This window comes from Patescibacteria group bacterium (assembly GCA_016784145.1).
In the GTDB taxonomy this organism is placed as follows: domain Bacteria; phylum Patescibacteriota; class Patescibacteriia; order UBA2591; family UBA6264; genus BS150m-G65.
In genome coordinates this window covers 1-57,466 of sequence record JADHVF010000003.1, presented here as the reverse complement: position 1 = coordinate 57,466, position 57,466 = coordinate 1, and the positions used below count along the sequence as shown (strand labels likewise).

61 protein-coding genes and 8 tRNA genes (1 of these 69 cut by a window edge) are annotated in these 57,466 nt (G+C 30.2%); 41 read left to right on the top strand and 28 right to left on the bottom strand.

Annotation, left to right across the window (positions count from 1 at the left end; translation table 11 throughout):
• The 9 genes in view from rny to rplU are tightly spaced (at most 47 nt apart) and all read left to right on the top strand, a layout consistent with a single transcriptional unit that may run on beyond the window.
• A protein-coding gene (gene rny, locus ISS06_02600) for a ribonuclease Y (protein MBL7054061.1) crosses the window boundary here: on the top strand, positions 1-258 show its 3' portion. It extends 1,260 nt beyond the left edge of the window; only the last 258 of its 1,518 coding nucleotides appear in the window; its start codon lies off the left edge, out of view; its stop codon occupies positions 256-258.
• 47 nt (positions 259-305) lie between these two features.
• On the top strand, positions 306-443 hold the full coding sequence (gene rpmH / locus ISS06_02595; protein MBL7054060.1) for a 50S ribosomal protein L34: 138 nt from the start codon (positions 306-308) through the stop codon (positions 441-443).
• A gap of 9 nt (positions 444-452) precedes the next feature.
• Positions 453-797: a ribonuclease P protein component gene (gene rnpA / locus ISS06_02590; protein MBL7054059.1), complete on the top strand. Its 345-nt coding sequence runs from the start codon at positions 453-455 to the stop codon at positions 795-797.
• Positions 790-1,026, top strand: a complete 237-nt coding sequence (gene yidD, locus ISS06_02585; GenBank protein ID MBL7054058.1) for a membrane protein insertion efficiency factor YidD — start codon at positions 790-792, stop codon at positions 1,024-1,026. The genes rnpA and yidD overlap by 8 nt, the downstream gene beginning before the upstream one ends.
• Before the next feature lie 27 nt (positions 1,027-1,053).
• Positions 1,054-1,731 (top strand): membrane protein insertase YidC, encoded by a 678-nt coding sequence (locus ISS06_02580; protein MBL7054057.1) that lies wholly within the window; start codon positions 1,054-1,056, stop codon positions 1,729-1,731.
• Positions 1,728-1,988 carry a PRC-barrel domain-containing protein gene (locus tag ISS06_02575; protein MBL7054056.1) on the top strand — a complete coding sequence of 87 codons (261 nt, stop codon included), beginning with the start codon at positions 1,728-1,730 and terminating at the stop codon, positions 1,986-1,988. The genes ISS06_02580 and ISS06_02575 overlap by 4 nt, the downstream gene beginning before the upstream one ends.
• An 11-nt stretch (positions 1,989-1,999) precedes the next feature.
• A complete protein-coding gene (locus ISS06_02570; GenBank protein MBL7054055.1) occupies positions 2,000-2,356 on the top strand; it encodes a hypothetical protein in 357 nt (118 codons plus the stop codon).
• Between the two features lie 3 nt (positions 2,357-2,359).
• On the top strand, positions 2,360-5,065 hold the full coding sequence (locus tag ISS06_02565; protein MBL7054054.1) for an AAA family ATPase: 2,706 nt from the start codon (positions 2,360-2,362) through the stop codon (positions 5,063-5,065).
• A gap of 29 nt (positions 5,066-5,094) precedes the next feature.
• Positions 5,095-5,484 carry a 50S ribosomal protein L21 gene (rplU, locus tag ISS06_02560; GenBank protein MBL7054053.1) on the top strand — a complete coding sequence of 130 codons (390 nt, stop codon included), beginning with the start codon at positions 5,095-5,097 and terminating at the stop codon, positions 5,482-5,484.
• Between the two features lie 81 nt (positions 5,485-5,565).
• Here the strand turns inward: rplU and ruvA are convergent, their stop codons facing one another.
• Entirely contained in the window at positions 5,566-6,132 is a 567-nt protein-coding gene (ruvA, locus tag ISS06_02555) for a Holliday junction branch migration protein RuvA (GenBank protein ID MBL7054052.1), read from the bottom strand.
• A gap of 115 nt (positions 6,133-6,247) precedes the next feature.
• On the opposite strand from ruvA, the gene ISS06_02550 reads away from it, so the two are divergent.
• The 3 genes from ISS06_02550 to rpsT are packed head-to-tail and all read left to right on the top strand — an operon-like array spanning position 6,248 to position 7,088.
• Positions 6,248-6,514: a hypothetical protein gene (locus ISS06_02550; GenBank protein ID MBL7054051.1), complete on the top strand. Its 267-nt coding sequence runs from the start codon at positions 6,248-6,250 to the stop codon at positions 6,512-6,514.
• A gap of 19 nt (positions 6,515-6,533) precedes the next feature.
• Positions 6,534-6,803, top strand: a complete 270-nt coding sequence (locus ISS06_02545; protein MBL7054050.1) for a hypothetical protein — start codon at positions 6,534-6,536, stop codon at positions 6,801-6,803.
• Between the two features lie 12 nt (positions 6,804-6,815).
• On the top strand, positions 6,816-7,088 hold the full coding sequence (gene rpsT / locus ISS06_02540; protein ID MBL7054049.1) for a 30S ribosomal protein S20: 273 nt from the start codon (positions 6,816-6,818) through the stop codon (positions 7,086-7,088).
• Between the two features lie 2 nt (positions 7,089-7,090).
• On the opposite strand, the gene ISS06_02535 is transcribed toward rpsT, so the two are convergent.
• From ISS06_02535 to ISS06_02480, 12 genes are all read right to left on the bottom strand, one after another.
• Complete coding sequence (locus tag ISS06_02535) at positions 7,091-7,858, bottom strand: hypothetical protein (GenBank protein MBL7054048.1); 768 nt, start codon at positions 7,856-7,858, stop codon at positions 7,091-7,093.
• Positions 7,859-7,863: 5 nt separating this feature from the next.
• A complete protein-coding gene (locus ISS06_02530) occupies positions 7,864-8,787 on the bottom strand; it encodes a hypothetical protein (GenBank protein MBL7054047.1) in 924 nt (307 codons plus the stop codon).
• A gap of 35 nt (positions 8,788-8,822) precedes the next feature.
• Positions 8,823-8,897: transfer RNA gene (locus ISS06_02525), tRNA-Cys, on the bottom strand.
• Between the two features lie 41 nt (positions 8,898-8,938).
• The gene (queA, locus tag ISS06_02520) at positions 8,939-9,994 is read right to left on the bottom strand and encodes a tRNA preQ1(34) S-adenosylmethionine ribosyltransferase-isomerase QueA (protein ID MBL7054046.1); all 1,056 of its coding nucleotides are present in this window, start codon (positions 9,992-9,994) and stop codon (positions 8,939-8,941) included.
• Complete coding sequence (locus ISS06_02515) at positions 9,994-10,890, bottom strand: FtsX-like permease family protein (protein MBL7054045.1); 897 nt, start codon at positions 10,888-10,890, stop codon at positions 9,994-9,996. Before ISS06_02515 ends, queA begins: the two co-directional genes overlap by 1 nt.
• On the bottom strand, positions 10,887-12,290 hold the full coding sequence (gene aspS, locus ISS06_02510) for an aspartate--tRNA ligase (protein MBL7054044.1): 1,404 nt from the start codon (positions 12,288-12,290) through the stop codon (positions 10,887-10,889). The genes ISS06_02515 and aspS overlap by 4 nt, the downstream gene beginning before the upstream one ends.
• A gap of 109 nt (positions 12,291-12,399) precedes the next feature.
• Positions 12,400-12,472 (bottom strand) — tRNA-Asn (locus ISS06_02505).
• A 172-nt stretch (positions 12,473-12,644) separates the two neighbouring features.
• Positions 12,645-13,934, bottom strand: a complete 1,290-nt coding sequence (gene asnS / locus ISS06_02500; GenBank protein MBL7054043.1) for an asparagine--tRNA ligase — start codon at positions 13,932-13,934, stop codon at positions 12,645-12,647.
• 4 nt (positions 13,935-13,938) lie between these two features.
• Positions 13,939-14,877, bottom strand: coding sequence for a sodium:calcium antiporter (locus ISS06_02495; GenBank protein ID MBL7054042.1), 939 nt, complete (start codon positions 14,875-14,877; stop codon positions 13,939-13,941).
• Positions 14,874-17,489, bottom strand: a complete 2,616-nt coding sequence (locus tag ISS06_02490; protein MBL7054041.1) for an HAD-IC family P-type ATPase — start codon at positions 17,487-17,489, stop codon at positions 14,874-14,876. The genes ISS06_02495 and ISS06_02490 overlap by 4 nt, the downstream gene beginning before the upstream one ends.
• 61 nt (positions 17,490-17,550) lie before the next feature.
• Positions 17,551-17,621 (bottom strand) — tRNA-Lys (locus tag ISS06_02485).
• Positions 17,622-17,634: 13 nt separating this feature from the next.
• Positions 17,635-17,862, bottom strand: a complete 228-nt coding sequence (locus tag ISS06_02480; GenBank protein MBL7054040.1) for a hypothetical protein — start codon at positions 17,860-17,862, stop codon at positions 17,635-17,637.
• 92 nt (positions 17,863-17,954) lie between these two features.
• Here ISS06_02480 and dnaB point away from each other — a divergent pair, with 92 nt between their 5' ends.
• From dnaB to ISS06_02430, 10 genes are all read left to right on the top strand, one after another.
• A complete protein-coding gene (gene dnaB / locus ISS06_02475; protein MBL7054039.1) occupies positions 17,955-19,376 on the top strand; it encodes a replicative DNA helicase in 1,422 nt (473 codons plus the stop codon).
• A gap of 11 nt (positions 19,377-19,387) precedes the next feature.
• Positions 19,388-20,443 (top strand): mechanosensitive ion channel family protein, encoded by a 1,056-nt coding sequence (locus ISS06_02470; GenBank protein ID MBL7054038.1) that lies wholly within the window; start codon positions 19,388-19,390, stop codon positions 20,441-20,443.
• A 189-nt stretch (positions 20,444-20,632) separates the two neighbouring features.
• Positions 20,633-21,604: a peptidoglycan bridge formation glycyltransferase FemA/FemB family protein gene (locus tag ISS06_02465; GenBank protein ID MBL7054037.1), complete on the top strand. Its 972-nt coding sequence runs from the start codon at positions 20,633-20,635 to the stop codon at positions 21,602-21,604.
• Positions 21,601-22,560: a D-alanyl-D-alanine carboxypeptidase gene (locus tag ISS06_02460; protein MBL7054036.1), complete on the top strand. Its 960-nt coding sequence runs from the start codon at positions 21,601-21,603 to the stop codon at positions 22,558-22,560. Before ISS06_02465 ends, ISS06_02460 begins: the two co-directional genes overlap by 4 nt.
• A gap of 29 nt (positions 22,561-22,589) precedes the next feature.
• Entirely contained in the window at positions 22,590-23,051 is a 462-nt protein-coding gene (locus ISS06_02455; GenBank protein MBL7054035.1) for a small multi-drug export protein, read from the top strand.
• A gap of 9 nt (positions 23,052-23,060) precedes the next feature.
• Positions 23,061-23,837, top strand: coding sequence for a triose-phosphate isomerase (locus ISS06_02450; protein MBL7054034.1), 777 nt, complete (start codon positions 23,061-23,063; stop codon positions 23,835-23,837).
• A gap of 5 nt (positions 23,838-23,842) precedes the next feature.
• The gene (locus tag ISS06_02445) at positions 23,843-24,712 is read left to right on the top strand and encodes a class II fructose-bisphosphate aldolase (GenBank protein MBL7054033.1); all 870 of its coding nucleotides are present in this window, start codon (positions 23,843-23,845) and stop codon (positions 24,710-24,712) included.
• A 2-nt stretch (positions 24,713-24,714) separates the two neighbouring features.
• Positions 24,715-25,077, top strand: coding sequence for a hypothetical protein (locus tag ISS06_02440; GenBank protein MBL7054032.1), 363 nt, complete (start codon positions 24,715-24,717; stop codon positions 25,075-25,077).
• A gap of 54 nt (positions 25,078-25,131) precedes the next feature.
• Positions 25,132-25,203 (top strand) — tRNA-Thr (locus ISS06_02435).
• A gap of 7 nt (positions 25,204-25,210) precedes the next feature.
• Positions 25,211-25,293, top strand: a tRNA-Tyr gene (locus tag ISS06_02430).
• A gap of 376 nt (positions 25,294-25,669) precedes the next feature.
• Here the strand turns inward: ISS06_02430 and ISS06_02425 are convergent.
• From ISS06_02425 to ISS06_02400, 6 genes are all read right to left on the bottom strand, one after another.
• Positions 25,670-25,741: transfer RNA gene (locus ISS06_02425), tRNA-Gly, on the bottom strand.
• Positions 25,742-25,746: 5 nt separating this feature from the next.
• Positions 25,747-27,054, bottom strand: a complete 1,308-nt coding sequence (tig, locus tag ISS06_02420) for a trigger factor (protein MBL7054031.1) — start codon at positions 27,052-27,054, stop codon at positions 25,747-25,749.
• Positions 27,055-27,076: 22 nt separating this feature from the next.
• Positions 27,077-29,032, bottom strand: a complete 1,956-nt coding sequence (locus ISS06_02415) for a sodium-translocating pyrophosphatase (GenBank protein ID MBL7054030.1) — start codon at positions 29,030-29,032, stop codon at positions 27,077-27,079.
• An 88-nt stretch (positions 29,033-29,120) separates the two neighbouring features.
• Positions 29,121-30,431, bottom strand: coding sequence for a transcription termination/antitermination protein NusA (nusA, locus tag ISS06_02410; GenBank protein MBL7054029.1), 1,311 nt, complete (start codon positions 30,429-30,431; stop codon positions 29,121-29,123).
• A 108-nt stretch (positions 30,432-30,539) separates the two neighbouring features.
• Entirely contained in the window at positions 30,540-30,800 is a 261-nt protein-coding gene (locus ISS06_02405) for a hypothetical protein (GenBank protein MBL7054028.1), read from the bottom strand.
• An 845-nt stretch (positions 30,801-31,645) separates the two neighbouring features.
• Positions 31,646-32,203, bottom strand: coding sequence for a class I SAM-dependent methyltransferase (locus ISS06_02400; GenBank protein ID MBL7054027.1), 558 nt, complete (start codon positions 32,201-32,203; stop codon positions 31,646-31,648).
• Between the two features lie 64 nt (positions 32,204-32,267).
• On the opposite strand from ISS06_02400, the gene ISS06_02395 reads away from it, so the two are divergent.
• A complete protein-coding gene (locus ISS06_02395) occupies positions 32,268-33,854 on the top strand; it encodes a hypothetical protein (protein MBL7054026.1) in 1,587 nt (528 codons plus the stop codon).
• 4 nt (positions 33,855-33,858) lie between these two features.
• On the opposite strand, the gene ISS06_02390 is transcribed toward ISS06_02395, so the two are convergent.
• The 3 genes from ISS06_02390 to ISS06_02380 form a co-directional block, all read right to left on the bottom strand.
• Positions 33,859-34,455, bottom strand: a complete 597-nt coding sequence (locus tag ISS06_02390) for a class I SAM-dependent methyltransferase (protein ID MBL7054025.1) — start codon at positions 34,453-34,455, stop codon at positions 33,859-33,861.
• On the bottom strand, positions 34,448-35,755 hold the full coding sequence (locus tag ISS06_02385; protein ID MBL7054024.1) for a UDP-N-acetylglucosamine 1-carboxyvinyltransferase: 1,308 nt from the start codon (positions 35,753-35,755) through the stop codon (positions 34,448-34,450). Before ISS06_02385 ends, ISS06_02390 begins: the two co-directional genes overlap by 8 nt.
• 48 nt (positions 35,756-35,803) lie before the next feature.
• Positions 35,804-35,876 (bottom strand) — tRNA-Ala (locus ISS06_02380).
• Between the two features lie 68 nt (positions 35,877-35,944).
• Between ISS06_02380 and guaB the strand changes: the two genes are divergently transcribed.
• The gene (guaB, locus tag ISS06_02375; protein ID MBL7054023.1) at positions 35,945-37,390 is read left to right on the top strand and encodes an IMP dehydrogenase; all 1,446 of its coding nucleotides are present in this window, start codon (positions 35,945-35,947) and stop codon (positions 37,388-37,390) included.
• 173 nt (positions 37,391-37,563) lie between these two features.
• On the opposite strand, the gene ISS06_02370 is transcribed toward guaB, so the two are convergent.
• The gene (locus ISS06_02370) at positions 37,564-37,800 is read right to left on the bottom strand and encodes a hypothetical protein (protein ID MBL7054022.1); all 237 of its coding nucleotides are present in this window, start codon (positions 37,798-37,800) and stop codon (positions 37,564-37,566) included.
• A gap of 27 nt (positions 37,801-37,827) precedes the next feature.
• Positions 37,828-37,902 (bottom strand) — tRNA-Ile (locus tag ISS06_02365).
• Positions 37,903-37,957: 55 nt separating this feature from the next.
• On the opposite strand from ISS06_02365, the gene ruvB reads away from it, so the two are divergent.
• Entirely contained in the window at positions 37,958-38,974 is a 1,017-nt protein-coding gene (gene ruvB / locus ISS06_02360) for a Holliday junction branch migration DNA helicase RuvB (protein MBL7054021.1), read from the top strand.
• On the top strand, positions 38,971-40,188 hold the full coding sequence (locus ISS06_02355; protein MBL7054020.1) for a S41 family peptidase: 1,218 nt from the start codon (positions 38,971-38,973) through the stop codon (positions 40,186-40,188). Before ruvB ends, ISS06_02355 begins: the two co-directional genes overlap by 4 nt.
• 54 nt (positions 40,189-40,242) lie before the next feature.
• On the opposite strand, the gene rpmA is transcribed toward ISS06_02355, so the two are convergent.
• Positions 40,243-40,527: a 50S ribosomal protein L27 gene (gene rpmA, locus ISS06_02350; protein MBL7054019.1), complete on the bottom strand. Its 285-nt coding sequence runs from the start codon at positions 40,525-40,527 to the stop codon at positions 40,243-40,245.
• An 82-nt stretch (positions 40,528-40,609) separates the two neighbouring features.
• On the opposite strand from rpmA, the gene ISS06_02345 reads away from it, so the two are divergent.
• The 4 genes from ISS06_02345 (at position 40,610) to ISS06_02330 (ending at position 44,180) form a co-directional block, all read left to right on the top strand.
• Positions 40,610-40,987 carry a hypothetical protein gene (locus ISS06_02345; GenBank protein MBL7054018.1) on the top strand — a complete coding sequence of 126 codons (378 nt, stop codon included), beginning with the start codon at positions 40,610-40,612 and terminating at the stop codon, positions 40,985-40,987.
• Between the two features lie 4 nt (positions 40,988-40,991).
• Complete coding sequence (gene mraY / locus ISS06_02340; GenBank protein ID MBL7054017.1) at positions 40,992-42,035, top strand: phospho-N-acetylmuramoyl-pentapeptide-transferase; 1,044 nt, start codon at positions 40,992-40,994, stop codon at positions 42,033-42,035.
• 1 nt (position 42,036) lies between these two features.
• Positions 42,037-43,128, top strand: a complete 1,092-nt coding sequence (locus tag ISS06_02335) for an FtsW/RodA/SpoVE family cell cycle protein (GenBank protein ID MBL7054016.1) — start codon at positions 42,037-42,039, stop codon at positions 43,126-43,128.
• A 605-nt stretch (positions 43,129-43,733) separates the two neighbouring features.
• A complete protein-coding gene (locus ISS06_02330) occupies positions 43,734-44,180 on the top strand; it encodes a hypothetical protein (GenBank protein ID MBL7054015.1) in 447 nt (148 codons plus the stop codon).
• Positions 44,181-44,425: 245 nt separating this feature from the next.
• Here the strand turns inward: ISS06_02330 and ISS06_02325 are convergent, their stop codons facing one another.
• Genes ISS06_02325 through ISS06_02315 form a run of 3 tightly spaced genes read right to left on the bottom strand, consistent with a single transcriptional unit; the run spans position 44,426 to position 47,823 of the window.
• Positions 44,426-44,977 carry an aminoacyl-tRNA hydrolase gene (locus tag ISS06_02325; GenBank protein ID MBL7054014.1) on the bottom strand — a complete coding sequence of 184 codons (552 nt, stop codon included), beginning with the start codon at positions 44,975-44,977 and terminating at the stop codon, positions 44,426-44,428.
• A 4-nt stretch (positions 44,978-44,981) separates the two neighbouring features.
• The gene (gene der / locus ISS06_02320) at positions 44,982-46,349 is read right to left on the bottom strand and encodes a ribosome biogenesis GTPase Der (protein MBL7054013.1); all 1,368 of its coding nucleotides are present in this window, start codon (positions 46,347-46,349) and stop codon (positions 44,982-44,984) included.
• Positions 46,342-47,823, bottom strand: a complete 1,482-nt coding sequence (locus tag ISS06_02315; GenBank protein MBL7054012.1) for an LCP family protein — start codon at positions 47,821-47,823, stop codon at positions 46,342-46,344. Before ISS06_02315 ends, der begins: the two co-directional genes overlap by 8 nt.
• Before the next feature lie 182 nt (positions 47,824-48,005).
• Between ISS06_02315 and ISS06_02310 the strand changes: the two genes are divergently transcribed.
• The 11 genes from ISS06_02310 to ISS06_02260 all read left to right on the top strand — a co-directional run bounded on the left by ISS06_02310 (position 48,006) and on the right by ISS06_02260 (position 57,280).
• On the top strand, positions 48,006-48,488 hold the full coding sequence (locus ISS06_02310) for a prepilin-type N-terminal cleavage/methylation domain-containing protein (GenBank protein MBL7054011.1): 483 nt from the start codon (positions 48,006-48,008) through the stop codon (positions 48,486-48,488).
• 78 nt (positions 48,489-48,566) lie between these two features.
• On the top strand, positions 48,567-49,928 hold the full coding sequence (locus ISS06_02305) for an O-antigen ligase family protein (protein ID MBL7054010.1): 1,362 nt from the start codon (positions 48,567-48,569) through the stop codon (positions 49,926-49,928).
• A complete protein-coding gene (locus ISS06_02300) occupies positions 49,915-50,823 on the top strand; it encodes a hypothetical protein (GenBank protein ID MBL7054009.1) in 909 nt (302 codons plus the stop codon). Before ISS06_02305 ends, ISS06_02300 begins: the two co-directional genes overlap by 14 nt.
• A gap of 20 nt (positions 50,824-50,843) precedes the next feature.
• The gene (locus ISS06_02295; GenBank protein MBL7054008.1) at positions 50,844-51,530 is read left to right on the top strand and encodes a glycosyltransferase family 2 protein; all 687 of its coding nucleotides are present in this window, start codon (positions 50,844-50,846) and stop codon (positions 51,528-51,530) included.
• A complete protein-coding gene (locus ISS06_02290; protein ID MBL7054007.1) occupies positions 51,523-52,143 on the top strand; it encodes a hypothetical protein in 621 nt (206 codons plus the stop codon). Before ISS06_02295 ends, ISS06_02290 begins: the two co-directional genes overlap by 8 nt.
• Before the next feature lie 155 nt (positions 52,144-52,298).
• A complete protein-coding gene (locus ISS06_02285; protein ID MBL7054006.1) occupies positions 52,299-53,555 on the top strand; it encodes a glycosyltransferase family 39 protein in 1,257 nt (418 codons plus the stop codon).
• A gap of 212 nt (positions 53,556-53,767) precedes the next feature.
• Positions 53,768-54,613, top strand: a complete 846-nt coding sequence (locus ISS06_02280; protein MBL7054005.1) for a prepilin peptidase — start codon at positions 53,768-53,770, stop codon at positions 54,611-54,613.
• An 8-nt stretch (positions 54,614-54,621) separates the two neighbouring features.
• Positions 54,622-55,161 (top strand): prepilin-type N-terminal cleavage/methylation domain-containing protein, encoded by a 540-nt coding sequence (locus tag ISS06_02275; protein ID MBL7054004.1) that lies wholly within the window; start codon positions 54,622-54,624, stop codon positions 55,159-55,161.
• Positions 55,112-55,678 (top strand): hypothetical protein, encoded by a 567-nt coding sequence (locus tag ISS06_02270; protein ID MBL7054003.1) that lies wholly within the window; start codon positions 55,112-55,114, stop codon positions 55,676-55,678. Before ISS06_02275 ends, ISS06_02270 begins: the two co-directional genes overlap by 50 nt.
• A gap of 189 nt (positions 55,679-55,867) precedes the next feature.
• A complete protein-coding gene (locus ISS06_02265) occupies positions 55,868-56,479 on the top strand; it encodes a prepilin-type N-terminal cleavage/methylation domain-containing protein (protein MBL7054002.1) in 612 nt (203 codons plus the stop codon).
• Between the two features lie 45 nt (positions 56,480-56,524).
• On the top strand, positions 56,525-57,280 hold the full coding sequence (locus ISS06_02260; protein ID MBL7054001.1) for a hypothetical protein: 756 nt from the start codon (positions 56,525-56,527) through the stop codon (positions 57,278-57,280).
• Positions 57,281-57,466: the final 186 nt, after the last annotated feature.

The following is a 57,466-nucleotide window of genomic DNA, read 5'->3' as shown; positions in this document are numbered from 1 at the left end:
GATAGCTATGAAAAGTATGTTAAAAGATTAAAAGAATTAGAAGAAATAGCCAAAGTTTTTCCAGGAGTTGAAAAAAGTTATGCAATTCAAGCAGGTAGAGAGTTAAGGGTTTTTGTAAAGTCAGGAGAAATTGATGATTTAATAGCTGGTAAAATGGCTCAAAAAATTAGTAAAAGAATAGAAGAGGAGTTAAAATATCCAGGAGAAATAAAAGTAACAGTAATTAGAGAAAACAGAATCACAGAATATGCAAGATAATTAATTTGATTATTGTTATAAATATTAATTTATTATATACTAAGAATATGCCAAAAAGAACATATCAACCTAACCAAAGAAAAAGAAACAAAAAACATGGATTCAAAAAAAGAATGCAAACAAAAGCAGGTAAGAAGATTCTAAAAAATAGAAGACTTAAACAAAGAGCAAAATTAACTGTCTAAGGCCTTATTATGTTGCCCAAAGTTTATCGTTTAAGGAAAAATAAAGATTTTACAAAGGTTTCAAAAGAAGGTGATAAATTTTTTCTTAAAAGTTTTGGAATTAAATGGATAAAAAACGAATTAGAGCATTCTCGTTTTGGAGTTGTTGTTTCTTTAAAAGTGGATAAAAAGGCTGTAATTAGAAACAAAATAAAAAGAATGTTTCGATCGATTATAAGAGAAGATTTAAGTAAGATAAAATCAGGTTTTGATTTTTTAATTTTAACTAGGCAAGGAATAAAGGATTTAACTTATGCAGAAGTTAAAAATAATTTTTTAAATATTTTAAAAAAGAAAAAATTAATTAATGATTAAATTCATTGTTTTAAAAATAATTCGTTTTTATCAAAAAATATTTTCTATTGATCAAGGATTGTTATCTTTTTTTTATCATGGTCCGGGAATATGTAAGTTCCAACCTACCTGCTCAGAGTATGCTTATTTAGCAGTAAAAAAATATGGGGTTATAAGAGGAGGACTAAAAGCAGCTGGTAGAATCTTTAGATGTCATCCTTGGTCTGACGGAGGAAACGATAAACCATAATAATTTTTTATTAAAAAATATTAGTTTATGTCTGATCTATTCAATATTCTTCTCTATGAACCATTGCTTAAGTTGTTGGTGTTTCTATATAATTTTTCTCCATGGAATGATCTCGGAATAGCAATTATTGTTTTGACATTAATAATTAAGGCATTTCTTTTGCCTCTTTCTATAAAATCAGTTAAAGCACAAAAATCTTTAAAAGAAATACAACCGAAATTAGAAGAAATCAAGCAAAAGCATTCAAAAGACAAGCAAAAGCAGTCTCAGGCAATTATGAATTTTTATAAGGAAAACAAAGTTAATCCTTTTGCTTCTTGTTTACCAATTCTAATTCAACTACCTGTTTTGATTGCTGTTTTTAAGGTTTTTAGAACTATTCCAGATACATTAAATCCAGTTAGTTTCGGTATTTTAAACCTAGCAGAGCCAAATATTTATATTGCTGTAATTACAGCAATATTTCAATATTGGCAAACTAAGATGATATCAAACAAGCAACCTCCTACGAATATAGCTAATAAAAAAGGAGCTAAAGACGAATCAATGATGGCCAGCATGAATAAGCAAATGAAATTTATGATGCCAATGATAACTCTTTTTATCGGTGTTAGCATGCCAAGTGCCTTGTTGTTATATTGGTTAATAGGAATTTTTGTAAGTATTTTAGAGCAAAAAATTATTTTTTCACATTCTAATGTATGAAATTAGAAAAAATTATAAATTTACCAGTTTACACAGAATCAGCCAATTATTTAGGAAAAATTATTGATGTCGAGTTTGACAAAGACGGCGATTTGTTGAATTATATAGTGAAGAGTAGTAATTTTATTAAAAATTTATTTAAAGGTAGTTTAATAATTAATAAAATTCAAGTTTTGTCTATTACTGACAAAAAAATGATTGTCCAAGATAATTCATTAAAAGAAAAGCAAATAGTCTCTGCTCCTGTAGCAAGATAAATATTTTTTATATGCTTTTAATGACATCTATTATTAAATCTATATTTTTAGACAGCATTCAGAGTGTTTTGTATTTTCCTTTTTGGTGGTATACAAGTGGATTAAAAAGAAGATTTTTATGGTTTATTCGTAGTACAAAAGGCCTTGCACATAATCTTGCGCTAGGGATTATGTTTAAATATCTTTTCAAGCCAATGTTTGGGCAAAGCACAAAGTCAGGCAGAATAATCAGTTTTTTCATGCGTTTAATTCTTTTATGTTGGCGCATTTTTTTATTTTTATTAGGAACATTTTTTAAGTTATTTTTGCTGATTGGCTGGATAATTTTGCCAATAATAGTTGTTATTCAAATTATTATTTTATTTTAATCTATGAATTATATTATTTGTCCTAAATGTAGCGGGACTGGATTTAAGCAGTCAAATAAGTGCAAGCAATGTCTTGGTATCGGCGCCTATGTTTGGTTTGGTGGCTATGTGTTATTTTTTAAAAAAAGTTTTAAACAAGGAGATATATTTTATTTCTGGATCAAGAAAATATCAAGAATAATAGTTGTTTTTTTATTATTTGTTTTTGGAATAATAGGAATACTTGCTTTTTTAAAGGAAAAGGGACTAATTTCTTATTCTTGCGGATTGATTGGGTTTAATCAAAATTTATCATTAATTTTTTGGTATTCAGTTTTGTCAGACATGTATTTATTTTATATTTATGAACATTTAAAAGAAAATAGGCAAAAATCTTGGCCAAAATCTTCTAGAAAACATTTTAATGCTCCAGATAATTGGGATGAAACACACAAGGTGCATAAAAAATTTAAAATAGAAATAGCTGATGCTTTTTCTTCTAATACTACTTTATTTATCCAAAAGGCATATTCTTTGGCAAAGAAATTAAAGCATGAGAAAATAATGCCAATCCATCTTTTAGCCGTTTACTTGGATTCCAAGGATGTGATAGCACTTATTAATCGACTTGGTATAGGTTCTAATGTTTTGAAGAAAAAAATTGATAGGTTTTTAAAGAAAATGCCAAAGAAAAAAGGACAAGCCCCAAGCTATTCTTTAAAATTAAAAAAAGTTATTTTAAAGGCCTATATATTAGCTGGTAGCAAGCAAAGGATTTCATTGACGTCAGTGGATATATTAGAATCAATGATTAGTTTTGATGGACTTGTTAAGGATATTTTTTATGATATAGAAATAGAGCCGATTCATATTAAGAACGCTTGTTTATGGATTGATGTTTATAATCAAATTAGAGAGGAACAGAGTAAGTTTGCTAGCAAGGCGCGATTCAAGCCAAAAGGCCCTATAAATCGTTCTTATACCGCAATTGCTACTCCTAACCTTGATGCATATAGTTATGATTTGACTCAGCAAGCCAGAAATAGAAGTATTGGCATGTGCATTGATAGGCAAGCAGAAACAAAAGAAGTTTTAAGAGTTCTTCAAACAGGCAAAAATGGTGGAATTTTAGTCGGAGAACCAGGCGTAGGCAAAACAACTATTATTAACGGGATTGCCAGAAAAATGGTTTCTGAAGAAATGCCAAAAAATTTACAAGACAAACGGTTAGTAAACTTAAGTATTTCTGCTTTAATATCTGGTGCATCTAATCAAGGAGAAGCAGAGCAAAGATTACAATTTGTTATTAGCGAGGTTGCTAGGTCTGGCAATATAATTCTTTTTATAAAAGACATTCATAATATGGTGGGAATTAAAACAACTCAAGGAGAGCTTGATCTTTCAGAGATTTTAGCAGAAGCAGTTAAATCAGGTTTAGTTTTTGTTTTAGCAACATCAACCCCTTCAGAATATAAGCGACTAATTGAAGGAAAGGAGCTTGGAAATGCTTTTCAAAAAATTAATATAAAAGAGCCAGATGAAAATACTACCATTCAAATTTTAGAATATCATTCAGCTTACATAGAATCAAAACAAGGGGTATATTTTTCATACAAGGCAATTGATGGAGCAGTTAGATTTTCAAGTCAATATTTATATGAAAAGTTTTTACCAGACAAGGCAATTAATTTATTAAAAGAAACAGCCATAGTTGTTAAAAATAAAAATGGACAGAATGCGGTAGTAAAAATTGAAGATGTTGCTGAGTTAATTTCAGCTAGAACAGGAATCTCTGTTACAAAACTTACGGCCAAAGAATCAGCCAAATTACTTAATTTAGAAGAACAAATACATGAACACTTAATAAATCAAAACGAAGCAGTCAATATGGTTTCTTCTGCATTGAGGAGGGCAAGGACAGAATTACGTAGTGCTAATCGGCCGATTGTTAATTTATTATTTTTAGGACCAACCGGAGTTGGTAAAACAGAGCTTGCTAAAACAGTGGCCCATGTTTATTTTGGTGACAGGAAAAAGATGATTAGATTAGATATGAGCGAATATCAAACCAAGTCAAGCATAGAACGTTTAACAGGGAGTTTACAACAAGACAGGCAAGGGCAATTAACAGAAGCAGTCAGACAAAATCCATCTTCTCTTCTTTTACTTGATGAAATAGAAAAAGCCCACCCAGATATTTTAAATGTATTTTTACAGGTCATGGATGATGGACGCCTAACAGATGCTTTTGGTAGAACAATTAAATTTAATAATATTATTTTAATTAGCACTTCTAATGCTGGCACAGAGTTTATTCAAAACGAAATAAGTAAGGGAACGCCAGTTTTAGATATTCAAGAGACATTAATTCGAGAAAAATTAAGTCCATATTTTCGTCCAGAGTTTTTGAATAGGTATGACGGTGTGGTTGTTTTTAAGCCACTAGGAATAAAAGAAGTCGAGCAAATTGCTCAATTAATGTTAAATAAATTAACAAAACAGCTAGAAGAAAAAGGAATTATTTTCAAAACAACAGAACAAGGGCTTGTGGATATTGCTAAACAAGGATTTGATCCTCTTTTTGGAGCACGCCCATTACGTAGAGTTATTCAAAATAAAATAAATAATGTGCTGGCAAAATATTTACTTGAAGGCAAAATATCTCGTAGAGATATTGTCATTTTAGAAAAAAAGTGTAAACTAAGAATAGAAAAAGCAGATGTTTTATAAGTTTGTTTTTTTATTAAAATAAATTAAATATGGAAAAATTTGTAGTATTAAAAACAGGAGGAAAACAATATCTTGTAAAAAAGGGAGATTTATTAAATATAGAGAAAATTGATGGCCAACCAGGTGACAAAATAATGCTAGATAATGTTTTGTTGTTTTTTGATTTGTCTAAAAAAATTGAAATAGGCAAACCATTACTTAAAATGGTTGTTAAGGCTGAAATTTTAGAGCAACAAAAAGCTCCAAAGATTGTTGTCATTAAATACAAAAGTAAAAATCGTTATAAAAGAAAACAAGGGCATAGACAATTACAGACAAAAATCAAGATTTTGTCATTTACTTCTGCCCAAGTAAAAAAACCGGCTAAAAGCACGGTTAAGAAAAAACCGGCTAAAAGCACGGTTAAGAAAACGAAATAATCATTAATCACTAATCATTAATTATTAATCATTAATCATTAATCACTAATCACTAATCACTAATCATTAATCATTAATTATTTATTTTCCAGATAAAATTTTTAATGCTTGTTTAACTCTATCTTCAGCATTTATCATATTATCTGGAATTTTTTTTATTACTTGCCTAGATTCTTGCATGGAATATCCTAGACTTGTTAGTGCATCGATTGTTGTTTCATCATCAATAGATGTATAAGTTTTAATTGTTGCTTTGATTTTTCCTTTTAGTTCTAAAATAATTTTTTCAGCAATTTTAGATCCAATTCCAGATACTTTTGTTAGTACGTTAGAATCTTTTTCTAAAATTGCTTTTTCCAAATTATTTATACCAACTAAAGATAAAATATTTATGGCTGACTTGGGTCCGATGCCAGAGATTTTTTTTAATAATTTAAAATAATTCAACTCTTCTTCGCTTTCAAATCCATATAATTGAAATGCTTCTTCTTTTACGGCTAAATAAGTAAACAATTTAATATCTTGGTCTATTTTTGTTTTGTTTATAAAAGAATTTGTAACAAAAATTTCAAAAAATAAATTATTTACTTCAAGTATTATTGTCTTGGTTTGCTTGGCTAAAATTTTTCCAAAAATAGCATATATCATGATAATAATTATAGGTTTTTATATTAATATTGACAAGTTAATTTAAATGTTATATACTCTTATTAAGTTAAAGATAATTAATTAGAGGAGAGGGGGATTATATTTTAGAAATTATATGAAATTTTCCTTCAATCAACCAGAGCAAATGCCAGAAGCTCCCAGTCAAGAAAAAGAAAGCACTGGCAAAATAATTGAACAAATTATTGAAAGATGGGAAGACCCTAGTCAGGAAGTTTTAAATTTGTTTACTGAAAATGATTCTCGCAACATGGATGAAATCAAGAAATATCCAGAATCCAATTTAAAGAAAGTATTTTTATACAGTAGAGATATGGCTGATTTAATTAGAAAAAATCCATCTTTTCTTAAAGATTCAAATTAAGCTTTGAATGCAAAAATAAATGTCTAAGATTTTAGATAAAATAAAAAATATTATTGTTTCTTCAAATATTTCAGCTGAAGATCAAAATGATTTATTGATTTTTTTACCTATCTTGCCAGAACCAGCTATGGAAGATTTGTGTGAAATTTTTATTAAAGACCCGAAAATGATAAAAGAGTTTAATGAAGATTTTAAGTCAAGATTAAAGATATTGATTGATGGTAGAGATCAATGGGACAAGTTAATAGAAAAAGAATCAAGCATGCTTGAAGAAGAGGAGCAATTTTAAACCATATATTATATGCCAATTAAAAAATCTGCCATCAAAGCCTTGAGGCAGTCAAATAAAAGACAAATTAGAAACAAAAAAAGAAAAGCCACCATAAAGTGGACACAAAAGAAATTTTTGAAATTAGTTTTAGCTAAAAACACAAAGAAAGCTTCAGAATTGTATTTAAAATTACAAAAAGAAATTGATAAAGCAATTCAGAAAGGAACGCTAAAAAAGAATACTGGTGCAAGAAAAAAATCTAGATTATATAAAAAGTTAAAAGAACTTACAATTAAAAAATAAAATTAATTTTTTAATACAAATAACTCTAAAAGAATTTTTGGGTTAATTGATTTGGTTTTACTCCAGAGATCTATCATTAAAAGTTTATGATGGATTTTTTTTAATTCATTTGCTTTGTAATTATTTGCTCTTGTTAATGATTTTTTACAAACAAATGGATGCAATGATAATTCTTTGGCCATTGTTTCTATGGAGTAGTTTTGTTTGGCACTAATATATTCTTTTATTTTTATGATTGATATATATTGAGAAGACAAAATAGATAGAAATTGATTAAAATTTTTTTTATTTATTTCTTGAGACAGAAGTTTGATTGCTGTAATTTTATTTTTATCTATTATGGCATCAACTAGGCTCCATGTTTTTTCTGGTATTTCAAATTTAGTTATTTTATCAGCTTGTTTCAATATTTTTAATATTTTTGTTTGATTTATATTTAGTTTTCTTTCTTCGATTTTTTCATCCCAAACAATAATGGTCTTGTCGATATTTTGTTTGCCTTTAAATTGCTTCAAGATATTTATTATTTCTTCTGTTGCTTGCTTGTCTTTTAGTAGTTCATTTTCTGTGATTATCCGTTCAATAATAATTATTTTTTTTCTTGAGAACATTCTATTTGTCAAAGTTTTTTTTCGTAAGTTGTCAATTGTTACTTTTTCTCCAGAAATATTTAATACATCCAAATTTGATATTTGTTTTTCATCATTTATTTTTTTATTCAAGGCTTGCCTTGAATTTATTACATCATTTCCGTAAAAAAAAGTAAGCATAATAATTAAAATAATTTATTTTTTTGTCCAAGTCCTTGCTTGGCAATTTTTTTTAAAAGATTATTAAATCCTAATTTTTCAAAAATTTTTTTAATTTCATTTAAATTTGTTTCATTAAATGGTTTTATTTTATCAAGAGATAATTTTTTGATATTTTTTTCAATAGTTACAAGCTCTTTTGACAAGTAAGCATTTTTTTTATTTTTTATAAGTAATTCTACTAAAGGCTTTGGCAGGCAGGGTTTTTTAGAAGACATTGTTTCTTGTTTTTTTAAATATTTATAAAGATTTTCAATATTTTTAAATTCTTTTATTAAATTAGTAGCTGTTTTCAGCCCAATGCCTTTTATTCCCTTAATATTATCACTTGGGTCGCCTGTTAATGCCTTCATTTCTACTAACTGTTCTGGTAGTATGCCAAATTTTTTAATAATATCCTTTTGTTTATAAATTTTTGCCTTGGAAATTCCATGTCCTAAATAATAGACAAATGAATTTTTGTTGATTAATTGAAATAAATCAGCATCGCTACTTATAATAATAAAGTCGGTATTTTTTTTATTTATTTTATTTGTAATAGTCCCTATTATGTCGTCTGCCTCTAGTCCTTTTTTTTCAAAATAAGGAATTGAAAAACAATCTAACACTTTTTTCATGATTGGAAATTGGTCATAAAATTCTTGTGGTTGTTTTGTCCTGCCGGCTTTGTATTCTTTGTATTTTTTGTGTCTAAAAGTTGGCCCTTTTGTATCAAGAGCAACTACAATGTACTCGGGGTTTTGTTCTCTTATTAGTTTTAGTAATAATACAGTAAATCCATAAACAGCATTAATTATCCGACCTTTTGGGTCGGTTAATTTTGGAATAGCATGCCATGATCGATGTAATGTGGCAGAAGCATCAATAATTATAAATTTTTTTCTCTCCATACATTATTAATAATTATTAATTAATTATCGCTTTATGGAGGCCAGGACGGGAATCGAACCCGCGTATAAGTGTTTTGCAGACACATGCCTTACCACTTGGCTACCTGGCCAATATATTTTTATTTTACTTTTTTTTTAAAAAAAATCAAGCTTAATCAATATTATTAAAGTTTTTTATAAACATTGCATCACCAAATGAATAAAATCTATAATTTTTGACAATTGCCTGCTTATATGCTTTTAGTATGAATTTTTGGCCAGCCAAAGCAGACACCATCATTAACAAGCTTGATTTTGGTAGATGAAAGTTAGTGATTAAGCCGTCAATAAATTTAAATTTATATCCAGGCACAATAAAAAGATCTACCCATTTTTTACTTGAACGCAATAATTTGTCTGGACTGGCAAAAGATTCTATTGCCCTGGTTGTGGTGGTGCCGACTGCTATTATTCTTTGGTTATTTTGTTTAGCTTTATTTAGTTTTGTTTTGGTCTGTATATTTATTGATGCCCATTCAGGATGAATTTTATGTTCTTTAATATTATTAGTTCTTATTGGCTGGAATGTTCCTAAGCCAACGTGAAGAGTGATAAATTCAAATGAGATTTTTTTATTTTTTATTTTGGTTATTAATTTTTTTGTAAAATGGAATCCTGCTGTTGGGGCAGCAGCTGACCCAGGATGAACCGCATATATTGTTTGGTATTCTTTTAAATTAGACAGCTGTTTTATGTATGGAGGGGTTGGGGTTTGGCCTATTTTATTTATTTTTTTAATAAAATTATCATTGCTTAAGTTAAAGTTAATCTGCCAGGTTTGTTTTGTTATTTTTTTATTGAAAATACCAATTAATTCTTTGTCAAATTCAACTTGCTTGCCTGCCTTGATTCGTCCCTTTGCCATTGCTTCCCAAGAGCACGTTCTAGCAGGTAGTTTTATTTGTTTTAATAATAAAATTTCTATTTTTCCTTCCAAGGAATTTTTATTTATTTTTTTGCCATAAATACGAGCTGGAATAACTTTTGTGTTGTTAGCCACCAATACATCTGTGGCTTTTAAATATTTATGAATGTTATAAAAATAGTCATGTTTAATGGATTTATTCTTTACATCTAAAATCATAAGCCTCGCATTATCTCGAGGCTTACATGGTGATTGAGCAATATTTTTTTTAGGAAGAAAATAATCAAATTCTTTTATTTTCATTAAAATTTTAGATATTTCTTTATAGCTAAACTACTGCCAGTTATTGAAATTATAACAGCATATATTAACAGAATAAATAGAAAACTAATTCCATTTGTTTCTAATTGTTCATAAATATTAAAATCTATTTCTAAAAATTTTTGAATACGAGATTCTATTGACCATGATATTCCAGCCAAAATTAGAACATTCAGTATCCATGCTGATGTGGCATAAATAATGCCTTCTATTAAGAACGGAGCCTTAATAAGCCACGAAGTGGCTCCCATTAATCTCATTATTTGTATTTCTTCTTGTTTGTGAATAGCTCCTAATTTAATAGAATTAAAAATAACTAGCAAAGATATTAACAAAAATAATATGCTAATAAATGACCCAATAAAATATATTTTTCTATTAAAATTATTAAAAGTATCTATTAATTTTTGATAATCATGAAAATCTTGGTCTTGAATTATTTTTTCATAATTTGGGTTGCTAATTATTGATAAAACTGATTGATAGGCAGTTGGGTCTTGAAATTTTAGAGTAATTGTTGCTCCTAGTGGATTTTCTCCTAGTTCTTCAAGCGAATTTAAGATATCCTGGTTGGCCTTGTGCCTTTCTTTAAATTTTTCAAGCGATTCAGCTGGGTTTAAGTATTTAATTTCTTTCACTTGTTCAAGTTTTTTTAATTCTGCTTTAAGTGATTCAATTGTATCTTGATTGATATTTTGCTTGAGGTAAATGCTTAAATCCATTTTTTGTTCAAAGGACTCAAGCATTGTTTGGCTGATTGTATTTATTGTATAGATTAAGCTTATAGAGAAAAGCATTAAGAGAATAATTACTATGCTTGCTATTGATAGCCAAAAATTTCGAAAAATATTTTTAAAAGCAGAAATTAAAATATTCATTTTTTTTCATTAATAATTTTGATATTTGATTCTTTGATTTGTTTAGCTGGTATTTCACTTGGGGCTCCCATCATTAAATCTCTAGCATCAGATGTTTTTGGAAAAGCAATTACTTCTCTAATATTTTTTTCATTAGCCAACATCATCGCAATTCTATCCAAGCCAAGGGCAACTCCTCCATGAGGAGGAACGCCATATTCAAAAGCATTCAAAAGATGATTAAATCTTCTTTTGATTTCTTTGTCTGATAATTTTAATATTTTAAATATTTTTTCTTGTGTTTCTCTTTTATGTATCCTGATTGAACCGCCTCCTAACTCCATTCCATTGCAAGCAAGGTCATACTGGAGGGCAGTTGCATTAAGAGGGTCATCAACAAACGTTTTAATATCTTTCTTAATCGGAGACGTAAAAGGGTGATGAGTTGAGGTTAGTCCTTTTTTAGAATTAGTGGGTGAGAACAAAGGAAAGTCAGTGATAAAACAAAAAGCTAATTCATCTTTATCATTTTTATTTTGTCGTATGTCAGGTTTGTCTGACTTATATTTTGTCATTGCTTGTTTGTAAGTAATTCTTGGAAAAGGAATTTTAGTTATTTTTTTTTGAGGAGATGTTTTTTTAATAATTTCTATAATCATTTTTTCTATTAAATCTAGTATGTCTGATTGTGAAATAAAGCTCATCTCTATATCGATTTGAGTAAATTCAGGCTGTCTATCTCCTCTAGTGTCTTCGTCTCTAAAACAGCGAGCTATTTGAAAATATTTTTCAATGCCCCCGACCATTAAGAGTTGTTTGAATTGTTGCGGTGCTTGTGGTAATACGTAAAATTCTCCTGGATAAAGTCGAGAGGGCACAATGTATTCTCTAGCTCCTTCAGGCGTCCCTTTGGTTAAAATAGGTGTTTCAACTTCTAGAAAATCTTCTTTATCTAAAAAATCACGAATAGTTTTTGTTATTTTGTGTCTAAGAACAAGATTATCTTTCATGCGTTCATGTCGCAGGTCCAAGTATCTATATTTTAAGCGCATTTCTTCATTTGCTTGAAGTTTTTCGTTGTTAATTTCAAATACAGGAGTTTTTGCTTTGCTTAATATGGTTATTTTTTTAGCCAACACCTCTATTTCTCCGCAAACAATGTTTTTATTTATTTGATTAAGAGGTCGCTTGTTCACGATTCCTTCTATTTCAACTACAAATTCATTTCTAATCTCTTTGATTGTTTGTCTTGATTCTTGGTCGAGTTCTTTTTCAACAAAAACAATTTGTATTATTCCAGACCTATCTCTTAGGTCAATGAATACAATTTCTCCCATGCTTCTTTTTGTATTAATCCAACCACAAAGTTTAATAGTTGAGTTAATTTTTTTTGTTGCTTGCTTAGCCCAAATTCTTTTCATATGTTTTTATTATACCATACATGTATTTTTATTCAAACAGAAATCTCTTGTTATTTCTTTTCACTAGATACTTGTCAGGGACTGACATTGATAGTGTTTAGTAGCATTGCTCTCCCGGCAAGATTCGAACTTGCAACATCTACATTAACAGTGTAGCGTTCTGCCAATTGAACTACGGGAGAACAATGATACTAAAAAATCCGCCTATTTAGCGGACATTGGTTGTTTTTGTGTTGCTTTAATAACAAATCAAGTCCGCTGGAAACGGTTATCATCATTATTATTATTTATTTTTTTAATATATTTCATTATTTATATTATATCATAATTATAAGTTTGTGTCAAATGTTGTTCTTATGGATTTAGTCTATTTATCAATCTTGGAAATGGAATAGACTCTCTAACATGTGATAATTTGCAAATCCAAGTGATGATTCTCTCTAATCCTAATCCGAAACCAGAGTGTGGCACGGAACCATATCTTCTTAAGTCAATATACCATTCTAATGGTTTTGGGTCGAGCTTAAATTCTTTTATTTTTTTCTTTAATGTGTCTACGTCATCAATTCTTTGAGAGCCACCAATAATTTCTCCATATCCTTCTGGGGCAATTAAATCATTGTTTAAAACAAATTCTGAATTTATTGAATCAGGCTTCATGTAAAATGCCTTGATTTTAGCTGGATATTTTTCAATAAACACTGGTGAGTTAAACATTGATGATATGATTGTTTCATGGTCTCCACCAAAATCGTCTCCCATTTTTATTTTTACTCCCTGGTTTTGTAATTCAGTTATCATTTCTTTGTAAGTGACAACAGGAAATGGAGTTTTTATTTTTTTTAATAAAGTAATGTCTCTTTCTATTATGGCTAATTCTTTGGAACAATTTTTAAGCACCCATTTAATTATCCATGCAATCAACTCTTCCTGTGTTTTCATATTAGCTTGATGTTCAACAAAGGCGGCTTCTGCATCCATCATCCAAAATTCTGTTAAATGTCGGCGTGTTTTCGATTTTTCAGCCCTAAAAGTTGGACCAAAATCATAAACTTTGCCGAATGAATATATTAGTGATTCAATATACAATTGTCCTGTTTGAGATAAAAATGCATTTTTGTCAAAGTATTTTGTTTTAAAAAGATTAGTTGTGCCTTCGCATGAAGTGGGAGTTAAAACAGGAGAATCAGTTAGAATAAAGCCCTGTTCTTTAAAAAATGAACGAATAGAAAATATGACTTCATCTCTTATTTTTAAAATAGCTCTTTGTTTATTTGACCTAACCCATAAATGTCTATTATTCATTAGAAAATTAGAACCATGAGCTTTTTTTCCGATGGGGTATTCTTCGGCCACAGAGATGATTTCCATTTTATTTACTTGCATTTCATATCCAGACGGAGATCTTTTGTCAGCATAAACTTTGCCTTGTATTTTTATAGACGATTCAATTGTTAATTTATTACAATTTTCCCATGACTGATTGTCAATATCTTTTTTTGATATTATGCCCTGAATTTCTCCTGTGCCGTCTCTGAATTGAATAAAATAAAGAGAACCAGCTGATCGAAAATTAAAAACCCACCCCTTAAGAACAACTTCCTTGTTTAGATGTTTAGTAATGTTTTTTAAATATATATACATATTGTTATTTTATCAAAGATTGAATAATAATAAAACTAATATAAGCTAATAACAAAATCAATCCTTCTTTTTTCGTAAAACCCTTGTCTGTTTTGGAAAACCAAACAAAGATGAAATAAGAGGCAATCATAAAAATAACACTGCTCAAAAATTCTTTATATGTTTTTATCATGATAGGAGATATTATGGCTATGATGCCGATAATGGCGGTTGAATTAGCAGCTAAAGACCCTAATATATTTCCTATAATTATTTCTTTTCGTTTTTCAGATATTAACTTTATGCCAAGTGTTAGTTCTGGCAAAGAAGTAGCCACTGCAACTAAAAATAAACCAACTACAAATAATGATGCATTTATTTTTAAAGCAAGAATCTGAGACATCTTAACAATAATACTTGAGCTAATTATTATAAAAATTATGCTAATACTAAGTATCCAGATGTTTTTTATTAAATCTTTTCTTCTAGCCCCTGAAAAAGTTTTACTAAAATCTTGGCTTTGAAAAAACAGGATTACATTATATAAAATAAAAATAATTAACAACCCGACTCCATCAATTCTTGACACTAGCCCATCAGATGCTAATAAGATTGGATAAATAATTAAAATAAATGTGTAGATAATATTTTGCGAAATAATTCTTGACTCATATTTTATCCCTCTGGCTAAAATAATAATCAATCCTAAAATTAATGTTAAGTCAGCAATATTTGATCCAATAACATTACTAAAACCAAGCACAGGGGTATTATTAATTGCTGAGGTTATTCCTATAAAAAGTTCAGGGAAAGAAGTAATAATCCCAGCTAGAATGAAAGCAATTACGAACTCAGGAATATGAAAATATTTAGCAATGTAGTCCATTGTTTTTATTATTGCTTGAGTGCTTTTCACAAGAGCAATCGAAGCAACCAAGATTACGGTTATGTATAAAAGAATCATGTTTTTTGTTTTTTAGTGATATAAAAAGATTTTCCTATTTCTATTAATACAAGGTTTATAAGTCCAAGTGAAATTAATATTAACCAATCATTATAATTAAGAGAGGTTGTTTGTAGGATTTTTTGAAAAAATGGCAAATAAACTGCGATTATTAACATTGCCCAACCAAAGATAACGCTAAGGTTTAAAAAATAATTATCAAAAGGGTTGTATTCCCATATTTTTTGTCTTAAGTTTTTGCAGGAAAACACAATAAAAAGAGTATCAATGCCTAGTCCTGCGAAAATCATTGTTCTTATATATGAGATGTCTAGATTTTTATAATAATAAAGGTATAAGAATAATCCAAATAATATAAAATCAGTAATTATGCCAATAATAAATATTAAGACTTTCATTTCCGAGTCTAATAATTTGCTGTCTGTCTTTGTTTTTTTCTCTTTTAATATATTTTTGTTTCCTTTCTCATAAGACAAAGCCATGGCAGGCAATGTGTCTTCTATGATGTTTATCCATAAAATTTGCCCGGCTATTAATGGTAACGGAAATCCCATTAGCAATGTACTTCCTATTAGGATAAATTCAGTAAAAATATCAGCTAGCAAGAATAATATAATTTTTTTTATATTTTGAAATATATTTCTCCCCTGTTTGATTGCTTCAAGTATGGTTTGAAAATTATTATCAATTAAAATCATTTCAGCTGTTTGTTTGGTTATTTCAGATCCAGATCCAAGTGATATCCCTATATTAGCTGCTTTTATGGCCGGGGCATCATTTACTCCGTCTCCGGCCATGGCCACGATTTCTCCTTGTTTTTGTAGTAAATTAATAATTCTAATTTTATGTTTTGGTTCAACTCGCGCATAAACATTACTAGTTTTTAAAACAGAGCCTAGTTCTTTGTCTGACATTTTGTCTAATTCTTTGCCTATTAATATTTTTTCATTTTTCTTGATTAATCCTATCTCTATTGCAATCGCTTTGGCTGTTAGTTCATGGTCACCAGTCATTATAATTGGTTTTATGCCTGCTAATTCGCAGGTTTTAATGGTTTGTTTGGCGTTTTTTCTTAAAGGATCTTTGATTGCAATTAGGCCAATAAATTCAAGATTTTGTAAATCTTCTTTTAGGATTGTATTATTTTGTTGGCTACTTATTTTTTTAGCAAAGGCAATGACTCTTAATCCTTTACTTGTTAGGGTGTTTGTTTTAGTTATTATCGCTTGTTTGTCTGCGTTGTTTAGGCTAGATAAATTTATAATTTTTTCAGGAGCTCCTTTCACTAATAGTTCTTTCTTGTTTTGCTTGTCTAATACTTTATGAAGCGTTGCCATATACATGTTTTTTGATTCAAACGGGAGTTCATCAATTCGAGGATATTTTTTTAAGATAGCTTTTCTTTCAAGTTCAGAGGCCATGGAAGCGGTTAAAAGAGCTATTTCAGTTGGGTCACCATTGATTATGGGGTTGTCTGTTTTATCTTCAGGGAGTTTAATTATAGCATTATTACAAAGTAGGCCAATTTTTAATAATTCTTGTGATCCTGTTTTAGAAAGGTGTGGGATTATATCCACTACAGTCATTCGCCCCTCAGTTAATGTGCCTGTTTTGTCAGAAGCAATAACAGTGATTGACCCTAGTGTTTCAGTAGCGATTAATTTTTTAATTAATGCTTTTTTTTGTAAAATTGCTTGCATGCCAACAGCTAAACAAACTGTTACCGCAATGGCTAGTCCTTCAGGAATACCAGCCACGGCCACGGCCACAGAAATTAAAAGCATTTCAAAAAATGGTCTGCCCAGCATAACTCCAGATACGAATAATATTAAACACATTATTCCAATGATAATTCCTAGCCAACCAGCCATATGAGCAATTTTGTTTTGAAGCGGGGTTTTTTCCTTGGTGGTTGATTTAATTAGGTTAGCAATTTTCCCTAATTCAGTATTACTGCCAGTGGCTATAACAATAGCCATGGCAGTGCCTCCAACTATATTTGTGCCAGCATAAATCATATTTTCTTTGTCAGCCAACCCAATATTTTTAGACAATTTGTTAGAATGTTTAAGAGAAGGAGTTGATTCGCCTGTTAAAATCGCCTCTTTTACTTTTAGTCCATTGGATTTAATTATTCTGGCGTCAGCTCCTACTACATCGCCTGGTTTTAATATAATAATATCACCTGGTACAATATATTTGTTATTTATAATACTTTCATTGCTTTTATTTGAAGCCATGTCTTTTCTTAAAACTCTTGATTTGTATTGAACCAATTTTCTTAAATGAAGAAAGGTTTTTTCTGCTTTGTATTCTTGAAAAAAACCAATTATGGCATTAATAAAAACAGCGGATAAAATTATCCACATATCAATAAATTCTTTCAATAAAAAAGAAATTATAGAAGCTATTAATAAGATATAAACCAACGGACTTTTAAATTGTTCAATAATAATTTTTATTATTGAAAATTTTTTTTCTTTGGGCAAAATATTTTCTTTATATTTTTTTAATCTCTCTTTTGCTTGCTCATTGTTGATTCCATTTTCATTTGTGCCTAATTTTTGAAAAATATTTTCTATTGATAAATTGTGCCAATTTTTTTCTATCATATAAATTATTATATCATATTTTTAAAAATAAAAAATCCTCAAACTAGTTTGAGAAAATTTATGCCCCCAGAGGGAATCGAACACACATCAACTGCTTAAAAGGCAGCTGCTCTACCATTGAGCTATGGGGGCTTGTTAATTAGGATTAGAACCAACCGCTTCTTTTTTTCACTACATATTTCCCGTTGTGTTTAGATATCAAAGTAAAGTTTCTGCCTTGCCTGTCTTCAAATTTTATTTTTCCAGATATACGAGCATTACGAAAAATAGAGTTCATCTCAGTAGAACTCAAGGTATAAGCAAGATGGTCAACTCCTTGTTTGGCTGGAGCACGAAACAGTACGGTGAATCCTCTAATGTTTTTTTGGTTCATAAAAAATAATGTTAATAAAATGTGCAAAGTTTTTGTTGTAAAAGTTGTAAAAATATTATAATATATAAAATATAATTTGTAAATACGTTTTTATGGCTAAAAAGAAAGAATCAATAGAAAAATTGCCTCCTCAGAACATAGAAGCAGAACAAGCATTGCTTGGGTCTTTGTTGATTGATAAAGATGTTATGATTAAAATTGCTGACATTGTTATTGCAGATGATTTTTATAAAGATTCTCATAAAATGATTTTTTTGGCAATGATAGATGCTTGGGACAAAAGAGAGCCAATTGATACATTGAGTATTGCTGACCTTTTAGAGGAGAAAAATCAATTAAAAGACATTGGTGGAAGAAGTTATTTAGCTTCTTTGTCCAACAGTGTTCCTGATTCAAGTAATGCCATTTCTTATGCTAAGATTATCCAAAAAAAATCTTCTCTTAGAAAATTAATAAAGTTTTCAACAGAAACAATTCAATTAGCTTATTCCAAGGGCAAGGATCTTGTTAAAATTTTAGATAAAGCAGAACAAAAAATATTTTCTGTTTCTCAAGCAATTTTAAAACAAAAGTTTGTCCCACTTAAGAGTACCTTGACAGAAGCATTTGAAAGAGTAGACGAACTACATAAAGGAGAAAAAAGTTTCAGAGGTGTTCCAACTGGTTTTGTTGACTTGGATAATGTTTTAGCAGGGCTTCAGCCATCTGAATTAATTATACTAGCAGCTAGACCATCAATTGGAAAATCTTCTTTAGCATTAGACATTGCTAGACAAGTGGCGGTTTATCAAAAAGTTCCAGTTGGTATTTTTAGTTTAGAAATGTCAAAAGAGCAATTAACTGACAGGCTAATATGCGCTCATGCTGATGTAAATATTTGGAAAATGAGAACAGGGCAATTAACAGGCAAGCAAGAGGACGCTGGTGGCGATTTTCAAAAGCTTGGTAATGCTTTTGGCGCATTATCAGAAGCTCCTATATATATGGATGATTCTCCAATTGTAAATAGCATTGAAATTAAGACAAAAGCAAGAAGATTAAAGGCAGAACATGGCTTAGGACTATTGATTTTGGATTACTTACAGTTAATGGATTCAGGATTAAGATCTAGTGAAGGCAGGGTTCAAGAAGTTTCAGCAATATCAAGGGCATTGAAGGCAATTGCCAGAGAATTAGACATTCCAGTCTTAGCGCTTTCTCAACTTTCGCGTGCTCCAGAAGCAAGAACTCCGTCAATTCCAAAATTATCTGACTTACGTGAATCAGGCAGTTTAGAACAAGATGCAGATGTGGTTATGTTTATATATCGTAAAATTATGGACAAGGGGATTAAGGTTTGCCCTGACGAAGAAAGAAACATAGCCGAAATTCATGTTGCTAAACATCGTCATGGTCCAGCTGGTGGTATGATTAAAATGTATTTCAATGAAGCATCGGCTAGTTTTAAAAATTTAGAAAAAAGACTTGCTTATTCAGGAGAATCTGATAAAATAAGTGTTGAAGACCCGTTTTAATAATTATAATTATGTTTAGTTTTGAATTTTTAGAATATAATTTTTCATCAAATTCAATCAAAGATTATTCGTTGGCATTATTTGCTTTCTTATTTTTTTTCATTTTCTTTAAAGCATTTCAGGGGGTGATTATAATGCGATTAAAAAAAATTGCTCAGAAAACAAAGACAAATGTTGACGATGTTTTAATTAAAATAGTTCAATCAATTAAATCGTATTTTTATTTATTATTAGCAATTTATTTTGCTTTATTTTTTTTGAACATTAGTGATGTTATTCAAAAAATAATTACAGCTTTTTTATCAGTTAGTATTATTTATCAGGTTGTATTGGCATTTCAAATTTTACTTGATTATGTTATTGCAGAAAAATTAAAAAAAGAAAAACAAACTGAATCCAAAACAGCCATTATTTTAATAAAAAAAATAATTAAATGGGTTTTATGGTCAATTGGATCATTAATGGTTCTATCAAACTTGGGCGTTAATATTAATTCCCTTGTTGCTGGATTAGGAGTAGGTGGAATAGCCGTTGCCATAGCACTTCAAAATATTTTAGAAGATTTATTTTCTTCTTTTGCAATTTATTTTGACAAACCATTTGTTATTGGTGATTTTATTGTAGTTGGTAAGCATAATGGTATTGTAGAAAAAATAGGGATAAAAACAACTCGTATCAGGTCTTTACAAGGAGAAGAAATTATTATCTCTAATAAAGAATTAACTTCATCAAGGATAGCCAATTTTAAGAGCATGGAAGAAAGGAGAGCAGTATTTTCATTTGGAGTTGATTATCGCACTTCTTCTGAAAATCTAGTTAAGGTTAATAAAATCGTTGAGCATGTAATAGATTCTGAACCAAAAGCTCGCTTTGATAGAGTTCATTTTGTTGAATTTGGAGATTCTTCGCTTAGTTTTGATGTTATTTATTATGTTCTTTCTTCTGAATACAGAGATTATAGAGACGTTCATCAGAATATTCTTTTTGGGATTAAAAAATCTTTTACCAAAGAAGGAATTTCAATGGCTTTTCCAACGCAAAGTATTTATATTGAAAAAACAGAATAATAATCAATAATCACTAATTAATAATCACTAATCAATAATCAATAATCACTAATCAATAATCACTAATCAATAATTAATAATCAATAATCAATAATCAATAATCACTAATCAATAGTCATTTCTAAACAAAAGCAAATATTTTTGCTTTTTTTATTTTTATTTTAATTCAATTTGTGTTAAAATAGAAAAATGGAAATAATTGAAGTAACCAAGCAATCCAAGCAAGAGTGGGATGATTTTATATTATTGCACGGTGATTTTCTTCAATCATGGTTTTGGGGAGATTTTCAAAAAAAATTAAATAGACAGGTTTGGAGATTGGCGGTTAAACAAAATGACAAGATTATTTTGGCGGGGCTAATTATAAAATATAATTTACCTTTTAGAAGGAGTTATTTTTATATCCCCAGGGGGCCTGTTTTTCCTTTAAAAATTGACGAGCTTGCTTTAAAATTGTTTTTTAATAAAATAAAACAAATATCTAGTCAATCTAATGCTATTTTTTTTAGAATTGAGCCATCCACAGACATTGCATTAGACCAACTCAATTTACATTTTAAAAGAATAAAAGATATTCAACCTTCAATTACAACTATTTTGGATATCAGTATTCCAAAACAAGAAATTTTAGCTAACATGCATTATAAAACAAGATATAATATTAAATTAGCAGATAGGCATAATGTTCAGGTTTTTCAAGATAATTCTGATAAATATATAGAAATTTTCTTGAATCTTCTACACAAAACAGCCAGTCGACAAAAATTTAATATTCATTCAGACGATTATTATAAAAAACTTATAAATTTTAATAAATCAAAAATTTCTCTTTATTTTGCTAAATATAAAAACAAGATATTGTGCGGATATCTTGTTCTTTTTTGGAAAGATACAGCTTTTTATCTTCATGGAGGGTCATCTCTTGTTAATAAAAATGTAATGGCTCCTCATTTGCTTCATTGGAGCATTATTCAACAAGCAATTAAGCAAGGAGTTAAACAATATGATTTTTGGGGAATAAATAAGTTAAAATGGATCAATTTAACGCGATTTAAAAAAAGTTTTGGCGGGAACACTGTGAAATATTTAGGCACATTTGATGTTATTAATTCTTCTAGGTGGTATTGGTTATATAAATTAGGAAAGATTATTAAATTATGATAACAAAAATTTTATTTTTATTTTTTTTAGTTTCATCATCACCAGCATTAAGCTCGGTTATTTTTTGGGACAATGTTTTATCTCAAGAAGATGCAGCATTGGCAGAAATTTCAACAGTTTCTCTTGGGCCAGTACTGGACGCCCAGAGTGCTATTGTGATTGACGCTGAAACCGGGAAAGTTTTATTGGACAAGTCAAAACAATCTATTTTGCCAATTGCTAGTATCACAAAATTAATGACAGCTTTGGTATTTTTAAATAACAATGAAAAGAATTGGAATGATTTAATTTTGATTAAACCACAGTACTTAAATCTGGACACAGAGTCTCCTTATACTTCTGATTTAAAAGCATATATAGAAAGTGATTTAGAGCCATCAGGTCTTAAAATAAGTCAGGGAGATAAAATTACAGTCCAAGATATTTTTTATGGGACAATGATTAAATCCGCCAACAATGCCTCTAATGTTTTAGCTAGAATCTCATCTATTCCTTGTTGTGGAAAAACTTTTATTGATTTAATGAATGAAAAAGCTCAAGACATTGGAATGCTTAATACGCATTTTGTTGACTCAACTGGGTTGAATCATAAAAATTATTCAACTACTCAAGATTTAGCAAAATTAATATTAGAAATAAGTAAAAATCAAGACATTACAAGTGCTTTAGAAAAAAAATTTCATAGAATTAACATAATTGATTCAAGTAAAAATAAAAAAACGCAGGCAATTTATAATACAAACATTTTATTAAATAGTTTTATTGATAATATTTATGGAAAAACAGGCTATCTTGATGAAGGGGGATATTGCTTTGCTGGCACAGGAGAGTATCTTGGTCAAAAGGTGATAGTTGTTATTTTAGGAGCAGCCACCAGTGAAAGCAGGTTTGAACAGGTAAAATCCCTAATTTATTGGGGGGCTAATCAATTAAATAAAAAAAAGCTTATTCAATAAAACAAATAGTTGTGTTATATTAATTAATGATGACTCCCGAGATAAAAACAATTTTATTGGCAATGACTCCGGTTAATGAATTAAGAGGAACAATTCCATTTGCAATCACAATGCTTGATTTGCCAGTTTTGAAAACATTTTGTTTGGCAGTGCTTGGAAACATGATTCCTGTTTTTTTTCTTTTATGGTTTTGGAAATATTTATCAACTAAATTAATGAAAGCTAGTAAAAGAATAAATTATTTTTTTCAATGGATATTCAAAAGAACATATAATCGTTTTTATAAAAAACACAAAGTTTATGGAGACATTGCTCTAATTTTGTTAGTTGCTATCCCCCTGCCCTTTACTGGAGCTTGGACAGGGACAGTAGCTGCTTTCTTGTTTAATATTTCTTACCACAGGGCTTTAAGTTTAATTTCTCTTGGTGTTGTGATAGCCGGAATTATAGTTACTTTGTCTACAATGGGAGTTGTTGCTATGATTAATTAATATTTTTTTATGAAAAAATCAATAATTATTGGTAATTGGAAAATGAATGTCTTTCCAGGAGATGGAATGAAGATTGTTCGTAAAATTGCCAAGAAAATAAATAAAAATAAAAAAATATCTAATCTTGATATTGTTTATTGCCCATCTTTTCTCGGTTTGGCAGATATGTCTAAATTGCTTAATTCAAGATTGTTCAAAAATTATTTTTTAGGGGCTCAAAATTGTTTTTGGCAAGATAAAGGAAACTTTACAGGAGAAGTTTCTCCTGCTTGGCTTGCTAAAACAGGATGCAAATATGTAATTTTAGGTCATTCAGAAAGAATGAGAGAATTAAGGGAAACAGGGGAGATGATTCAAGAAAAAATAAAAGCAGTTGTTAAAAATAAGATGACGCCAGTAGTTTGTGTTGGAGAAACATTAGATGATTTTGCTAAAGGGATTAATAATTATGTTGTTCTTGACTGGCTAATAAAGGTTTTGTCAGGAGTTAAAATTACTTCAGCAGAAGAAATTATCATTGCTTATGAGCCCTCATGGGCCATTGGCACGGGTAGAGCTATTCGTCCATCTCACGCAGAATATATGAGTAAAATAATAAAACAAGCAATGATTGATATCTTCCCATTAAAAATAGTTCAAAATAATATTAGAATTATTTATGGCGGCAGCGTTAATTCTAAAAATATATCTTCGTTTGTAGCCAAAGATTTAATTGATGGCGTTTTGATTGGCAGAGCATCATTAGATCCAAAAGAGTTTATAAAAATGTGTGAATTAATAATTTAAATTTTATGCTTGTTCATATAAAACAAATCATTGATAATGCTAATAAAAAAGGTTATGCAGTCGGAGCTTTTAATACTTTTAACCTAGAAATAACAAATGCAATTGCGGTTGGGGCTAACAAGGTTAATGGTTCGATAATTATTCAGGTAAGCGAAACAACCCTTAAATATGCTGGTGCAAAAGTAATTGCGAATATTGTGCGAACGATTGCGAAAAATAAGTTTAAACATATTCCGATTGCCCTTCATTTAGATCATGGCAAAAAATTTTCATCTGTAATCGAGTGCATTGAGGCTGGTTTTTCCTCTATTATGATTGATGCTTCAGAATCTAGTTTTAGTGAAAATATTAATATAACCAAGAAAGCAACTGAATATGCTCACAAGCATAATGCTTGGGCCCAAGGAGAACTAGGCATGATAGTCAAGGATAAACAAGACATTAATGAAATGATATCTAATCCAAGCAAGTTTTTGACAGACCCAGACCAGGCACAAGAATTTGTTGCTAAAACAAAAATTGATACACTAGCAATAGCAGTTGGCAATATTCATGGACTTTATAAAATTAAACATAAAGCACCAAAGCTTTACTTAGATAGATTGGCAGATATTTCCAAACAAGTTAAAATTCCATTAGTGCTTCATGGAGCATCTAAAATTCCAGACCATGATATAAAAAAAGCAATTTCTCTTGGAGTTAGAGTAATTAACATTGATACAGAGATAAGATATGCCTTTAGGACTAGTTTAATAGAGTCATTAAAAGTCAAAGACCAATATGATCCTAGAAAAATATTAACACCAGTAATAGATGAAATTTCTGATGTTGTTGCTAACAAAATTTTAGTTTTTAAAAATGATAAAAAACTTTAAAAATGATTAATATTATTCTTTTAATTATTACTTTTTCTTGTTTGGGAGGTATTTTTTATATTCTTTTAAAAAAAATTCTTTTTTTATCAAAAATTAATTTATCAGATACAACAGCAGATGAAATTTCAGAAATTAAAAAGAGATTATTACTAAAAAAGGTTGATAGAAAAATAAATAAAATAAAAGATAGTTTCTCTAGAAGAATTTTATTGATTAAAAAATATATTCAAAAGATTAATGTGTTTTTTAAAAAAACTTATTTAATTTTAAAATATATTTTCAAAAAATTAACTAATCTTGATTTTTTTAGAAAACTAGCTAAAATAAGAGAATCATTAAAACATAGTCATAAATCAAAATCATAAAAGTATAATTATACACAGGGGTTAGACCTCTCTAAAGGGAGACTGACCCCCTGTGCCGAGATAGCTCAGTGGTAGAGCACTTCCATGGTAAGGAAGGGGCCCAGGGTTCGAATCCCTGTCTCGGCTAATTTACGGGTGGGTAGCAAAGCGGCCAAATGCATCAGACTGTAAATCTGACGGTGATTACCTTCGTAGGTTCGAATCCTGCCCCACCCATTTTTAGTAATTTTATTGAGGTCCACCCTCTTCTTGGAGGCTGGACCTCTTAAGTATAATCAAGGCCTCTAAGTGAGTCTACTTAGGGGCAAGGCCTCTAAGTAAAACTCTAAGGGAGATTGTTGATTATTCTACTTAGGGGCAAGGCCTCTAAGTGAGGTTGTTGATTATTGATTACTGATTATTGATTTATACTCTACTTAGGGGCAAGGCCTCTAAGTAAACTCTAAGTAGAACCCTCAGTGAGGTTGTTGATTATTGATTACTGATTATTGATTTGTACCCTACTTAGGGGCAAGGCCTCTAAGTGAGGTAATAAAAAAAAAAGACATATTTCCGAAATAGGGAATAGTCTTTGTGCATAAATTCTTGAAAAAGCGGGCGAGCGGAATTGAACCGCCGTCTCATCCTTGGCAAGGACGTATAATAGCCACTATACGACGCCCGCAAAACTTATAATATTTCTTCTTTTAATTTTTCAATAATTTTACGATTTGTCAATAGATTTTTAATATAAATTTGTCCATTAGTAGTTTGAAGATTGTTTACCATCTCTTGTATTTGTTCTTCTCCTTGGCCTTGCATTTTATACATTGCTTGGATTTTTTCGATTTCAGCTTTCACTTCTTTGTCAGAAATTGTTATTTTTTCATCAATTGCTAGTTGCCTTATACATAAAGAGGTTTTTACTCTTTGCTCAGCGCTTTGACCAAGTTCTTTTTTTAATTGTTCTTCTGTTTTTTTGATATTTTTTAAATAATCCTCAAAATTAGAAAAGTCATTATAATTTTTGATAGACATTTTAATTTCTTCTAGCATTTTATCTGTTTCTTTATCAACAAGTATGGTCGGGATTTTATCTATTTCAGACATTTTAACTAATTGTTCTAATATTTCTTTTTCTGCTTTTTGAGATTGTTTGTTTTTTTGTTCGGCCTCTACATTCTCTTTAATTTTATTTTTTAATTCTTCAACTGTCTTAAATTTTCCTAATCCTTTGGCAAAATCATTATCAAGTTTTGGTAATTCTATTTCATATACATTTTTAACTTCAGCTTTAAAATCTACTAATTTCCCGGCCAGGACTTTGTCATAATGAGAATCAGGATATTTAAATGAAAATTCTTTTTTATCTCCCTTTTTTAATCCTTCAAGATTTTTGGATATGCCAGGAATTTGTTCTTGTCCTCCCAATATTGTTGAAAAGTTTTTAACTTGTCCGTTTTCCACTGGGACTTTATCAATAAAAAGATTTAAATCAACCTCTATTTTATCTCCCTTGTTAGCTTTTCTTTGAACAAGGATTTCTTTTTTCTTGGCCATTTGAAGCTCTTTAATAACATTATCAACGTCTTGTTTTTTTATTTCTTTAACTTCTTGTTTAATCTTAATTTTTTTATAATCTCCTACTTTTACACTTGGGATGATTGCAACTATAACTTTAAAAATAAGAGGATTATCTTTGGCTATTTTCTGAATTTCAATTTTTGGCTGATCAATTGGTTGAAGTTTTTCTTTAGCAATTATTTCAGGATATTTTTGATTAATTGCTTTTTCTGCTGAGGCTTGCAAGATTTTATCTTCCCCAATTTCTTGCTGAACAATATTGGCAGGAGCTTTTCCTTTACGAAATCCAGCTACTTCAATATCTTTTGAGAGCTCTGCTGTTGCTTGTTTTATAAAGGGAGCCATTTCTAAAGTAGATAATTCTACAATAAATTCAATTAAACTTTGGTCAAGTTGGTTTTTTTTAATATTCATATTTTGTTTATTTTTTTATTTATTATAATAATGGAGCAATAATTAAAGATACAATTGACATTAACTTGATAAGAATGTTCAAGCTTGGCCCAGCCGTATCTTTAAAAGGGTCTCCTACAGTATCTCCGATAATGGATGACTTGTGAGCATCAGAACCCTTGCCTCCTAGATTTCCTTGCTCAATATATTTTTTAGCATTATCCCATGCCCCGCCTGAATTGGCCATCATTACGGCCAACAAGAACCCAACTAAAATTGCTCCAACAAGAAATCCTCCTAATGCTTGCTTGCCAAGGACTATCCCAATAAGAATGGGAGCTATAATTGTTATTATGCTAGGCAGAACCATTTTGCCTAAAGCAGCATTGGTTGATATTGTAATACATTTTTGATAATCAGGCTTTGTTTCTCCTTGGATTAGCCCTTTTATTTCTTTGAATTGCCTGCGCACTTCTTGAACAATTTTTTCAGCAGTTTTGCTAACAGCTTGCATTGTAATGGATGAGAATAAAAATGGCATTAATCCACCAATAAATAGTCCAACAATAATTTCTGGCCTATTTAAATCAATAATTTTTACTTGTATTGATTGAAGATAGCTAGTTAACAAGACAATGGCAGTCAATGCTGCCGAGCCAATGGCAAACCCTTTCCCAATAGCTGCGGTTGTATTTCCAATTGAATCTAATCTTTCAGCATTTTTTCTGGTTGATTTCCCCATTTTAGCCATTTCAGCAATGCCAGCTGCATTGTCAGAGATAGACCCATAGGCATCAATGGCAATAATTGTTGTTAATATTGATAGCATTCCAATAGCCGCTAGACTGACTCCATAGACACCTGCAATTTTATGAGAAATTAAAATTGTAGCTGAAATTGCTAACATTGGAATTAATGTGCTTTTCATTCCCAATGATATTCCAGAAATAATATTTGTACCAGCTCCCGTAATAGATGCTTTGGCCAAGTTTTTTGTAGGACTATATTTATTTGATGTAAAATATTGGGTAGTTGCTCCGATTATTACTCCACAAACAAGACCAGCAATAATTGCACCTAAAATTTTTATATCGAAAGAAAATATTTTTAAAAATATAAGAGAACCAATTATTGTCGAAACAGAAGAAGCCCATATTGTTTTATCAAGTATTTTGGCTGGTTTGCTTGATTTTGAAAAATAAACAGTTAAATACCCAATCAAACTAGAGATTATTCCAATGGCAGCTATTGTTAGCGGAATAAATATAATATTTTTTCCTATAAGTTGAATTCCAATCATACCCAAAGCCATGCTGGCAATCAAGGAATTAACATAACTTTCAAATAAGTCAGCCCCCATGCCAGCCACATCTCCTACGTTATCGCCAACATTGTCCGCGATTATAGCTGGATTTCTGGGATCGTCTTCCGGAATACTTGCTTCAATTTTGCCAGCTAAATCTGCCCCAACATCAGCTGCTTTGGTATATATTCCTCCACCTACTCTGGCAAATAATGCCACCAAAGATGCTCCTAATCCAAATCCATAAATAATTTGGATGTCTTGAAAAATAATATAAAAAATACTTATTCCAGTTAATCCAAAACAAGCAGTTGTTAGCCCCATTACAGTGCCAGAATTAAAGGCTATTTTAAGTCCAGGAATTATTTTTGATTGCACTGCTTCAGCTGTTCGTATGTTGGCAATAGTTGCAATCCGCATGCCAATGTTTCCAGACAAGGCGGCTAAAATAGCTCCAAAAATAAATGTAATGGCTATTTTGATTGATAAAAAAATAAAGAGGAGGAAAAATACGATGATTACAGATATTTTTAAAACTCTATATTCTTCTTTTAAAAAAGACATTGCTCCATTTTTTATTAATTCTGCTATTTGCTCGGCTGAATGGCTATTTGTATTTATTCTTTTTATTTTATTTGCTAAATAAAAAGCGATTAAAAGCCCTAGCATAGAAATAACAATAGAAAAATAAAGCATATAATTTAATTTATTTTAATAATCAATAATTAATATTTTTTTTACACCCATCTTGCCCATGGTTCTCAGCGAGCACAATGTTAATTAATTATTCTTTCTCTTTTTCTTTGGTTTTCTTTGTATTTTTAGAGGTTTTTTTCTTGTCAGTAAGTTTTTTCTTTCCCCCGGCCTTGCTTTTAGTAGATTTAGTTTCGACTACCTTTTGCTCGTTTTCAATTTTATCTTTGGTTGTGACTGTTTCTTCTGGAGCATCCTTGTCTTTTGTTTGTTTGTCATCTAGTGATTCTTTTGTTGCTTCTTCTTCAATGCTAATTTTCCATTCAGTTAACCTTGACGCTAAACGAACATTTTGTCCAAATTTTCCTATGGCTAAAGAGAGTTGGTCTTTTTTTACTCTGACAATAGCTATTTTTTCTTTTTTCTTTAGTTTAATTGACGATATTTTGGCTGGAGAAAGAGAATTGGCTATGTATTTTTCAATATCTTTATCAAATTCAACAATGTCTATTTTTTCTCCGCCAACTTCATTTATAATTGTTTGAATCCTACTTCCTCGTTGGCCAATACAAGCTCCTATTGGGTCGATTGATTTTTCTTTTGTCCAGACAGCTATTTTTGCTCTTGACCCAGGTTCTCTGGCAATTGCTTCTATTTTTATTAAATTATTTCCTATTTCGGGAATTTCTGAAATAAATAATTCTTTCAAAATGTCTGGATGTTTTCTAGATATAATTATTTCAGGTCCTTTTGGTGTCATTGAAACATTAACAATATAAAATTTAAGTTTTTGTTCTAAAAAATATTTTTCTTCTTTAACTTGCTCTTCATAAGGCATTTTCGCAACTGTATTTTCTACATCAACAAATATGGCTTGTCTTTCTATTCTTTGAACAACCCCGCTTATAATTGTTCCTGCTTTTTCTTTAAATCTTTCATATATAACTTCTCTTTCAGTTTCTCTTAATCGTTGGATTATTACTTGTTTGGCAGTTTGGGCAGCTATTCGGCCAAAATTAGAAGGAATTTCTAATGGCATTTTAATGATGTCATCTATGATTGCTTTTGCTTTAATTTTAATTGCATCAGATAAATAGATTTCAGTTTTTGGGTTAAATCTTTTTATTGGTTCTCCTTCTTCTTCTTTTGTTTCAGCATTCTTCTCTTCCTCTTCTTCTTCATCATCATTTTCTTCTGCATCTTTAACTACTGTCTTTTCATCAAAGGCCTTCATTTTTCCAGATTCTGGGTCAAATTCTATTTTTATGTTTTGCAATTTATTCCCAAAGTCTTTTCTATAGGCAGCGGCCAAAGCTTGCTCGATTGCTTCTAGAACTTGTTCTTTTTTAATTCCTTTTTCTTCGGAAATTTGTTCAATTGCTAGTAAAATGTTTTCTATCATTTTTTTTTAAGATTAATAATTTAGCAAATAACTAACCTATTTATAATGGGTTAGTTATAATAATATTATAAAGTTTTTTTTTAAAAAAGCAAGGATAAAGCCAACTAATTAAAGTTGGCTTTTTTTTAGATTATCCATGGAATAGTGTAATATTTTATCAAAATCATTTATTTTGTTAGGAAATTTTTCCTTAATGATTTTGGTATATTCTTCTATTATTCCTATGGAAGCGTTTTTTTCAATTGCTTTTCCCATTTTTTCTAAAATTGTCTTACTAATTTTTTCATTAATCTTGTGATTAATGGTTGGCAATTTTTCGATTGAGAATTCTATTTTTAATCCGTTTTCAATAAAGCTAATTGAATCCATTTATTCTATCCTCCTTTTTTATGTTAAATAATTTAGTGTATAATATAATAACAAATTCTTCTTCGGTTGTCAATACATGATATTTGTGCTCAATATCTACTTAGGGGCAAGGCCTCTAAGTAAAACCCTCAGCGAGGTTGTTGATTATTGATTACTGATTATTGATTTCTACCCTACTTAGGGGCAAGGCCTCTAAGTAAAACCCTCAGTAAGATTCGTGCTCAATATCTACTTAGGGGCAAGGCCTCTAAGTGAGGTAAAGGCCTCTAAGTAGGGCCTACTTGGTGGCAAGTTTAATTAAAGGTTGTTTTGTGTCTTATTATTTTAAACAAGGGAAAAGCCGGCTTTAATTAGCCGGCTTTTGTTTACTTTGTTTTATAAATCGTATTTCCTGATTAATGGAAGAAAAAGGACATAAATGCCGAATGTTGTCATTGCTATTCCAAATAACCAGACAGGGAATAATATCGTGGAGACAACTATTTCTCCGGGAGTTGAACCAGCCCCGCTTGTTTGAAACACGAGATATGTCCCAATAGCCATAAATAATGGCCCGGATATGATTCTGTGAATCATTTTTCTTCTTGCAGTATATTTTTTCAAAGTATCCTCCTTTTTTAGATTGTATATATATGGTAGCAAATTTTTTTGTTTTTGTCAATACTTGACATCAAGAGGCCTTGCTTCTTGTTCGGCAAAAAATAAGTATTTTAATTATTAAATATTTTCCCTGGTTTCCCAATGGTCTTCTAAATACAAATCCTCTTCTTTTCTAAAAAAGCAGAGGTCATACAAACATCAGTTATTAATACTTGGAGCCCAAATCCCAAGCAATCCTAAGTAGGTTATTTTTTGAATATCAAGGCGTAGTGACTTGGTCCGGCTGTAAATTCTTTAACTAATTTTAATCCGACTTCTCTTGTAGTTTGTTTTATTTCATCAATACTAACTCTATTTTCCATTGGAGGCCCGAAAAGGGTTGATGATTTTTTCCAGTCAACAATTAAAAATTTGCCTGTTTTTTTTAATATTCTTATACCTTCTTTTATTATCTCTTTTTCTTTGGTTGTCTGGAATAATACATTATTTAATATAACTAAATCAATGGAATCATCTTTTAATTTTGTTGAGCCGTAAATTTCTAAATCAGCCCAAATTGTTTTTAGATTCATTACGCCAAAAACCTTAGAAGCTCCCTCTACGCTAGCTAAAGCGTCTTTTACAATATCAATGGCATAAACAACTCCTTGGGGGCCAACCAATTTAGCTGATTGAAGAGAAAAGTGTCCTCTTCTCCCACAGCCAAGATCTGCTACAGACATTTTTTTACCAATGCCTGTTTTTTCTAAGAGAGTTTTTGCATCAATTAATTTTTTACCTCCCGGGATCTTATCTTTTATCATATTAATTATTATAACACCATATTATGTGTTGGCAATATTAAAAAAACATAATAAAATATAATGTATGAATATATTTTCCAAATATTTAATTTTTTTGCTTATATTCTTAATTTTTGGCTGGTATTGTTTTTTAATGGCCACTCCAATTAATCTGACTAATTCAGATATTGGTCGTCACCTAAAAAACGGAGAGCTTGTATTAGAGGGGAACAAGCAAGTTATGACTACTAGTTTTTATTCTTATACAAATCCAACTGTTCGAACAATTAATCATCATTGGGCAACTGGCGTTTTATTTTTTTGGATTAATAAGCTTTCAGGATTTTCAGGAATATCAATTGTTTATTTAATTTTATCATTAATAATTTTTGGATTTTCTTTTATCTTGGCTCGTCAATATTCAAATAATTTTTTAACAATAATTCTATCATTATTAATAATTCCAATTTTAGTAACCAGGACAGAAGTCCGTCCAGAAGTTTTTTCTTATCTTTTCAGTATTTTATTTATATATATATTGCTTAATTATAGACAAGGTAGAATTTCTTATAAAACACTTTTTTTATTGCCTATTCTCCAAATATTATGGGTCAACTTACATGTGTTTTTCTTTTTAGGGCCATTAATAGTATTGGCTTTTTGGTTAGAAGAGTTAATTTTGCCAAGCAGTAAAAAAAAGCCAAAAATTCTATCTACATGGCGAATAACTTTGGCAAGCAATAGGCAAAAATATGGAATTATATTTATAATTTGCTATTTGGCTCAATTCGTAAATCCATTTTTTTATAAAGGAGTTTGGCATCCCTTTTATTATATGGTTACAAATTATGGTTATAAAATTATTGAAAATCAGTCAATCTGGTTTATGGATAGATATTTTGGCACGCAAGGGTATTTGTTTTTTAAGATAATATTTTTGGTTGCTTTGTTAAGTTTTTTATATGCTTTAATATTTAATAAAAAAAGATTTTCCCTGGCTCTCTTTTTCTTAATGTTAGGTTTTTCTTTCATGGCATGGATAATGAATAGAAACATATCTTTGTTTGGTTTTTTTGCCTTGCCAGTGATTGCTTTTAATATAGGAGGTAGTGTTTTTTACTTTAAGAAAATATCTAAACAGCTTCAATCAATTGTTTTGAATATAATATTTTTAATAATAATACTTTGTTTGCTGGTTGGTAATTATAATTTAATCAAACAACATAATTTTGGGATTGGACTAATGTCAATCAATAATGCTTCCATAGATTTCTGGAATAAAAACAATCTAAAAGGGCCTATTTTTAATAATTATGATGTTGGCGGATATTTAATTTATCATTTATATCCAATTGAAAAAGTTTTTGTTGATAACAGGCCGGCATCTTATCCTAATAAATTTTTTCAAGATACTTATATTCCAATGCAATCAGATGAAGCAACCTGGCAAGCAAAATTATCTTTGTATGATTTTAATTCAATTTTTTTCTTTCGCAGGGATATTACTCCTTGGGCACAAAAATTTTTAATTTCAAGAATTAATGATTCACAATGGGCGCCTGTTTTTGTTGATAGCAATATTATTATTTTTTTAAGAAAAAATAACCTTAATAAAAAGGTTATTGATAAATATGAAATCCCCCAGAGTAATTTCAAGATAACATATAATTAAATATTTATTTAATTGTTTTTCCCCAGATATTCATAAAAAATTCAAAATATCCTAATTGAATTTTTTTTCTTTCAAATCCTGCTTGAGTAAGAATATTTTTAACATCATTATGATTGTATCTTGATATATGTTCGTCTATTTCTTGTTGGCTTATTAATTTTAATCGGGCCATTATTTTTAACAATGAATGAGTCCATTTATTAGGGGTTGTTAAAATGTATGTTCCGCCTGGCTTTAATATTCTATAAATTTCTTTTAATGTAAATGTTGCATATTTTTTTTCAAAATGTTCAATCACGGCTAACATTGTTATAACATCAAAAAAATTATCTTCAAAAGGTAGTTTTTTTTCTTGTTTAATGTCGTGATTTATTAACAAGACATCAGATTTTTCTAATTTTCTTGAATGAATTTTATCCAAGCCATATTTTTCTTTAAATTTTGTATTTGTTAAAAAAAGGGGAAATAATCCACACCCAATATCCAAGATTCTGCCTTGCCGATATTTGTTTAAAATTAACTTATTGGCGACTCCTTCTCTTTGTTTGGCTAAAAAATTTTCTAAAAATCCATAACCTCTAGTTATTTGCATGTCAGTCATTTTTTTTAATTATTTGAATGTCTGCTCCTATTTTGTTTAATCTATTGGCCAAGGATTCATATCCTCTTAAAATCGAGATAACGTTTCGTAGTATTGATTTTCCCTTGGCTTGCAACATGGCAATCAAGATAATTGCAGAAGGACGTAAGGCTGGCGGACAAATGATTTCACTGGCTTTTAATTTTACAGGTCCTTTTATATAAATTCTGTGTGGGTCTGCTAATATAATATTTGCATTCATTTTAGAGAGTTCAATATAATATAAAGCTCGCCCTTCATATATCCAGTCATGAATCAGGGTTGTTCCTTTGGCTTGAGTTGCTATTGGTACAAAAAAGGGCAAGTTGTCAATATTTAGTCCAGGGAAAGGTCTGGCATAAATTTTTTCTTCTAATGCCTTTAATTTTGATGGAAATGTTTTTAAATCAACTAATTTGGTAAATCCATTTTTAGATTTATATTTTTTTAAAATTTTGAAATTAAAACCCATTTTATCTAATTTTAATAATTCTAATTCCAAAAATTCAATTGGGCATCTTTTTATTGTTAAGCTGGAATTAGTGGTGGCAGCAATAGAAATAAAAAGCATTGATTCAATTGGGTCCTCGCTAAGATTGTATTTTATTTGTTTATCAATGTTTGGGTTGCCGAAAATAGTTAAAGTGGTTGTTCCAATTCCATTTATTTTAATGCCTAGTTTTTTTAAGAAATAACACAAATCTTGAACTTGGTAATTTGCTGAAGCAAGCTTGATAGTTGTCTTGCCTTTTATTCGACTGGCTGCCATGATGGCATTTTCAGTAACAGTATCTCCTGATTCATAAAGCACGATTTTAGCTGGAGTTAATTGTTTGTTTCTAATTGAATATGATTTTGGCCTTGCTTCAATTTTAACCCCCATTTTTTCTAAGGCAAAAAAATGTGGTTTGATTGTTCTTTGCCCAAGCTTACAACCACCTGGTTGTGGTATTTCAAATTTTTTTAATAAGTGAATCATTGGCCCCAGTAGCAGGATTACGCTTCTTGTTTTCATGGCTGTTTGCTTGTTAATGTTTTTGATGTTTATTTTTTTAGGAGGGATAATTTCTAAATTATTTTTTCCAACCCAATTTATTTTTACTTTTAAACTCTTTAATACAATGATTAGACGTTTTACTTCTTCAATTCTAGGCATGCCAATCAATGTTGTTTTATTTTTGTTTAGCAAGGCAGCAAAAAGCAAAACAACAGCAGAATTTTTAGCTGTATTTGTAGTAATAGTCCCTGATAATTTTTTGCCTCCATTTATTTCAAAGTCCATGAATAAAGTTTATTTTTTTAATTAATATCTTTGTTATGAGAAAGGAGGTGGACCCTACCGGGCTCGAACCGGTCACCTCCACATTGCAAATGTGGCGCTCTGCCAACTGAGCTAAGGGCCCTTTTGGGCTCATTTTAATATCTTATACCTTTATTAATATAACATAATTTGTTAAAATAGTTAAGTATTATGTTTGATAAAAATAAAATAAAATATGGACTGTCTTTTGATGATGTTTTAATTGTGCCAAAATATTCTGACATTTCTTCGCGTAAACAAATTAGCACTAAAACAAGATTTTCCAGAAATATCAAACTTAACATCCCAATTGTTAGTGCTAATATGGATACTGTCACAGAATCACAAATGGCTATTGCTATGGCAAGGCAAGGAGGCATTGGCATTATACATAGGTTTATGCCTTTAGAAAGACAAATATCAGAAATTACTAAAGTTAAAAGAGCAGAAAGTTTTGTTATTAAAAACCCAATCATTGTTTCCAAACAAGCAAAATTATCACAAGCACTTGAATTAATGGATAAGTATAAAATAGGCGGATTATTGGTGGTAGATAAAAATAAATATTTACAAGGCATAATAACTGCTAGAGATGTCCGCTTTCAAGATGATAAAGATGTGCTAGTTTCAAGCATAATGACAAACAAACAGGATTTAATTTGTGCTAGTCCTAACGTGAAAGAATCTCAGGCAAAGAAAATTTTTTTAAAACATAAAACAGAAAAATTGCCATTAATTGACAGACAAGGCAAGTTAAAAGGCCTAATTACCTCGGCTGATTTTATAAAAAAAAGTCAATATATCAACTCAGTCAAAGATAAATCAGGTCGTTTAATTGTTGGGGCAGCTATTGGTTTGAAACAAGGAATGTCCAGAACAAAAAAATTAGTAAAAGCAGGAGCAAATGTTATTGTGATTGATATTGCTCATGGTCATCATAAAAAATGTTTAGAATTACTAACCAGTATTAAAACAAAATATAAAAATACAATTGATGTTGTGGCTGGCAATATCTGCACTCAAAAAGCGGCCAAGGATTTAATATTAGCCGGGGCTGATGCACTTAAGGTTGGGATTGGCCCAGGAGCTGCTTGTTCAACTAGGTCTGTAGCCGGAGCAGGAGTGCCACAAATTACAGCCATAACAGATACAGCCAAAGTTGCTAGTCGTTATAATATTCCAATCATTTCTGATGGAGGCATAAGGGTTTCAGGGCATCTGGCAAAGGCGATTGGGGCAGGGGCATCAAGCGTAATGATTGGAAGTTTGTTGGCTGGCACAGAAGAGTCTCCGGGGAAATATTTTATAGACAATGGTGCGGTTGTCAAAATTTACAGAGGACTTGCTTCTAGGGATGTCTCAATTGAGAGAGAACATTTGGAAGGGAATAAAAAAAGACCAGAGAGAACTCCGGAAGGTATTAGTGCGCGCATCGCCTATAAGGGGAAAGTAGATAAAATTTTACAATCTTTAATTGATGGGCTTCAGTCAGGCATGAGTTATTCTGGCTCTAAAAATATTGTTGATTTTTGGCAAAAGGCAGAATTTATTGTTATAAGTAAGGCTGGACAAGATGAAGGATCAGTTGGCTGGTTGAAACAAAATAATAATCACTAATCACTAATCAATAATCACTAATTAATAATCACTAATCAATAATCAATAATCACTAATCAATAATCACTAATCAATAATCACTAATCAATAATCACTAATCACTAATCAATAATCAATAATCACTAATCACTAATCAATAATCACTAATCACTAATCAATAATTACTAATTATTTTATTTCTTAATAAAAAGGCCAGCAATCCATGATAAAATATCATTAGTAATTCCAGTCATTATAAAAATTCCTAGAAATACTCCGCAAAGACCAATGAATTTATAAGCAATCCTTGACCCACCTTCTGTTCTTAAATGGTTTTCTGCCCAGCTAATACGGCCCAAATTCATTAAGAGCCATTCTGTTTTCCAGATGATTAAAAAGCCAGCCATGGTTGTTAAAATTCCAATAATCATTGTTTATATAATATGGTTATTAAAAAGTGGTGCGCGTGGCAGGGATCGAACCGGCGACATCTACTTTATAAGAGTAGTGCTCTACCACTGAGCTACACGCGCTCTTTAAGTAATTATAAATAGAAAATAAAAAATTGTAAAGAACATAATATAATTTATGTCAGAATTTAAAACAAAAAATATTGTTGATAGCCAAGAACTCCCAGAGGACAAAAAAGTGGACTTAAATATAAGGCCAACTAGTTTGTCCGGGTTTATTGGGCAAGATAAATTAAAGAAAAATTTAAAAATTTTTATAAAAGCTGCTTTGAAAAGGAAAGAGGCCTTAGATCATTCATTATTTCATGGGTCTCATGGACTTGGAAAAACAACCCTTTCTTATATCATTGCCAAAGAAATGAATTCTCAAATACAAATTACATCTGGGCCAGCTTTGGAAAAAGTTGGTGATTTAGCAGCCATTTTAACAAACTTAAAAGATAAAGGAATTTTATTTATTGATGAGATTCATAGATTGAACAGAAATATAGAAGAAGCATTATATCCGGCCATGGAAGAATATGCTTTAGATATTATAGTAGGCAAGGGGCCATCTGCAAAAATTCTTCGAATAGATTTGCCAAAATTTACTTTGATTGGAGCTACAACTAGGCCAAGTTTAATTTCTCCTCCATTAAGAGACAGATTTGGAGCAGTTTTTCAGATTGATTTTTATAAAGAAGAAGACATTAAAGATATTATTAAAAGGTCTTCAAGCATTCTCGAAATTAAAATAGAAGACCAGGCAGCTTTCGAAATTGCTAAGCGCTCAAGATTTACTCCTAGAATAGCCAATCGTTTATTAAAGAGAGTTCGTGACTTTGCACATGTAAAAAATGTTAATATAATTAATTTAGACATTGTTTTTAATGCAATGGATGTACTTGAAATAGACAAATATGGATTAAATTATGTTGATAGAAAAATTTTAGATATTTTAATTAAAAAATTTTCAGGTGGGCCAATAGGAGTTAAAACATTGTCAGCCGCTACTGGCGAAGACATTAACTCTTTAGAAGAAATTTATGAAGCATATTTAATGCAGATTGGTTTTCTTGAAAGAACACCAAGGGGACGTAAAGTTACTAATCTAGCCTACAAACACCTTGGCTATAAAGAAGATTTATTATTATGATTAAAAATAAAAAGTTTATATTATACATCTCACTCGTTTTTTTCTTTTCTTTTACAGTTGGATTTTTAATTGGCATTGATGTTAGTCCTAATAAAATAATTTCAAAATCAAATTTTTTACCAGTTCCAAAAAACATTGACCCTGATATTAATTATGATTTATTCAGACAACTTTGGATGGCTGTAAAAGATGACTATGTTGACCAGCCAGTGACTGATAAAGATTTATTTTATGGGTCATTAGAGGGCCTTGTGCAAGGACTTGATGACCCTTATTCAATTTTTTTAAATCCTGATTTAGCAAAAAAGTTTATGGATGATATGTCGGGTTCTTTTGAGGGGATAGGCATTGAAATTGGGATGAGAGACGATCGTCTTACAGTAATAGCTCCCTTAACTGGCACACCTGCTTTTCGGGCAGGTCTTTTGGCTGGTGACAAAATTTATGCAATTGATACCAAGAGTACATTTGGCATGGGGTTAGACGAAGCAGTTCATTTAATTAGAGGGATAAAAGGCACTCCAGTAATATTGACTGTTTTGCATAAAAACAAAAATTTTACAGAAGATGTTGAAATAATTAGAGATGTTATTGAAATCACATCAGTATCATGGGAAATGAAGGAATTCCCTGATAGCAATAAAAAAATAGCTTACATAAAAGTGTCTCACTTTTCAGAAGATACCTGGCAGGCATTTATAGACATCTGCTCAGTTGTTTTAAGAGCAAGCCCAGATGCCCTTTTATTAGATTTGAGAAATAATCCGGGGGGATATTTAGACACAGCAGTTGATATGGCTGGCTATTGGGTGGATAATGACGTTATTACTTTTTCAACAGATGCAAACAAGTACAAAAAAGAATATAAAAGTAATGGCCCAGGTGATTTTAAAGATATCCCAACAGTTATTTTAGTTAATCAAGGGTCTGCTTCTGCTTCAGAGATTTTGGCAGGAGCATTACAAGACTATAATCAAGCTACTATTATAGGAGAGCAAACATTTGGCAAGGGCTCTGTTCAAGAATTGCATAGCTTTTCAGATGGGTCAGCCCTAAAATTAACTGTTGCTTATTGGTATACTCCGCTTGGCCGTTCAATCAATGAAAATGGAATATCTCCTGACATTGATATAAAAATTACTGTAGAAGATTTAGAGAATAAAATAGATTTACAAATGGATACAGCTATTGAAATTTTGAAAGAATCAATATAATAAAAAAAATTGATTTTTTCAAATCAATTCTTTAAATATTTTTTTAATAATTTTTTATTTTCTTTTGGAGCTTACATTAACAAATTTTTTCCAACATAATTTTCCTGTGAAGTTTTTTATTTTTCTCCTTGTAAATAAAACAAACCCTTGTGCAGTAGAATAAAGAGTGTCATCTTTTCCTCTTTTCACATTTTTTCCTGGATGAAATTTTGTTCCTTTTTGGCGGATAATAATTTCTCCTTGATTTACGCTTTCTCCTCCAAACTTTTTAACACCTAGTCTTTGTCCTTTTGAGTCGCGTCCTAACCTAGTTGAACCGCCTGCTTTTTTATGGGCCATAAGAAATATTTTATTTTATATTAAATAAAGTTTAACCAAGACAGATAATTTGTCAAGTATTTAACATAAAGATAATTTTATGATGTCTATTGAGTCAATTTTAAAACAATATCAAAAAAATAAATTTTATAAGGATAAAAAAAATCTTATTCAAATATTTTTGGCACTTATTTTAAATATTTTGACTTGGTTATATATTTTTGTTAAATTTCAAGGACAAGAAATTGTTGTTTTGCATTATAATCTTCTCTCGGGAATTGATTTTATTGGCAGATGGCAGAAACTATTAATTATCCCGTTAGTTGGTTCTTGTATTTTGATAATTCATTTTTGCTTTTCTTTTTATCTTTATATTTTAAGAAATGTTCGTTTGGCTAATTTTCTTATTATATTATTATTAATTTTTCAGATTTGTTTATTTGTTTCAGTTTATTTAATAAGCAATCTTTCTAACTTATAAGATTATGCTTTTTTATATCATTAAAATTTTTGTATTAGCTGTTCTTGCTTTTATTATTACTGTTTTATGGACGCCAATTTTAACTCATTTTCTTTATAAATATAATTTTGGAAAAAAAATTCGTGATGAAAAAAATGCTCCAATTTTTTATAAATTTCACAAAGACAAAGCAGGCACTCCCACAATGGGAGGAATACTTATCTGGGGAACAGTATTTTTTATATCAGTTACTATTTTTTGTTTATATAAATTTACTGGGTTAGAGATTTTTAAAAACTTGAATTTTTTATCTAGAGGGCAAACACTGCTTCCTCTAGGAGCGTTAATTGCATCAGCAATTATTGGTTGTGTTGATGATTTTTTTAATATAAGGAAAATTGGAAGTAATGGCGGAGGGCTAAAGGTTCGTCATAAATTGATTTTATATACAATAATTGCCTGTTTTGGTGCCTGGTGGTTTTTCTTCAAGCTGGGTTGGGATATTATAGATATTCCTTTTTTGGGAAGTTATCATATTGGCATTTTATATATTCCTCTTTTTATTTTTATTATTAGCGCCACTAGTTTTTCGGTTAATGAAACAGATGGTCTTGATGGATTGGCAGGGGGGGTGTTGCTCACTTCTTTTGCCGCTTATGCTGTTATTGCCTTTGTGCAGGAAAAATTTGATTTAGCTGTTTTTTGTGCTGTAATAAGTGGTTCTTTAGCGGCTTTTCTCTGGTTTAATGTTTATCCAGCTAGATTTTTTATGGGCGATACTGGATCCATGTCGCTAGGGACAACGCTTGGCATTGTAGCCATGCTTACAAATACATTTTTAATTTTGCCAATAATTGGTTTTATTCTTGTTTTTGAATCTTTTTCAGTTATTGTTCAGACAATATCAAAGCGTTTTCGGAAAAAGAAGATTTTTTTATCTACCCCAATTCATCATCATTTTCAAGCAATTGGTTGGCCAGAGCCAAAGATTGTCTTAAGAGCATGGCTTATTAGTGGGATCATGGCCATTATTGGATTAATTGTATTTTTACTTGATAGATTTTTATAAAATGAAAAAATCAGATTCTGTTTTTTTGACAACCATATTTCTTTTATTAATATTTGGATTATTTGCCCTGGCTTCGTCAGGGGCTTTTGTTTCTTGCGGGAAAACAGATGATTGTTATTTTTATTTAAAACACCAAATTATTTTTGGTTTAATCCCAGGCCTTTTTTTCTTTGGCTTTTTTTCTTTTTTAAATTATAAGTTTTTAAAAAAAATCGCTCCTATTTTATTTATTATTTCCATCGCCCTTTTAGTTTCTGTATTTATTGATGGAATTGGAGAGCCAAGAAATAAAGTTGCTAGATGGATAAGTATATTTGGAATAACTTTTCAACCATCTGAATTTGTTAAATTGTTTCTTTTGATTTCAATGTCTGCTTTTTTAGCAAAAAGAGACAAATATATTAAAAGTTTTAAAAAAGTTTTTATTCCTTTGTTGTCTTGTTTGGCTATAATATCTTTTTTAATTGTAAAACAACCAGACATTGGAACATTGTTAATAATTCTTTCCAGTATTATAGTGATTTATTTTGTGGCAGGGGGTAGGATTATTTTTCTGGCACTAACTGGAATAGGGATTATTCCAGTGGTTTTACTGGTTTCTCCCAAAATACAATATGTCATACAAAGAATTAGTGTTTATTTTGGCAGAGCAACAGATGTTTCAGACCAAGCATATCATGTCAAACAAGCAGTTTTAGCTATTTCTTCTGGAGGTTTTTGGGGAAAGGGTATAGGTCATGCTTCTTCAAAGTTTGCTTATTTGCCAGAAGTAATGAGTGATTCGATTTTTGCAGTCATGGCAGAAGAGTTAGGTTTTTTGTTGATAAGCTTGCTTGTCTTTATTTATTTATTTATTGTTTACAGAATATTTTATATTTCATCTTTATCAAAAGACAGGTTTGCTTTTCTTTTGCTGGTTGGAATTGGCTCTTTATTTATATTTCAAACATTTGTTAATATGGGAGCAATGCTAGGGTTGATTCCTTTAACTGGCACACCTTTGCCATTAGTTGGTTATGGTGGAACGAATATGGTTGTTTTTTTAATGGCTTTTGGCATTGTAGCTAATATTTCAAGACATATAAAAACATGAAAACATAATCAATATCTACTTAGGGGCAAGGCCTCTAAGTAAATGATTACTGATTATTTATTACTGATTATTGATTTCTATTCTACTTAGGGGCAAGGCCTCTAAGTGACTCTAAGTGATTTTCTACTTAGGGGCAAGGCCTCTAAGTAAGGTTGTTGATTATTTATTACTGATTCTACTTAGGGGCAAGGCCTCTAAGTGAATCATTTGTACTCTACTTAGGGGCAAGGCCTCTAAGTAAGGTTGTTGATTATTTATTACTGATTAATGATTTGTAATCTACTTAGGGGCAATCTACTTAGGGGCAATCTACTTAGGGGCAAGGCCTCTAAGTAAATGATTACTGATTATTTATTACTGATTATTGATTTCTATTCTACTTAGGGGCAAGGCCTCTAAGTGACTCTAAGTGATTTTCTACTTAGGGGCAAGGCCTCTAAGTAGAGATGGTTTCTCTCTTTAATGCTCTCTCTTGACAAAATCAATAATTCTGCTATACTAGAGGCAGAATTAGTTTGTTATTCTCTCTGTTTTTCTGCTTATCAGTGGCAAAATCGGTCATCCCTCCTAACCGAGAAGTAGCCAAAAATTAAGGTTGATCTTGCATGTCAAGCGTAGGCCTTGTGCTGGTAGGCAGAAAAATAGAGAGAATTTTTTTAACAAACAAAAACAAAGGAGATGGTCTAATGAAGAACGTTGTCAAAATAATACCTATTATGCTTTTTTTGCTGGCCTTTGGTTGCGAGACTTGGCAAGTTTATGCTCCTGACGAAGATGGTATATTTGCTGTTACTTTAGCAAATGTAAATGTTCAGTTTATGGTAGACGATGACTTAATTGCTGTTCAAAATGAAAACTGGAATGGAGCAAAAGTCACTGTTTCTAAAAGAATCGCAGCCGGAGAATGGACTGAAGGATTTGATCGCACTGTCTTGGGTCGGAAGATATCAGAAGCAACTGCTTTTTTTGATAGGGGAGATGAAATAAAACTCAGAGTTAGAATAGCTGCTGATGATATTTTAAGAATTGATTATTTCAAAATTGGCGAATAGGTAAAAACAATAAAGCCCTGTAAAAAAAACAGGGCTTTTTCTTATATTATTACTAATCACTAATCAATTATCACTAATCAATTATCACTAATCACTAATCAATTATCACTAATCACTAATCAATAATCAATTATCACTAATAACTAATCAATAATCAATAATCACTAATCACTAATTATTAATCAATAATCACTAATCACTAATCAATTATCACTAATCACTAATTATTAATCAATAATCACTAATTAATTATACTTATTCATTGCTTTGCTAACGCCATTTTTTATAGCATAATCAATCGCTTGTTGGGCTATTTTTATAATTTTTTGTTTAGTTTCTTCTTCATCTTTTGAGAATCTTTTTAAAACATATTTTTCAGAAGCAATATTTTCATTTTTCCCAATGCCTATCCTGAACCTAACAATCTCCTTTGATTTTACTTGTTTAATTATTGATTCAACCCCTCGATGTCCGGCCGATGATCTATTGATGGATATTTTTATTTTACCTAATGGTAAATCAATTTCGTCATGAATAATCCATATTGATGATTTTGGTTCTTTGAGAAAATAATTCTCTAACAGTCTGGCAGTTTGCCCGGATTCATTCATATAAGTAGAAGGAATAGCTAAGATAATATTTTTTTGGCTAGTTGTCTTGGCTTTATTTTTTTTATCTTGTTTGAATTTATTAAATTCAAAATTTTTACCAAAGTTTTTAACTATTGTTTTTCCAATATTATGCCTGGTCTGTTTGTATTTTTCGCCAGGATTTCCCAGCCCGATAATTAAAATCATTTTTTTAATATTTAGAAATTCTTATTTCAATTTGAATACCAGAAAAATCCCATTTTTGTCTGATAGCTTTTTTTACAACATTCATTTGAGCGTCATTAATAAGTTTCCTTCTTATAAATTTGGGTGGCATTTTAAGCATAAAAATATGGGGGTTTGTTTGTTTATGAAAAATTTTTATTTTTTCCCAAATATCATCTTTTAGTTTTGTTTTGGCAACAACATCTTTTAATAAATTGTTTAATTCTTTTTCATTAATCTGTCTATTCTGATTTCCACGGACAATAAAAATAGATTTAAATATTTTTTTAACATTTTCTCCTGTTTTAGCTGAAACAAAAAGAATTTGAGTCCATTTGGCAGTTGGTACGGTGAAATTAGGAGTTTCTGCTTTCCATTTTTTTCCTTTAGTCTCCCATAAATCACATTTATTCACAACCACAATTAGTGCTTTTTTTCTCTCAGATATTAGTCTTACTAATGTTTTATCTTGATAAGAGACCTTGGCAGAGCTATCCAAGACCATTAATATAATGTCAGATTTTTTTATCATTTTTAATGACATGGTTGTGCCAATTCTTTCAATTAATGATTTGACTTTTGCTTTTCTTCTTATGCCAGCTGTGTCGATCAAGAGTATGTCTAATTCCTTTTCGTATTGCTTATCATCTGAAAATGTGTTTTTAACTTTTATTAATGTATCTTGTGGCCCCCTAGTTGTATTGGGAGTAGGAGAGGTGATTACTTTTTCTTCTCCCAAAAGAGCATTTAACAAGGTTGACTTACCAACATTCGGTTTGCCAATTATAGAAACTTTTACAATGTTGGCTGGTTTTATTTTATTCAGCATATTAGCATTGTCTTTGTTTATGTATTTCATGCTTTCGTCTAATAGGTCGCCAACACCACCACCATTTATAGCAGAAATAGCAACTGGTTTTTTAAATCCAAAATTAAGCCATTCAGGGCTATTAGCGTCCATTCTTTTTTTGGGATTATCAGATTTATTTAATATTAGGATGGCTGGTTTGTTTGATTTTTTAATTATTTTGCTAACTTGTTGTTCAAAATTGGAAATAGGCAAAACAGGGTGTCTGTTTTCTATAATAAAAAAAATCAAATCTACTTCAGTAATTGCTTTGTCGATTTGTTTTTTTATTTCTTTGTCTAATATCTCTTGTTCTCCTTTTTTAATTTCAATCCCTCCAGTATCTATAATAATTAAATCATTTCCTCGCCATTTACATATGCCATAATTTCTATCTCTAGTTGTACCAGGCAGATTAGTGATAATCGCTTTTTTTTCTTCTATTAGACGATTAAAGAGGGTTGATTTTCCCACATTAACTTGCCCTATTAAAGCAATTTTAGTCATTAGAGTTTTGTCCAAGAATAATTAAAAAATCAGCATTATTATTAATGGAAATAATTTCTAGGTTTGTTGGTCTTTTATTTTCAATCACATCTCCATTAAATATTTTGGCAAGAGTCCCGGCCGAAGCTAGGTTATCAGATGTTTTATATATTATTGTTTCTTTGTAATTACGAGTTGGAGCATTGCCTATTTTTAAAATTTCAAAATTTTTCTCATCTATTTTTTCACTTGCCTTGAATGCAAGATTATTTACAAGAGTTCCGTTTAGAATTATTATTTTTGTTTTTTTGTTGATTGGTTCTTCAAGATTTGTTGGCATGGAAGAATCAGTAATAAGAGAATTCTTGCTTGGCTTTTGTCCGAAGACAATTTGTTTTTCAGGAATTTCTTGCTTGAATATATCTTTTGCTAGATTAGAGAGTTGTTTAAACCCTTTTTCTTTTGTAGTTAAAATATAAGCACCATTTATATTTATCTCTGACTTAAGCAAACCATTATCTCCGTTTTTAATCACCCTGGTTATTATGTTATTTTTGTTTATACTTGAGGCTATTTTTGCTAATTTTATTCCCTGCATAATGTCTAAATTTGTACTTATATTTTTCTCCAGTATATTATAAAAACTCCATATTTTATTTGGTTTTGAAAATAAATTCTCTTGCTTGATTTTTTCTTTGATGGCAAATAGGATTTTTTGTTGTCTGATTGCTCTAGCAAAGTCCGAATCTTCCTCATTGTTGCCGTGTCTTGACCTGGCAAACTCTAATGCTTTTTGCCCGCTCATTATTTGTTTTCCTTTAGCAAAGCTAACAGTTCTAAAAGTAAAATTATATCCAGGGAATTGATAATCAGTAAAGCTTTTGGCTACCTCTATTTCAATTCCTCCCAACTCGTCAATTATATCTCTGAAAATTTTAAAATCAGTTCTTATCCAATAATGAACTTTTAATCCAAGAATATTTTCAACAACTTTTTTTGATAATTCTCCGCCTTGCTTGTCTGATTCCATCATGCCAAAAGCATTGGCAGCATTTATTTTTTTCCAGCCATAATCAGGGATTGGTACATATAAATCTCTGGGGATTGATAGTAAAGCAATTTGATTTGTTGATGGTTTTAAGCTGGCCAGAATAATCGTATCAGTGAGATATGCTCCTTCATGATTTGCTCCCCCCATTCCTAATATTAAAATATTTATACGATCAGATATTTCCCCTTTTAATATTTCCTCCTTGCCAATAACCAGTTTGCTAACGCCTTTCCAGAAAGACATTTTGCCCATATTTGTTATTAGGCTATTATTACTAGAAAAAACAATATTAGTGGTAAAGAAAAAAATACCAATAGCTGATATAAAAATTAATAAATGAAAAATTATTCTAAATTTTTTATTTTTATTTGGTTGTTCAATTTTTTGAGAAATATCCTCGGGAGAATAAATGTCATTTATAAGGTTTATGCGATTTTCAGGCATTCTAATTTTGTTTTAAAAAATAATTTATATTTTTATACTATCAAAAAAAATAAAAAAAATCAAGCATGTGGAAAACTTTTAAAAAAATATGTTATACTTATTAACAGGTAATAATTTACATAATCTTTATTATCCTTTATAATATAATTAATATTTCTAAAATTTAATAAATCTATATGTTTATGAAAAACAAAACAAAAAAAGGTTTTACTTTAATTGAGTTATTGGTTGTGGTCGCAATCATGGGATTATTAGCAGCCCTAGCTATTGTTGCCCTTAATCAAGCCAGAGCAAAAGCAAGAGATGCTAGGAGAGTGTCAGATATAAAGCAAATTCAAACAGCTTTGGAATTGTATTATCTAGACAATAATGAATATCCCGACAAAGAAGGAGATACCAGTACAAATATTATTGAAGACAAATGCTTAAGTAGTACTAATGGATTTAAGGATGCTTGTGCTGGGACTGTTTATATGGCAGAGCTTCCTTCAAATCCTCTGCCAAGAGTTGATGGTAGTTGTACGGATACGGAGTACACATATGTTCCAGATGTTACTACCGGGCACAATTTGAGTTATCACATTAGTTATTGTCTTGGATCAGCTACTGGAGATTTGGCATCTGGTCCTCATATTGCTACACCAGCAGGATTAACAGCCCGCTAATTTTTAGTTTTTCAATTTAAAATAGTAAATCCGTATTTTTAACGGTACGGATTTTCTTTTTCTTTGATTATCTTTATTATGAACAAAATAAAGAATATTAAATATTTTGATTATATTATTGAGGCCTTGTGTTTGTTTGTTTTTGTTTTATTGCCATTGTTTTTTACCCCAAAATTATATGGCACTTGGCAGGTCAGTAATTATCTCTTGCTTCAAACATTAGTGGAAATAATATTATTTATTTGGTTGGTAAAAATAATTATATTTAATAAATCATTCGTTAGTATTAAGAAAAATAAAATAATTTTACCAGCCATTATTTTTATTGGAGTTTTTGCAATAGCCACGATTTTTTCCAAATCATGGCAATATAGTTTTTGGGGGTATTATGAACGCAAGATGGGGCTGATTACATATCTCCATTTTTTTCTTTTTTATATAATATTATTTTTTAATATTAAAAACAAACACCAAGTGGGCAGAATTTTTTATTCCATTATTTTTACAACCATGGTGACTCTTGTTTATGGGTCTTTACAAATTTTTGGACTTGATATTTTCCCTTGGAGTGAATCCTCGTTTTTTAGCCATCGAATTTTTTCTACACTTGGTCAGCCAAACTTTTTTGCTTCCTGGTTGTTATTAACAGGCCCAATAATTATTTATTTTTTACTGAGATTCAAGAGACAAACAAACATGTCAGTATTTAAAAAATATTTTTATCGTCCTTTGTTTATCTGTTTATTTTTATTTTATCTTATTATTTTGATTTTAACCCAAAGCAGGGGGGGGTGGATTGGGTTTTTCTTTGGCATGTTATTTTTGGCCCTTCTAATTCTTTATAAGAAAAACAAGCAAATAATATTTACCTGTTTATTATCTTTTTTTATAGTATTTATTATAATAATTGTTTTCTTGAATTCTTTTAATAATCTTGTGGCTGGTCCAGAAGATTCTTTTACAGTTAAAAGACTAAAAAGCATTACCAATCTTGCTCAGACAGGCAAATTAAGATTAATTTGGTGGCAGAATAGTATTGATTTAATAAGCCAAAGTCCTGTCATAGGACATGGGCCAGAGACACAGCATTCATTATTTATTCCTTATTATCAGCCAGAATATGCTGCATTAGAGGCAATTAATGTTTTTCCAGACAGGGCTCATAATGATTTGATTGACATGATTCTTGTCTCAGGCATGTTAGGACTATTGGCATATTTATTTTTAATTATTAGCGTGTTTTATGCAGGGCTTAAATCTGTCATAAAAACTCAGTTTAATGAAAATAGCTTGATGATATTAGTTTTAGTTACAGGAGTATTAGCATATTTAATTTCTCTTCAATTTTCTTTTCACATAATTCCGACAGCAGTTTATTTTTGGGCATATCTAGCCATAATATCAAGAATTATATTAATCAAACAAAATGCGATTAAATAAAATAATATTAATATTTTTGTTAGCAGTTTTATTGATGGCTAGTTTTTGGAATTTTAATCTCAAGGTTTTGTTGGCTGATTATTATTATCATAAAGTAATAGCGACAAAAGATTGGGAAGAAATATTAAAAAATTATGACAAGGTATTATTTTATCAACCGTTTGAGCCGTTTTATCAAAAAAGATTTGCTAATGATTTGAAATGGGGGTTGGATTTCTATAACAACAATTCTCTCAAGTTAAAGATAGTTGATATGGCTATTGATAGAATGCTTAATATCTCAAGCAGTGATAGAACATTTTTTATTCACATCAGTTTAGCCAGGTTTTATTCTTTAAAAGCAAATATTACTCAAGCGCAAGTTGACTTTGTTTTGGCTGAGAAAACTTTGGCTGAACTAGTAACTCTTTCTCCTGAGATAGCCTTGACATATAATGATTGGTGTCAGTTAAAAATTTATCAACAAGAATGGGAGCAGGCAATTATTAAGTGCACTAAAGCGCTTGAATTACATCCGTCTCTTGAGCATCCCCAAATGAATGAACAACATCGCAGGATGGTCAAGGCAGAGATGATTAATATTTATGAAAAATTAGGAAATATTTATCTTGCTCAAAAAAAATATCAACTAGCAGAAGACATGTATGTTAAAATTTTAAAATTTTTTCCATTAGTTAAAACAAATATGTGGAAAAAAATAGGAGATATTTATTATCTACAAGGGGATTTAGACACGGCTATTATTAAAAACTTACACGGACAAATGTTAAATCCCAAAGACCCTGTCTGGATCAGAGCTTTGTATCTTTTGTATCAGGAAAAAAACAATCAAGAAATGATGGATTATTGGTTTGATAAAATACCATTAGATTCAAGGCAAGGTCTTGTTAATTAAATAATAAAGAAAATAATAATATGAAATTATCAATTATTATACCTGTGTATAATGAAGCCAAAACAATTTTGAAATTATTAGACAAAGTGACTAGGGTTGATTTTGGCATTGATTATGAAATTATAATTATTGACGATAAATCAACGGATGCTTGTCCCAAGATTTTAAAAAACATAAATAACGATAAAATAAAAGTTGTTTTTCAGTCAAAAAACCAAGGCAAGGGCTCTGCTATTAGAAAAGGGTATACAATTGCTACTGGAGACATAATTGTTGTTCAGGACGCTGACCTTGAATATAATCCAACCGAGATTCCAAAATTGATCCAGCCGATTTTGCAAGGCAAGACAAGTGTTGTTTATGGTTCTAGGTTTTTAGCTCATCATACGCCGGGTTATTTTTTTTATTATTTAGGTAATCGTTTAATTTCAGTTTTATTTTCCCTGGTCTACTCTCAAAAAGTCACAGACCCATATACTTGTTATAAGGTTTTTAAAAAAAATGTATTAGATAAGATTGATTTAACCTCAAATGGGTTTGAAATAGAAGCAGAGTTTACGGCCAAGGTGTTGAATAATGGATATAAAATTTTAGAATTACCGATTTCATATAATAGTCGAACCTTTGCGCAAGGAAAAAAAATAAACTGGCGTGATGGGGTAAAAGCAGTTTATTATTTGATAAAATATAAGTTTTTTCATGATTAGTTATTTTGAACAACCAGTTGAACAATATTATTATATTAATTTAATCCCTGAATTTATAATATTTGGACATTCTGTCCATTTTTATTTTTATTTAATACTGGTCTTGTTTTTCTCGTTTTTTCTTATTTTTAATAGAACTATGATTTTAAAATTATTGCCAAAAATTAAATTTTCTAAAATGTTAATTTATTTAATAATTTTTTTTATAACATTATTGGCTGTTAAGTGGATGATAATTCAAGTAAACTGGCTTAAAAATGATTTTAGAGATTTCCATGGTCAGGATTTTAATTATCGCCAGAATAAAATAATAACCAGAGCAGTGATAAAGTCAAGGGATTTACCAAAACAGTGGCATAATTTTTTTGATTTTTTAGAGTTTTGTAAAACAAAATTACCTTTAAAATCAAATATATATGTTTTGCCATATCACTGGACATTTCAAGCAGTTGCAAAATATTATCTTTACCCTGATTTGATTTTAACAGATAACTTAAAACAAACAGATTATGTTATTAGTTTTAATGTTGTTTTGCCTAAAAATATTTTAGGATTTGAAAAATTTAAACAATTTGAACCAAATAAATTAATTTTAAAAAGAATAGTTAATTAATTGCTTTTGAAAAAAAGCAAAGGCCTAAAATTCATAATCATATAAACATAATTTATTTTATGATTGCTGTAATTTTATTATTTATCTCACTGGTTATTCCGTTTATATTGGGAATGGTTTTGTTTTACTTCATCAACCCTAATCATTTTAAGGTTATGGAAAAAATAATTATATGTTTTGCTTTTGGCACGGCCATGCTTACTTTTTTAATGTTTGTTTGGGGGCTTTTACGTCTGCCATTTTATTTTTTTCTAATTTTAATGTTTTGTTTATCAGCTTTAATTTTCTTATTTTCTTTTATAAAATTTTTTAATAAAAAAAGATTTTTTAATCAATTCTTAAAATTAAAAATCAAAAAATTAGGTCTTTTAGAATGGTTTTTTATTTTAATAATATTATTTGAAATTTTATTTGTATTATCATCTAGTATTTTAAGACCAATTATAAATTTTGATTCTTTGGCTATCTGGGCATTAAAAGCAAAAGTGTTTTTTTATCAGCCAGTTGATTTTTTTAATCATGCTTCTTCTTTTTTTCTGGGAGGCGGGAATAAACTAAATTATCCATTACACATACCTCTTTTTATGGGGTGGGTTTATTTGTTATTTCAGGGGACAAGCGCAATTTTTGTTAAAATAATATTTGCCACTTATTTTATTGCTCTGCTTGCATTTATTTATATAAGTTTGCGAAATTTTATTTCTAGGAAAACCTCCTTATTTTTGACTGCCATTTTGTCATTAATGCCCCTTGTCTCTTATCATGGATTTTCAGCCATGGCTGATTTGCCAATGGCTTTTTATTTCACATTGGCATCTGTTTTTTTATTTAAATATTTTTATAGACCATCTTCTTCTTACAATTTATATCTAGCAGGCATTTTTGCAGGCATTACTGCATGGGTTAAGAGCGAGGGGATTGTTTTGTCAATGGTTCTTTTATTTGTTTTGTTTGTTTATTTAATATCACAACCAAAATTAAAAACAAATATTAAAAATTGTTTGAAATTTTTATATCCATATTTATTAATAATATCTCCTTGGGTGGTTTTTAAGATATTTTATAATATTAATTTTCTTAGTAATATTTCCAAAAAATTTTTGTTTTTTGAAGAAATTCATCCAGTCATTTTTAAAGGGGTTTGGCAACAAATTTTCTTTTCAAATTCTTTTTCTATCTGGCCTGCAATTTTTTTATTATTTTTATTATTTTTTTATAAAAAAGTCCTTTCAAAGCCATATTTATATTTACTTCTTATGATTAGCGGAGTTATTTTATTTTATCTTTTACTTTATTTTCTTACACCAACATATGAGTATGCAATGGATGGTACAGCTGTTTGTCGGAATTTCTTGGTCATTATTCCTTTATCAATTTTTTTATCTGGCCTACTATTTGAACACAAGTACTAGCTTTTCTATTTCTACTTAGCGGCAAGGCCCCTAAGTGATGCTACTTAGCGGCAAGGCCCCTAAGTGATACTAAGTGAGATTATTGATTACTGATTATTGATTATTGACTTGTAATCTACTTAGCGGCAAGGCCTAATTTCCACTTATTACTTGAACATAACTAGCAAACTTGGTATAATTATTAAAAGTTTTTAATAATAAAATTTATACAAATGAATAGTTTGCTTATTTCTTTTTTTCTAATTATTTTTTTTGTTGGCTTGTCTTTTGGCAGTTTTTTAAACTCCTTGATTTATCGCCTAAAAGAGCATAAAACTATTTTAGGCAGGTCTTATTGCCCTCATTGTAAGCAAAAAATTGTCTGGTATGACAATATTCCAGTTTTTTCATACTTGCTTTTAAATGCTAAATGCCGTAATTGTAAGCAAAAAATTTCATTACAATATTTGCTAGTTGAATTAACAATGGGTATTTTTTTTGTTTTATCATTTTTATGGGTTAATTCATCTATGTCAGTAATAAGTTATCAATTAAGTGCTACAGGAGTCGGGCATTATACTCCTTTTATATTATCTGTTATTAAATATTGGGTAATATTTTTTGTTTTTACTTTTATTTTTGTTTATGATGCCAAGTATTCAATGGTTGACAGTAGGGTTGTTTTGTCAGCCAGTTTATTGGTTTTTGGGCTGGCTATTTTTGAGTCATTTTTAAAAGAAAATAGTTCAATTGTTTTGTCTGATTTATTTCAAATATTTTTAGCAATGATTATTGGGGTTGGATTTTTTGCCATTCAATATGTTATTACTAAAGGAAAGGCAATTGGTATGGGCGACTTACAAATAGGGCTTTTTATGGGAGCATCTCTTGTGTCGTGGCAATTTGTTCTTGTTGCCATTTTGCTTTCATATATTATTGGAGCAATTATTTCATTGGGTTTAATTTTATTTAAGCAAAAGACAATCAAGGATAAAATTCCACTTGGTCCGTTTCTGTCTATTGGGTCGGTTGTAACTATTTTTTACGGAGAGCAAATTATTAATTGGTTTTTTAGATAAGCATAAAAGTGTTTTTAAAAAATAAAAAACAAGCATTTACTTTAATAGAATTAATTGTGGTTATTGGTATCACGGTTATTATTTCTGCCATGGTAATATCAAATATGAGAGCAGGAGGAGATGTTATAAACCTTAATTCAAATGCGGAAAAACTGGGAGAGATTATAAAAACCGCTCAAATGATGTCTCTAAGCGGAAAACAAGTTTCAGATATTCGTCCGTCAGGCGGTTACGGAGTTTTTGTTGACTCGGATACATATATTCTTTTTGCAGACACAGATAGTGTTGATGACCATGAATATAATGCTGGTAGCGATGACATAATTCAGGTATTTAATTTTGGTGCCAACATATCATTACCTCCATTGGGTCAAGAGACATATATAATATTTATGCCTCCCAAGGGGGATGTTTATGTCCCTAGTGGCGTAAATGGAGGAATTATTTTAACAGGTAATCATTTAATAACATTAAAGCACTTAATTAATCGCTACGCATATGTTGAGGTTAATTCACAAGGACAAATTGATGTCAGAAAAGTTGAATAATGCCCAGTCATTAATTGAAACCATTGTTGCTATTGGAATTATGGTCACTGCAATAGTGGCTATTTTATCTATTGGATTGACTCATCTTGTTACCGGTGGACAATCAAGAGAAAGAGTGGTTGCCATTAACCTTGCTAGAGAAGGGATAGAAATTGTTTATGCTATTAGAAATAGTAATTGGCTTGACCCAGGTCAATCATGGCCATACGACTTAACAAATGATGATTGGATAATTAATTACAACTCTGACCAATTAGTGGAGGCAGTATTTAGTGGGGGCACGGACATAGAGCATTGTACTAATTGTTCCTTGTGTCAGGGCGTAAATGACTTAACAACTCATTGTGTAGACAATGAAGCTCTTTTTAAAAGAATGATTACTATTTCTGCAGGAGATGACATCGGAGCTCTTTGTAATAATGATTGCGAAAAAAAGATTGTTTCAACTGTTTTTTGGCGAGAAAGAGAAAATACACACACTATTAATATAGAAACTCGTCTTACTTCTTGGCGCTAAAAATAATCACTAATAATTACTAATCAATAATCAATAATCAATAATCAATAATAATTACTAATCAATAATCACTGATGACTAATAATCAATAATCACTAATCAATAATGGCTAATAATCACTAATCAATAATCACTGATGACTAATAATCAATAATCACTAATCAATAATCAATAATCAATGGTCTCTCTATGAATAACCCTTGCCAACAAAATGCCAAATCCACGGCCTTCACTCTTATTGAGTTAATGGTTTCTCTTGGTATTTTAGTTATGATAATTCTGGCAACCATGGGCGTCTATATTCATGTAATTGGTACCAGGGAAAAAACACTCGGGCAGCTAGACATACAAAGAGACGGTCATTATTTGATGAATTTAATAGTTAAAGATGTTCGGGCTGGGATGATTGATTATGACAATTATGGCGCTGCCAGTGATTGTGGAGAAATTGCTGTAGATGGCCTTATTGACAAGCTTTGTTTGTTGGATTTTTCTTCTAGTTCAAATGAAATAAGATACAAAAAAGAAGTTGAATCAGCTACTCGTAATATCTTAGAAAGATGTGAAGCCACAACTTGCACTAGCGAGCATTATGATTCTATTACCATGAGCGACAATACTATCGCTCGTCTTGATTTTTATATAAAGCCAATCGCTAATCCGTTTTATTCTGGTTCAACTGTTTATAAACACCCCAGAGTGACAATTGTCTTAACCTTAGAGTCGCTAGTAGAAAAGCCAGGCATGAAAGAGTTGGTTCTTCAACAAACCGTTCCACAAAGATATGCTCAACGAAATTAATCACTAACCACTAATCATTTCTTCTGCTTGTTTTATAAAATAAATATGAATAAAAAATTATTAAAAAAAATAATCAATAATCCTAACAATAACCAAGGGCTTTCATTGATTCTAACTCTTCTCATAATCAGCTCAATTCTCACTGGCACTTTGTTGGTCGGTGATGTTATTATTCGTCATAGCCAGGTTGTAAAGGGAACGGAAATATCAGAAATGGCCTATTTTGCCAGTGAAAGTGCAATTGAAAAAGCAGCTTTTGATGTGATGGAGAATTATGTTGATATTTCTGCCTATTCGTTAAGTGACTCTCTGACAAATGAATCAGAATATGAAATTGATGTCGGGGAGGTGGTTATTGATGATTCAAATCCATCCTCTGGGGATGTAATCTCAGCTGGACATCCATGGGAAATCACTTTAGCACCAAATGAATCCTTTAGTTTGGACATGGATATTAATGGGGCCATTTATCCAACTAGTATAGATATTGATAAAAGCGGGTCAGTGGCAAGTGATTTGTTAATATATGAATGCACTTCTCTCGGCACTCCTAGAATATGTTCTGCTGTTTCAAGTCAAACTTTTCAGGTTAGTTTTCCATACACATTAACTGTTGATTCGGCTAATAAATATTATAAAATTCGTATAAATAATATTGGGGCTGGTTCTGAAATTTATTCCATAGAGCCAGCTAATAATTCTTTGCCAATCGGGGTAGTGATAAATGCTACTGGAATCTATACGGGCTATGAAAGAATAATAAGTGCCAATTTTCCAAAATGGCAACAATTTGGAATATAATTATTTGTGTTGCTAATCATTAATCATTAATCTTTAATCATTAATCTTTAGTCTCCCTGTGGCGAGGTCCAGTTTTCTTTCTGTCATCTCGACTGAAGTGAACAAAGTGAGTGAAATAGAGAGATCCCGCTTACTTAGACTTACTTAGGGGCAAGGCCCCTAAGTAGATTCCAAAATGGCAACAAT

Bases quoted from the DNA above. Each gene is read 5' to 3' on its own strand.
- rpmH (MBL7054060.1), top strand. From the start codon at position 306: ATGCCAAAAAGAACATATCAACCTAACCAAAGAAAAAGAAACAAAAAA.
- rnpA (MBL7054059.1), top strand. From the start codon at position 453: ATGTTGCCCAAAGTTTATCGTTTAAGGAAAAATAAAGATTTTACAAAG.
- yidD (MBL7054058.1), top strand. From the start codon at position 790: ATGATTAAATTCATTGTTTTAAAAATAATTCGTTTTTATCAAAAAATA.
- ISS06_02580 (MBL7054057.1), top strand. From the start codon at position 1,054: ATGTCTGATCTATTCAATATTCTTCTCTATGAACCATTGCTTAAGTTG.
- ISS06_02575 (MBL7054056.1), top strand. From the start codon at position 1,728: ATGAAATTAGAAAAAATTATAAATTTACCAGTTTACACAGAATCAGCC.
- ISS06_02570 (MBL7054055.1), top strand. From the start codon at position 2,000: ATGCTTTTAATGACATCTATTATTAAATCTATATTTTTAGACAGCATT.
- ISS06_02565 (MBL7054054.1), top strand. From the start codon at position 2,360: ATGAATTATATTATTTGTCCTAAATGTAGCGGGACTGGATTTAAGCAG.
- rplU (MBL7054053.1), top strand. From the start codon at position 5,095: ATGGAAAAATTTGTAGTATTAAAAACAGGAGGAAAACAATATCTTGTA.
- ruvA (MBL7054052.1), bottom strand. From the start codon at position 6,132: ATGATATATGCTATTTTTGGAAAAATTTTAGCCAAGCAAACCAAGACA.
- ISS06_02550 (MBL7054051.1), top strand. From the start codon at position 6,248: ATGAAATTTTCCTTCAATCAACCAGAGCAAATGCCAGAAGCTCCCAGT.
- ISS06_02545 (MBL7054050.1), top strand. From the start codon at position 6,534: ATGTCTAAGATTTTAGATAAAATAAAAAATATTATTGTTTCTTCAAAT.
- rpsT (MBL7054049.1), top strand. From the start codon at position 6,816: ATGCCAATTAAAAAATCTGCCATCAAAGCCTTGAGGCAGTCAAATAAA.
- ISS06_02535 (MBL7054048.1), bottom strand. From the start codon at position 7,858: ATGCTTACTTTTTTTTACGGAAATGATGTAATAAATTCAAGGCAAGCC.
- ISS06_02530 (MBL7054047.1), bottom strand. From the start codon at position 8,787: ATGGAGAGAAAAAAATTTATAATTATTGATGCTTCTGCCACATTACAT.
- queA (MBL7054046.1), bottom strand. From the start codon at position 9,994: ATGAAAATAAAAGAATTTGATTATTTTCTTCCTAAAAAAAATATTGCT.
- ISS06_02515 (MBL7054045.1), bottom strand. From the start codon at position 10,890: ATGAATATTTTAATTTCTGCTTTTAAAAATATTTTTCGAAATTTTTGG.
- aspS (MBL7054044.1), bottom strand. From the start codon at position 12,290: ATGAAAAGAATTTGGGCTAAGCAAGCAACAAAAAAAATTAACTCAACT.
- asnS (MBL7054043.1), bottom strand. From the start codon at position 13,934: ATGTATATATATTTAAAAAACATTACTAAACATCTAAACAAGGAAGTT.
- ISS06_02495 (MBL7054042.1), bottom strand. From the start codon at position 14,877: ATGATTCTTTTATACATAACCGTAATCTTGGTTGCTTCGATTGCTCTT.
- ISS06_02490 (MBL7054041.1), bottom strand. From the start codon at position 17,489: ATGATAGAAAAAAATTGGCACAATTTATCAATAGAAAATATTTTTCAA.
- ISS06_02480 (MBL7054040.1), bottom strand. From the start codon at position 17,862: ATGAACCAAAAAAACATTAGAGGATTCACCGTACTGTTTCGTGCTCCA.
- dnaB (MBL7054039.1), top strand. From the start codon at position 17,955: ATGGCTAAAAAGAAAGAATCAATAGAAAAATTGCCTCCTCAGAACATA.
- ISS06_02470 (MBL7054038.1), top strand. From the start codon at position 19,388: ATGTTTAGTTTTGAATTTTTAGAATATAATTTTTCATCAAATTCAATC.
- ISS06_02465 (MBL7054037.1), top strand. From the start codon at position 20,633: ATGGAAATAATTGAAGTAACCAAGCAATCCAAGCAAGAGTGGGATGAT.
- ISS06_02460 (MBL7054036.1), top strand. From the start codon at position 21,601: ATGATAACAAAAATTTTATTTTTATTTTTTTTAGTTTCATCATCACCA.
- ISS06_02455 (MBL7054035.1), top strand. From the start codon at position 22,590: ATGACTCCCGAGATAAAAACAATTTTATTGGCAATGACTCCGGTTAAT.
- ISS06_02450 (MBL7054034.1), top strand. From the start codon at position 23,061: ATGAAAAAATCAATAATTATTGGTAATTGGAAAATGAATGTCTTTCCA.
- ISS06_02445 (MBL7054033.1), top strand. From the start codon at position 23,843: ATGCTTGTTCATATAAAACAAATCATTGATAATGCTAATAAAAAAGGT.
- ISS06_02440 (MBL7054032.1), top strand. From the start codon at position 24,715: ATGATTAATATTATTCTTTTAATTATTACTTTTTCTTGTTTGGGAGGT.
- tig (MBL7054031.1), bottom strand. From the start codon at position 27,054: ATGAATATTAAAAAAAACCAACTTGACCAAAGTTTAATTGAATTTATT.
- ISS06_02415 (MBL7054030.1), bottom strand. From the start codon at position 29,032: ATGCTTTATTTTTCTATTGTTATTTCTATGCTAGGGCTTTTAATCGCT.
- nusA (MBL7054029.1), bottom strand. From the start codon at position 30,431: ATGATAGAAAACATTTTACTAGCAATTGAACAAATTTCCGAAGAAAAA.
- ISS06_02405 (MBL7054028.1), bottom strand. From the start codon at position 30,800: ATGGATTCAATTAGCTTTATTGAAAACGGATTAAAAATAGAATTCTCA.
- ISS06_02400 (MBL7054027.1), bottom strand. From the start codon at position 32,203: ATGATAAAAGATAAGATCCCGGGAGGTAAAAAATTAATTGATGCAAAA.
- ISS06_02395 (MBL7054026.1), top strand. From the start codon at position 32,268: ATGAATATATTTTCCAAATATTTAATTTTTTTGCTTATATTCTTAATT.
- ISS06_02390 (MBL7054025.1), bottom strand. From the start codon at position 34,455: ATGACTGACATGCAAATAACTAGAGGTTATGGATTTTTAGAAAATTTT.
- ISS06_02385 (MBL7054024.1), bottom strand. From the start codon at position 35,755: ATGGACTTTGAAATAAATGGAGGCAAAAAATTATCAGGGACTATTACT.
- guaB (MBL7054023.1), top strand. From the start codon at position 35,945: ATGTTTGATAAAAATAAAATAAAATATGGACTGTCTTTTGATGATGTT.
- ISS06_02370 (MBL7054022.1), bottom strand. From the start codon at position 37,800: ATGATTATTGGAATTTTAACAACCATGGCTGGCTTTTTAATCATCTGG.
- ruvB (MBL7054021.1), top strand. From the start codon at position 37,958: ATGTCAGAATTTAAAACAAAAAATATTGTTGATAGCCAAGAACTCCCA.
- ISS06_02355 (MBL7054020.1), top strand. From the start codon at position 38,971: ATGATTAAAAATAAAAAGTTTATATTATACATCTCACTCGTTTTTTTC.
- rpmA (MBL7054019.1), bottom strand. From the start codon at position 40,527: ATGGCCCATAAAAAAGCAGGCGGTTCAACTAGGTTAGGACGCGACTCA.
- ISS06_02345 (MBL7054018.1), top strand. From the start codon at position 40,610: ATGTCTATTGAGTCAATTTTAAAACAATATCAAAAAAATAAATTTTAT.
- mraY (MBL7054017.1), top strand. From the start codon at position 40,992: ATGCTTTTTTATATCATTAAAATTTTTGTATTAGCTGTTCTTGCTTTT.
- ISS06_02335 (MBL7054016.1), top strand. From the start codon at position 42,037: ATGAAAAAATCAGATTCTGTTTTTTTGACAACCATATTTCTTTTATTA.
- ISS06_02330 (MBL7054015.1), top strand. From the start codon at position 43,734: ATGTCAAGCGTAGGCCTTGTGCTGGTAGGCAGAAAAATAGAGAGAATT.
- ISS06_02325 (MBL7054014.1), bottom strand. From the start codon at position 44,977: ATGATTTTAATTATCGGGCTGGGAAATCCTGGCGAAAAATACAAACAG.
- der (MBL7054013.1), bottom strand. From the start codon at position 46,349: ATGACTAAAATTGCTTTAATAGGGCAAGTTAATGTGGGAAAATCAACC.
- ISS06_02315 (MBL7054012.1), bottom strand. From the start codon at position 47,823: ATGCCTGAAAATCGCATAAACCTTATAAATGACATTTATTCTCCCGAG.
- ISS06_02310 (MBL7054011.1), top strand. From the start codon at position 48,006: ATGAAAAACAAAACAAAAAAAGGTTTTACTTTAATTGAGTTATTGGTT.
- ISS06_02305 (MBL7054010.1), top strand. From the start codon at position 48,567: ATGAACAAAATAAAGAATATTAAATATTTTGATTATATTATTGAGGCC.
- ISS06_02300 (MBL7054009.1), top strand. From the start codon at position 49,915: ATGCGATTAAATAAAATAATATTAATATTTTTGTTAGCAGTTTTATTG.
- ISS06_02295 (MBL7054008.1), top strand. From the start codon at position 50,844: ATGAAATTATCAATTATTATACCTGTGTATAATGAAGCCAAAACAATT.
- ISS06_02290 (MBL7054007.1), top strand. From the start codon at position 51,523: ATGATTAGTTATTTTGAACAACCAGTTGAACAATATTATTATATTAAT.
- ISS06_02285 (MBL7054006.1), top strand. From the start codon at position 52,299: ATGGAAAAAATAATTATATGTTTTGCTTTTGGCACGGCCATGCTTACT.
- ISS06_02280 (MBL7054005.1), top strand. From the start codon at position 53,768: ATGAATAGTTTGCTTATTTCTTTTTTTCTAATTATTTTTTTTGTTGGC.
- ISS06_02270 (MBL7054003.1), top strand. From the start codon at position 55,112: ATGTTGAGGTTAATTCACAAGGACAAATTGATGTCAGAAAAGTTGAAT.
- ISS06_02265 (MBL7054002.1), top strand. From the start codon at position 55,868: ATGAATAACCCTTGCCAACAAAATGCCAAATCCACGGCCTTCACTCTT.
- ISS06_02260 (MBL7054001.1), top strand. From the start codon at position 56,525: ATGAATAAAAAATTATTAAAAAAAATAATCAATAATCCTAACAATAAC.